The organism is Novosphingobium barchaimii LL02, from assembly GCF_001046635.1.
GTDB lineage: Bacteria > Pseudomonadota > Alphaproteobacteria > Sphingomonadales > Sphingomonadaceae > Novosphingobium > Novosphingobium barchaimii.
In genome coordinates, this window is the sequence record NZ_KQ130454.1 from 514,951 (window position 1) to 572,621 (window position 57,671).

At 63.7% G+C, this 57,671-nt stretch carries 50 protein-coding genes and 1 tRNA gene (2 of these 51 only partly in view); 37 read left to right on the forward strand and 14 right to left on the reverse strand.

All coding sequences use genetic code 11. The features are described from left to right. Both V474_RS12960 and V474_RS12965 read left to right on the forward strand, forming a co-directional pair. On the forward strand, positions 1–1,105 hold the 3' end of the coding sequence (locus tag V474_RS12960) for a TonB-dependent receptor (protein WP_059151879.1). It extends 1,181 nt beyond the left edge of the window; only the last 1,105 of its 2,286 coding nucleotides appear in the window; its start codon lies off the left edge, out of view; the stop codon is at positions 1,103–1,105. Continuing rightward, a complete protein-coding gene (locus tag V474_RS12965; RefSeq protein ID WP_059151880.1) occupies positions 1,102–2,478 on the forward strand; it encodes a PepSY-associated TM helix domain-containing protein in 1,377 nt (458 codons plus the stop codon). The genes V474_RS12960 and V474_RS12965 overlap by 4 nt, the downstream gene beginning before the upstream one ends. A 49-nt stretch (positions 2,479–2,527) precedes the next feature. Here the strand turns inward: V474_RS12965 and V474_RS12970 are convergent, their stop codons facing one another. After that, positions 2,528–3,589, reverse strand: coding sequence for an SDR family oxidoreductase (locus tag V474_RS12970; protein ID WP_059151881.1), 1,062 nt, complete (start codon positions 3,587–3,589; stop codon positions 2,528–2,530). A gap of 91 nt (positions 3,590–3,680) precedes the next feature. Here V474_RS12970 and V474_RS12975 point away from each other — a divergent pair, with 91 nt between their 5' ends. Next, positions 3,681–4,061: a winged helix-turn-helix transcriptional regulator gene (locus V474_RS12975; RefSeq protein ID WP_059151882.1), complete on the forward strand. Its 381-nt coding sequence runs from the start codon at positions 3,681–3,683 to the stop codon at positions 4,059–4,061. A gap of 483 nt (positions 4,062–4,544) precedes the next feature. Here V474_RS12975 and V474_RS12980 read toward each other — a convergent pair whose 3' ends face one another. After that, positions 4,545–5,456: an Abi family protein gene (locus V474_RS12980; RefSeq protein ID WP_059152144.1), complete on the reverse strand. Its 912-nt coding sequence runs from the start codon at positions 5,454–5,456 to the stop codon at positions 4,545–4,547. 318 nt (positions 5,457–5,774) lie between these two features. On the opposite strand from V474_RS12980, the gene V474_RS12985 reads away from it, so the two are divergent. The 10 genes from V474_RS12985 (at position 5,775) to V474_RS13030 (ending at position 20,033) form a co-directional block, all read left to right on the forward strand. Then, positions 5,775–7,595 (forward strand): type I restriction-modification system subunit M, encoded by a 1,821-nt coding sequence (locus V474_RS12985; RefSeq protein WP_059152145.1) that lies wholly within the window; start codon positions 5,775–5,777, stop codon positions 7,593–7,595. Then, positions 7,592–9,592, forward strand: a complete 2,001-nt coding sequence (locus V474_RS12990; RefSeq protein WP_148649389.1) for a restriction endonuclease subunit S — start codon at positions 7,592–7,594, stop codon at positions 9,590–9,592. Before V474_RS12985 ends, V474_RS12990 begins: the two co-directional genes overlap by 4 nt. Then, the gene (locus V474_RS12995) at positions 9,589–10,521 is read left to right on the forward strand and encodes a GIY-YIG nuclease family protein (RefSeq protein ID WP_059151884.1); all 933 of its coding nucleotides are present in this window, start codon (positions 9,589–9,591) and stop codon (positions 10,519–10,521) included. Before V474_RS12990 ends, V474_RS12995 begins: the two co-directional genes overlap by 4 nt. Next, positions 10,521–11,618 (forward strand): DUF4268 domain-containing protein, encoded by a 1,098-nt coding sequence (locus tag V474_RS13000; RefSeq protein ID WP_059151885.1) that lies wholly within the window; start codon positions 10,521–10,523, stop codon positions 11,616–11,618. Before V474_RS12995 ends, V474_RS13000 begins: the two co-directional genes overlap by 1 nt. Further along, the gene (locus V474_RS13005; protein ID WP_236711251.1) at positions 11,506–14,733 is read left to right on the forward strand and encodes a type I restriction endonuclease subunit R; all 3,228 of its coding nucleotides are present in this window, start codon (positions 11,506–11,508) and stop codon (positions 14,731–14,733) included. Before V474_RS13000 ends, V474_RS13005 begins: the two co-directional genes overlap by 113 nt. Before the next feature lie 366 nt (positions 14,734–15,099). Further along, positions 15,100–17,286, forward strand: coding sequence for a bifunctional DNA primase/polymerase (locus tag V474_RS13010; RefSeq protein WP_082699777.1), 2,187 nt, complete (start codon positions 15,100–15,102; stop codon positions 17,284–17,286). A 323-nt stretch (positions 17,287–17,609) separates the two neighbouring features. Next, positions 17,610–17,894, forward strand: coding sequence for a hypothetical protein (locus tag V474_RS13015; protein WP_059151888.1), 285 nt, complete (start codon positions 17,610–17,612; stop codon positions 17,892–17,894). Between the two features lie 82 nt (positions 17,895–17,976). Beyond that, positions 17,977–18,417 (forward strand): hypothetical protein, encoded by a 441-nt coding sequence (locus V474_RS13020; RefSeq protein ID WP_059151889.1) that lies wholly within the window; start codon positions 17,977–17,979, stop codon positions 18,415–18,417. Between the two features lie 97 nt (positions 18,418–18,514). Continuing rightward, positions 18,515–18,694 (forward strand): helix-turn-helix domain-containing protein, encoded by a 180-nt coding sequence (locus tag V474_RS26585; RefSeq protein ID WP_059151890.1) that lies wholly within the window; start codon positions 18,515–18,517, stop codon positions 18,692–18,694. A gap of 151 nt (positions 18,695–18,845) precedes the next feature. Then, positions 18,846–20,033 (forward strand): tyrosine-type recombinase/integrase, encoded by a 1,188-nt coding sequence (locus V474_RS13030; RefSeq protein ID WP_059151891.1) that lies wholly within the window; start codon positions 18,846–18,848, stop codon positions 20,031–20,033. Between the two features lie 148 nt (positions 20,034–20,181). Here the strand turns inward: V474_RS13030 and V474_RS13035 are convergent. Further along, positions 20,182–20,268: transfer RNA gene (locus V474_RS13035), tRNA-Leu, on the reverse strand. Between the two features lie 237 nt (positions 20,269–20,505). Here V474_RS13035 and V474_RS13040 point away from each other — a divergent pair. The 5 genes from V474_RS13040 to V474_RS13060 all read left to right on the forward strand — a co-directional run bounded on the left by V474_RS13040 (position 20,506) and on the right by V474_RS13060 (position 23,827). After that, entirely contained in the window at positions 20,506–21,462 is a 957-nt protein-coding gene (locus V474_RS13040; RefSeq protein ID WP_059152146.1) for a complex I NDUFA9 subunit family protein, read from the forward strand. 195 nt (positions 21,463–21,657) lie between these two features. Beyond that, the gene (locus V474_RS13045; RefSeq protein ID WP_059151892.1) at positions 21,658–21,930 is read left to right on the forward strand and encodes a DUF2171 domain-containing protein; all 273 of its coding nucleotides are present in this window, start codon (positions 21,658–21,660) and stop codon (positions 21,928–21,930) included. Positions 21,931–22,038: 108 nt separating this feature from the next. Next, complete coding sequence (locus V474_RS13050; protein ID WP_059151893.1) at positions 22,039–22,266, forward strand: DUF2171 domain-containing protein; 228 nt, start codon at positions 22,039–22,041, stop codon at positions 22,264–22,266. Positions 22,267–22,667: 401 nt separating this feature from the next. Next, positions 22,668–22,970, forward strand: a complete 303-nt coding sequence (locus V474_RS13055; RefSeq protein WP_059151894.1) for a hypothetical protein — start codon at positions 22,668–22,670, stop codon at positions 22,968–22,970. A 110-nt stretch (positions 22,971–23,080) separates the two neighbouring features. Then, positions 23,081–23,827: a hypothetical protein gene (locus V474_RS13060; protein WP_059151895.1), complete on the forward strand. Its 747-nt coding sequence runs from the start codon at positions 23,081–23,083 to the stop codon at positions 23,825–23,827. Positions 23,828–23,851: 24 nt separating this feature from the next. On the opposite strand, the gene V474_RS13065 is transcribed toward V474_RS13060, so the two are convergent. Next, entirely contained in the window at positions 23,852–24,223 is a 372-nt protein-coding gene (locus tag V474_RS13065) for a Rap1a/Tai family immunity protein (RefSeq protein ID WP_059151896.1), read from the reverse strand. A 178-nt stretch (positions 24,224–24,401) separates the two neighbouring features. Further along, entirely contained in the window at positions 24,402–26,303 is a 1,902-nt protein-coding gene (locus tag V474_RS13070; protein WP_407938336.1) for a ribonucleoside-diphosphate reductase subunit alpha, read from the reverse strand. Between the two features lie 834 nt (positions 26,304–27,137). On the opposite strand from V474_RS13070, the gene V474_RS13075 reads away from it, so the two are divergent. Next, entirely contained in the window at positions 27,138–27,383 is a 246-nt protein-coding gene (locus tag V474_RS13075) for a GlsB/YeaQ/YmgE family stress response membrane protein (protein ID WP_059151898.1), read from the forward strand. Positions 27,384–27,433: 50 nt separating this feature from the next. On the opposite strand, the gene nadB is transcribed toward V474_RS13075, so the two are convergent. From nadB to V474_RS13090, 3 genes are all read right to left on the reverse strand, one after another. Beyond that, complete coding sequence (gene nadB / locus V474_RS13080; protein WP_059151899.1) at positions 27,434–29,038, reverse strand: L-aspartate oxidase; 1,605 nt, start codon at positions 29,036–29,038, stop codon at positions 27,434–27,436. A 258-nt stretch (positions 29,039–29,296) separates the two neighbouring features. After that, on the reverse strand, positions 29,297–30,247 hold the full coding sequence (locus V474_RS13085; RefSeq protein ID WP_059151900.1) for an ABC transporter ATP-binding protein: 951 nt from the start codon (positions 30,245–30,247) through the stop codon (positions 29,297–29,299). A gap of 83 nt (positions 30,248–30,330) precedes the next feature. Beyond that, entirely contained in the window at positions 30,331–30,753 is a 423-nt protein-coding gene (locus V474_RS13090) for a winged helix-turn-helix transcriptional regulator (protein WP_059151901.1), read from the reverse strand. A 93-nt stretch (positions 30,754–30,846) separates the two neighbouring features. Between V474_RS13090 and V474_RS13095 the strand changes: the two genes are divergently transcribed. The 5 genes from V474_RS13095 (at position 30,847) to V474_RS13115 (ending at position 34,523) form a co-directional block, all read left to right on the forward strand. Beyond that, positions 30,847–31,416 (forward strand): FMN-dependent NADH-azoreductase, encoded by a 570-nt coding sequence (locus tag V474_RS13095; RefSeq protein ID WP_059151902.1) that lies wholly within the window; start codon positions 30,847–30,849, stop codon positions 31,414–31,416. Positions 31,417–31,503: 87 nt separating this feature from the next. Continuing rightward, entirely contained in the window at positions 31,504–31,698 is a 195-nt protein-coding gene (locus V474_RS13100; RefSeq protein WP_059151903.1) for a zinc-finger domain-containing protein, read from the forward strand. Positions 31,699–31,802: 104 nt separating this feature from the next. Beyond that, positions 31,803–33,221: a metalloprotease TldD gene (tldD, locus tag V474_RS13105; protein WP_059151904.1), complete on the forward strand. Its 1,419-nt coding sequence runs from the start codon at positions 31,803–31,805 to the stop codon at positions 33,219–33,221. A 346-nt stretch (positions 33,222–33,567) separates the two neighbouring features. After that, on the forward strand, positions 33,568–33,978 hold the full coding sequence (locus V474_RS13110) for a hypothetical protein (RefSeq protein ID WP_059151905.1): 411 nt from the start codon (positions 33,568–33,570) through the stop codon (positions 33,976–33,978). A gap of 137 nt (positions 33,979–34,115) precedes the next feature. Beyond that, positions 34,116–34,523 carry a DoxX family protein gene (locus tag V474_RS13115; protein ID WP_059151906.1) on the forward strand — a complete coding sequence of 136 codons (408 nt, stop codon included), beginning with the start codon at positions 34,116–34,118 and terminating at the stop codon, positions 34,521–34,523. Here V474_RS13115 and V474_RS13120 read toward each other — a convergent pair. From V474_RS13120 to guaA, 3 genes are all read right to left on the reverse strand, one after another. Next, complete coding sequence (locus tag V474_RS13120) at positions 34,520–35,653, reverse strand: MlaA family lipoprotein (protein ID WP_236711253.1); 1,134 nt, start codon at positions 35,651–35,653, stop codon at positions 34,520–34,522. The two genes, V474_RS13115 and V474_RS13120, sit on opposite strands and share 4 nt — an antisense overlap. 263 nt (positions 35,654–35,916) lie before the next feature. Beyond that, the gene (locus tag V474_RS13125) at positions 35,917–36,342 is read right to left on the reverse strand and encodes a GNAT family acetyltransferase (protein ID WP_059151907.1); all 426 of its coding nucleotides are present in this window, start codon (positions 36,340–36,342) and stop codon (positions 35,917–35,919) included. After that, positions 36,333–37,892, reverse strand: a complete 1,560-nt coding sequence (guaA, locus tag V474_RS13130; RefSeq protein ID WP_043978929.1) for a glutamine-hydrolyzing GMP synthase — start codon at positions 37,890–37,892, stop codon at positions 36,333–36,335. The genes V474_RS13125 and guaA overlap by 10 nt, the downstream gene beginning before the upstream one ends. A gap of 1,207 nt (positions 37,893–39,099) precedes the next feature. Here guaA and gyrB point away from each other — a divergent pair. From gyrB to V474_RS13145, 3 genes are all read left to right on the forward strand, one after another. Continuing rightward, the gene (gene gyrB, locus V474_RS13135) at positions 39,100–41,655 is read left to right on the forward strand and encodes a DNA topoisomerase (ATP-hydrolyzing) subunit B (RefSeq protein ID WP_059152147.1); all 2,556 of its coding nucleotides are present in this window, start codon (positions 39,100–39,102) and stop codon (positions 41,653–41,655) included. A 286-nt stretch (positions 41,656–41,941) separates the two neighbouring features. Then, positions 41,942–44,155, forward strand: a complete 2,214-nt coding sequence (locus V474_RS13140; RefSeq protein ID WP_059151908.1) for a TonB-dependent receptor — start codon at positions 41,942–41,944, stop codon at positions 44,153–44,155. A gap of 121 nt (positions 44,156–44,276) precedes the next feature. Beyond that, on the forward strand, positions 44,277–45,386 hold the full coding sequence (locus V474_RS13145) for a nucleoside hydrolase (RefSeq protein WP_059151909.1): 1,110 nt from the start codon (positions 44,277–44,279) through the stop codon (positions 45,384–45,386). 115 nt (positions 45,387–45,501) lie between these two features. Here the strand turns inward: V474_RS13145 and V474_RS13150 are convergent, their stop codons facing one another. Beyond that, positions 45,502–46,305 (reverse strand): SPOR domain-containing protein, encoded by an 804-nt coding sequence (locus V474_RS13150; protein WP_059151910.1) that lies wholly within the window; start codon positions 46,303–46,305, stop codon positions 45,502–45,504. A 3-nt stretch (positions 46,306–46,308) separates the two neighbouring features. Then, a complete protein-coding gene (gene argS, locus V474_RS13155; protein WP_059152148.1) occupies positions 46,309–48,057 on the reverse strand; it encodes an arginine--tRNA ligase in 1,749 nt (582 codons plus the stop codon). A gap of 248 nt (positions 48,058–48,305) precedes the next feature. On the opposite strand from argS, the gene miaB reads away from it, so the two are divergent. Both miaB and V474_RS13165 read left to right on the forward strand, forming a co-directional pair. Beyond that, entirely contained in the window at positions 48,306–49,637 is a 1,332-nt protein-coding gene (gene miaB, locus V474_RS13160) for a tRNA (N6-isopentenyl adenosine(37)-C2)-methylthiotransferase MiaB (protein WP_059151911.1), read from the forward strand. Continuing rightward, entirely contained in the window at positions 49,634–50,341 is a 708-nt protein-coding gene (locus V474_RS13165) for an alpha/beta fold hydrolase (RefSeq protein ID WP_059151912.1), read from the forward strand. Before miaB ends, V474_RS13165 begins: the two co-directional genes overlap by 4 nt. Before the next feature lie 64 nt (positions 50,342–50,405). Here the strand turns inward: V474_RS13165 and V474_RS13170 are convergent, their stop codons facing one another. After that, entirely contained in the window at positions 50,406–50,897 is a 492-nt protein-coding gene (locus V474_RS13170) for an RcnB family protein (RefSeq protein ID WP_059151913.1), read from the reverse strand. A gap of 303 nt (positions 50,898–51,200) precedes the next feature. Between V474_RS13170 and V474_RS13175 the strand changes: the two genes are divergently transcribed. The 8 genes from V474_RS13175 to V474_RS13210 all read left to right on the forward strand — a co-directional run. Then, on the forward strand, positions 51,201–52,220 hold the full coding sequence (locus V474_RS13175) for a PhoH family protein (RefSeq protein WP_043978946.1): 1,020 nt from the start codon (positions 51,201–51,203) through the stop codon (positions 52,218–52,220). A gap of 74 nt (positions 52,221–52,294) precedes the next feature. Beyond that, positions 52,295–52,792, forward strand: coding sequence for an rRNA maturation RNase YbeY (gene ybeY, locus V474_RS13180; RefSeq protein WP_059151914.1), 498 nt, complete (start codon positions 52,295–52,297; stop codon positions 52,790–52,792). Positions 52,793–52,807: 15 nt separating this feature from the next. Next, positions 52,808–53,731 (forward strand): hemolysin family protein, encoded by a 924-nt coding sequence (locus tag V474_RS13185; RefSeq protein WP_059151915.1) that lies wholly within the window; start codon positions 52,808–52,810, stop codon positions 53,729–53,731. Positions 53,732–53,785: 54 nt separating this feature from the next. Beyond that, positions 53,786–54,670, forward strand: a complete 885-nt coding sequence (locus V474_RS13190; RefSeq protein WP_169795066.1) for a LysR substrate-binding domain-containing protein — start codon at positions 53,786–53,788, stop codon at positions 54,668–54,670. A gap of 156 nt (positions 54,671–54,826) precedes the next feature. Further along, the gene (locus V474_RS13195) at positions 54,827–55,579 is read left to right on the forward strand and encodes a DUF2059 domain-containing protein (RefSeq protein ID WP_236711256.1); all 753 of its coding nucleotides are present in this window, start codon (positions 54,827–54,829) and stop codon (positions 55,577–55,579) included. A gap of 84 nt (positions 55,580–55,663) precedes the next feature. Then, the gene (gene bioF, locus V474_RS13200) at positions 55,664–56,827 is read left to right on the forward strand and encodes an 8-amino-7-oxononanoate synthase (RefSeq protein WP_059151916.1); all 1,164 of its coding nucleotides are present in this window, start codon (positions 55,664–55,666) and stop codon (positions 56,825–56,827) included. Continuing rightward, entirely contained in the window at positions 56,824–57,450 is a 627-nt protein-coding gene (locus tag V474_RS13205; RefSeq protein ID WP_059151917.1) for an alpha/beta fold hydrolase, read from the forward strand. The genes bioF and V474_RS13205 overlap by 4 nt, the downstream gene beginning before the upstream one ends. Next, positions 57,447–57,671: the start of a methyltransferase domain-containing protein gene (locus V474_RS13210; protein ID WP_059151918.1), read on the forward strand. Its footprint extends 588 nt past the window's final position; only the first 225 of its 813 coding nucleotides appear in the window; it begins with the start codon at positions 57,447–57,449; its stop codon lies off the right edge, out of view. Before V474_RS13205 ends, V474_RS13210 begins: the two co-directional genes overlap by 4 nt.

Consider the following 57,671-nt stretch of genomic DNA (forward strand, 5'->3'; position numbering starts at 1 on the left):
GGGGCCGACGTACTGGTACACCGGCGAACTGGGGCTGACGGCGCAGCTGGGCGGCATCGAACTGGCCGGCGGCGCCAGCGCCAACCTCTACCGCACCGACCTCACCAACTACGCCCTGACCGACTGGCGCAGCGACAGCGGCAAGGCCTTCAGCACCCGCACCTTCGGCAAGACCCGCACCCTCGCAGGCTGGGCCGAACTGCGCGTGCCATTCGATCCGGTAACGCTGACACTGGGGGCCCGCTACGAAGACTGGCGCGCCTTCGACGGCGGCCTTGCGCGTCTGGGCACCACAGGATCGGCAGTCACCAACAGCTACGCCAGCCGCCATGCAGGCGGTTTCCAGCCCAAAGCCTCGCTTGACTGGGCGATCGATGCCGATACCCGCGTACAGCTCAGCCTTGCCCAGGCCACCCGCTTCCCCACCGTGGGCGAACTGTTCCAGGGCAGCCTCAACGGCGACGGCAGCTTCAACCGTGACAGCTTCGACCCCGCGCTGAAGCCCGAACGCTCGACCGACGCGAACCTGCTGCTCGCCCACGATTTCGGCCCGGTGAAGCTGACCGCGTCGGCGTTCTGGCAGCGGGTGAAGAACACGATCTTCTCGTTCACCGGCTTCAACCAGAACGGGGTGACGACCTCCAGCTACAAGAACATCGACCGCACCCGCCAGTACGGCCTCGAACTGATCGCAGAGGCCCGCGACGTGGCGATCCCCGGCCTCGACGTGGACGCCAACCTTGCCTGGATCGATTCGGTAACCCTGCGAAACGACGCCGCCCCCGCCGCCGAGGGCGTGCAGTTCCCGCGCATCCCGCGCTGGCGCATCAACGGCAATATGCGTTACCGCGTGGCCGATCCGGTGCTGGTCTCCATCGGCGTGCGCTATGCCAGCCGCCCCAACACCGACCTCTTCGGCCTCCAGCGCGGCGACACCTATGGCTACACCTCCGAACTGTTCGCACTGGACGCGCGGATCAGCTGGGACGTGACGCCGGCCCTTCGCGTCAGCGCCGGGGTGGACAACATCACCAACGACCGCGCCTGGGTGTACCATCCCTACCCCCAGCGCAGCTTCCTGCTCGAAGCGGGGTGGAAGCTGTGAGCGTTGCAGAACCGCGCACCGAACGCTGGTATCGCGCCGTCTGGCGCTGGCATTTCTACGCCGGGCTGCTTTGCGTGCCCTTCGTCCTGTGGCTTTCGGTGACGGGCGGCCTCTACCTGTTCAAGCCGCAGATCGAAGCCGCGCTTTACGCCCCTTACCGCGGCGTCGCGGTGGGGGCGGCGCCCCTGCTCTCCCCCGATACCGTGGCCGCCCGCGCGGCGGCGGCGGTGCCGGGATCGGTGCTCCACAAATACGTACTGCCCGAAAACCCGGCCGACGCGGTAGAGGTGCTGGTCGGCAAGGGCAGCGAAGAATTTCGCGTCTGGGTCCACCCGCAGACCGGTGCCGTGCTGCATCAGGCAGCGGAGGAAGACCGCCTGATGCGCGTGGTCTTCCGCCTCCACGGCGAACTGCTGGCCGGAGACCGAGGCTCGGCGCTGGTCGAGACAGCGGCATGCTGGACCATCGTCATGCTCCTGACCGGCCTGTTCCTGTGGTGGCCGCGCGGAGGAAGCGGCCTCGCCGGCACCCTTTACCCGCGTCTGAGGCGAGGCCCCGCCCTGTTCTGGCGCGACATCCACGCCGTAACCGGCCTGTGGATCACGCTGGGCGCCCTGTTCCTGATCGCCTCGGGTCTGCCCTGGGCCAATGCCTGGGGCGATTACCTGCGCCAGGTCCGCACCATAACCGGCACGGCGGCAGGCAGGCAGGACTGGTCCGCCGGGAGCGCCGCCGAAACCCTCACCCGCGCGAAAGCCGACGCCGGAATGCGCGCCATGATGTCCGAGCACGCCGAGCACCACGGCATGACCATGCACCACATGGCCCCGCCCCCCGCCGCTCTGGACGCCGTTATCGCGAGGGCCGAGACCCTGAATTTCGCCGCTCCCGTAGAGGTCAGCCCCCAGACCGCACCGGGCGCACCGTGGCAGGTCCGCAGCCAGGCCGAAAACCGCCCACGCCGCGACAGCGCCGAGATCGCCGCCGACGGCACCCTCATCGGCATCCAGCGCTTCGCGGACCGCCACTGGATAGACCGCGCGGTCGGCTACGGCGTCGCCGTCCACGAAGGCGCCTGGGCGGGGCTGGCCAACCAGTTGGTCAACCTTGCGGTGCTGCTGGGCCTTGTGCTCCTATGCGTATCCAGCGTCGTCCTGTGGTGGCGGCGCCGCCCAGCCGGCAAGCTGGGCGCCCCGCGCACCCTGGCACCGCTGCGCCATTCGTGGGCGCTGGTCGCGCTGGTCATGATGCTGGCCCTGGCGATGCCGATGTTCGGCATGTCGCTGGCCGCAGCAGTCGTCCTCGAAGCATCGACAAAACGCCTCGCGCCTCGCCTGCGCGAATGGATGGGCTGGCGATCCGCGAGGGTGTAGGTGTTCACCCTCGCTTCCGGCGGACCGCTATCCCGCGCCCCGCCTCCGGTTACGGGATCAGGCGACCGGCACGCAATCGCTCGAACAGGGCGAAAAACGCATCGTCGGTCGGCTGATATCCTGTAAACCCCAGACGCCGGCTCTTGGACATGTCGGTCACCACCTCGATGGGCCGGCCCAGATCTGCATCGGTATGCCAGGGCGAGGCGAGGCTGGCCAGATCGGGCTCCGCCAAGCCTGCGCGGGTCGCGATCTCACGCCACAGTCCGGCGTCACCCGCCATCTGCTGCTCTAGCGGCCTTACCGTGCCATCGAACGCAGCAGCCTCGATGCCGAACCAGTCGGCGATGCGGCTCCACATCCATTGCCAGCGAAAGACGTCCCCGTTGACGACGTTGAACGCCTGGTCATGCGCCGCGTCGGTCTGCGCCGCCCACAGCAGATGATGCGCGAGTTGGTTCGCGTCGGTCATGTCGGTAAGCCCGGACCATTGCGCGGCGGACCCCGGGAAGGTGAAGGGACGTCCCGTCTCGCGGCAAAGCGTCGCATAGACGGCCAGCGTCGTGCCCATGTTCATCGCGTTGCCAACCGCCAGGCCGATCACGGTGTGCGGGCGATGGACGCTCCACGTGAAGCCATCGCGGGCGGCTGCGGCAAAGACCTCGTCTTCCTGCGCATAGTAGAAATTCTCAACGTCGAGACGGCCCTGCTCCTCGCGGAACGGGGTCTGCGGCAGCGTGCCCTTTCCATAGGCCTCGAACGGCCCGAGATAGTGCTTCAGGCCTGTGACCAGCGCAACATGGCGCGGGCCCGTAGGCTTGGGCAGGCCGTCCAGCAGGTTGCGGACCATCGCTGAATTGACGCGGATATTCTCCGCCTCGCTATCCTGCCGCAGCCAGGTCGTGATGAATACCGCGTCCGGGTCGATGCCGCGCAGCGCCTCAGCGGTCGCGGCGGCATCCTGCAGGTCCGCCGCCACCGGCTGAACGCCCGCCCGTTCGACCGGCCGCCGCGCCAGACCGTGCACCGTCCAGCCTTGCTCGGCCAAGAGGTCCGCCGCCGCGCTGCCGGCGATGCCGCTTGCGCCCACCACCAATGCCGTTTTCGTCATGATTGTCTCCTTGTTGCATCCCAGCTAGGCATTGCCGCCCGGCGCGACTAGACGGCACCATTCATGACCCCAGGCACCATAAGGTAACCACGTGCAACCCGGAACACCTGACGAGGAATGGCGGGAAGATTGCGCCCCCCGCCGGGTACTCGAGCTATTTGCGACCAAGTGGACCAGCATGGTCCTGCACGTCCTCCACGCCCGCCATGGCGGATCCGCGCGCACCGGCGTGCTCCTGCGCAGTCTGCCCGGCATCTCCAAGAAAATGCTGACCCAGACCGTGCGCGACATGGAAGCCAGCGGCCTGCTGACACGCCGAGTCCACAGCACAATTCCGCCAATGGTCGAGTATCACCTGACCGACCTGGGCCGACGTTTCGTAGAGCCAGTCGAACTGCTCTATGCCTGGGGCCGCGAGAATCCCGACGCGCTGGACCGGCTGCTTCCCCGTCCCAGTTCAAGGCGCCCGTAACCGACAACGGCGCCCGCATTACCGGCCGAGCCCGTCACGGGCAAAGATTCTGGAGCGCCAGAACGGCAAAAAGCCCCGGTTTCCCGGGGCTTTCGACTACTTGCGGTACCTTCGAAAAGGTAACTGGTGCCCAGAAGAGGCATCAAGGCTTGCTAGAATACCGCAGAAAACGGCGGTTTAACAACTGCCTGATTTGGAGAAGGCCCCTAAAAAGGCCCCCAACTACTGACATAAGCTACCTACAAGGTTATGAGCTTATAGCAGCATGCGGACCTCGAAAAAAGTGCCGTTGGCGGAGAGGGTGTCCGACAAATGAGCAGGCAGAAACCCAGGATTTCCGGGCGTTTCGCCCTCTCCTCCAGCATGTGACCCTAAAACTGACCCTAAAACCAAGCCACGTAGCGAGGTTTAACCTCAGGCACGCTCTCGCGCATGAAGCCTAATCGGCCCCGCGCCGCAGGTTGCCATTTTCTCGCTCTGACACTACGCCCAGAGCGGGCGCGTTTCCCAGCCGATTGGAAAGCCCATCGCAGCCAAATCCGTCTCTGGATGAGTTGCTAAGTGTGCACGTACATCCTGCCGCCAAGTTGAATTTGGGGCAACCGTACGGACGACGTGCCCGATCATGCTCAAGCCGTTGTAGAGCCGTGCCGGCGCCTGTGTCGCATTCTGATCAAGGGTCGCAGCAAGGTCAGAGGGTTTCTGCGCCAACTTGGGTGGCTGGAGAAAGCCGCGGTTCCATAGGCGACCATGATGAGCGCAGATGTTACGCAGATCAGTCACGTGCCTGACTAATGGCACCAGCACCGTCTCGGGCAATCCAAGCGGGCGGGCGATCTGATTGCGTAGCGCGCGGTCTTCGAGGTTTGAATACCAACGTGACAATTGCCCAAACGACATCATTTCCGCGACCATCCAGACCGGCGGGATGGCGGGCGCGCTGTAAATTTCACGATAATGCTTGATGTACGTCTCGCGCGACCAACCCGCCTCACCCACGAGCTTGGCGAGTTGCTTGTGAAACTCCTCGCGCTTCGCATAAAGGCTGGCATCAAGATAGGAATGACCATCACCCAGTTGGGCCAACGCATAGGCCCAGCTACCACGTAGGGCCACTTCAACATGTTCCGTGCCGCGCATGACCTGCCGCCGTAAAATCCGGTCGAAATCGTACAGTGCTGTCACCCGATCAAAGGTGGTGCCCGGTTTGAACCGGGGGCCCGGCTGGCCCTTGGGATGCTCGAAGTAGAGCCAGTATGCGCTCAATCGATAATAACTGACATGGCGCAGCCAGTATTCAGCCAACGGCTCATCGGGAATGGTCATCCCGTTTGCCTTCAGGTGAGCAATCTGCTGTTCCCAGGTCAACGATGGCTTGGCGTACGTGCGGGTCATTTCCGTGACTTTCTGCCACGAGAACCGCCCCAAAAAAAGACCCGCCCAGTGTGCATTCCACAAGGGAAGAGGCCGGGCGGGTGCGATTGACAAGCAAATAGTAGGCAATTTCCTACAAATCAAGAACGATGAGACGGGGTGAGACCGGATGAGAAAGAAAATGCTAGCGCGCGCCCACCAGGCAGCAGGCCTCCGCTACCGTCGAAACGAGTCTGCCCTCCCTTCTTTCAAACGCAAATCGGCTGATAGCCTCTATTTTCCCGTCGCATTGAACTCGCCAGACACCTAGGGCAACACGCAATGCGGGGAGTTGCAAGCTTGAACCATCAGTCGCTTTCGAATTTCATCTGGTCCGTCGCGGACCTCCTGCGCGGAGACTATAAGCAGTCCGAGTACGGGCGCGTGATCCTGCCGTTCACGGTGCTGCGCCGCCTCGATTGTGTGCTTCAGCCGACCAAGGCCGCCGTCATCGCGCAGGTAGAAGCTCACCGCCCCGATCCTTTCCTGATCCGCGCGGCTGGCCACAACTTCTTCAACCGCAGCCCGCTTGATCTCGGCAAGCTCGTTGGTGACCAGGACAACATCGGCACCAACCTCCTCGCCTATATCCAGGGCTTTTCGCCGGAGGTGCGCGACATCTTCGAGCAATTCGAGTTCGCCGCGCAGATCGACCGGCTCGCCAAGAACGGCCTGCTCTACCAGGTCACCGAACGCTTCTCCCGGATCGACCTGCACCCTGCGCGGGTCGACAACACGCACATGGGCCTCGCCTTCGAGGAACTGATCCGCAAGTTCGCGGAGATCAGCAACGAAACAGCCGGTGAGCATTTCACCCCGCGAGAGGTGATCCGACTCATGGTCAACCTGCTGTTCGTCGAAGACAACGACGTTCTATCGAAGCCTGGTATCGTGCGTTCAATCTACGATCCCACCGGAGGCACCGGTGGTATGCTTTCCGTCGCAGGCGAATACCTTCGAGAATACAATCCGGATGCCCACCTCACGATGTGGGGGCAGGAACTGAACCCAGAGTCCTATGCGATCTGCAAGGCAGACATGTTGATCAAAGGGGAGGACATCACCCGCATCGTCCAGGGCAACACCCTGTCGGACGACGGCCACCACGGGCAGACCTTCGATTACATGCTATCCAATCCGCCCTTCGGCGTGGAATGGAAGAAGGTTCAGAAGGCGGTGCAGGACGAGCACCTCCAGCAGGGCTACAATGGGCGCTTCGGCCCCGGCCTCCCGCGCGTGTCCGATGGCTCGCTACTGTTCCTGATGCACCTGCTCTCCAAGATGCGCCCCTGGCAGGAGGGCGGCTGCCGCTTCGGCATCGTGCTCAACGGCTCGCCCCTGTTTACGGGCGGCGCGGGCAGCGGGGAAAGCGAGATCCGGCGCTATGTTCTGGAGAACGATCTTGTCGAGGCCATCATCGCTCTGCCGGCCGACATGTTCTACAACACCGGGATCGCAACCTACGTGTGGGTCCTGTCGAACAAGAAGCCGAAGGAACGCACAGGCAAGGTCCAGTTGATCGACGCCAGTGCGTTCTGGCAGAAGATGCGCAAGTCGCTGGGCAGCAAGCGCAAGGAAATGAGCGACGACCACATCGCCGACGTCACACGCTTGTTCGGCCAGTTCGTCGAAGCACAGTTGGCCAGCGTGTTTGATGCAAGCGGCAAGGAACTATCTCGCGCCATTGTGATCGAAGGCGAAGCTGCGCCTGAGGCGCCAGCAGGCGGCAAGGTCAAACTCGCCCCGCTCTCGCGCATCTTCGAAAACCAGAGCTTCGGCTACCACACCATCACCGTGGAACGGCCCTTGCTGGGCGAGGACGGCAAGACGTTACTGGGCCAGCGCGGCAAAGCCAAGGGCAAGGTCCAGCCGGACACATCCTTGCGCGATACCGAGAACGTGCCGCTGACCGAGGACATCGAGGCGTACTTCGCGCGCGAGGTGAAGCCCCATGCCCCCGATGCCTGGATCGATTCCGAGAAAACCAAGGTGGGTTACGAGATCCCCTTCAACCGCCACTTCTACGTCTTCGAGCCGCCCCGCCCGCTGGCCGAAATCGACGCCGAACTGGCAGAGGTCACTACTCGCATTCAGGGCATGTTGCGGGAGCTGGCAGCGTGAGCTTTCCAGCATATCCAGAATACCGTCAAACCGACGTTGATTGGCTGGCAAGCATCCCAAGTGGATGGACATTGTCCAGGCTCGGCTTCGAAAGCTGGGTTAGAGCTCGCTTGGGCTGGAAGGGGCTGAAAGCCGACGAATACGTTGAGGAGGGCTATGCAATGCTAGCCACTCCAAACATAAAAAGCGCGAAGATCGATTTCGACGGTGCTAATAGAATTACACGCGATCGTTACGATGAGTCGCCTGAGATAAAATTGCGCGAAGGCGACGTTCTACTCGCCAAAGATGGCTCTACGCTAGGAACGGTAAATTTCGTTCGAAACCTCGACCGAGAAACGACGGTAAACAGTTCTATTTCTGTCATAACTCCGCACGCACGTACTGGCGGCGCATTCTTACATTACTACTTCCAAGCTGACTATGTCGTTGCAAACATCGCAGCCTTGAAAGGAGGCATGGGCGTACCGCACCTTTTCCAGTCCGACCTAGTCAAATTCCCACTCGCACTTCCCTCGTTACCTGAGCAGCAAGCAATCGCCGCCTTCCTCGACCGGGAGACGGCGAAGATTGATGCGCTGGTGGCGGAGCAGGAGCGGTTGATCGCGCTGCTTAAGGAAAAGCGTCAGGCGGTCATCTCCCATGCCGTCGCCAAGGGCCTGAACCCCGACGCCCCCATGAAAGACAGCGGCATCGAATGGCTCGGCCAGATCCCCGCGCATTGGGAGTTGGGGCGGATCAAACATTCCGTGCTGAAGATCGAGCAGGGCTGGAGTCCACAGTGCGACGCCACGCCTGTTGCCGGCCCGGACCAGTGGGGTGTTCTCAAAGTGGGCTGCGTAAATGGGGAACGGTTCAACCCAGCCGAGAATAAGGCACTGCCAGATAATCTGGAGCCGGTGCCGGACTTGGCCTTGACCGTTGGAGATGTCTTGATCTCGCGCGCCAATACACGCGAGTTGGTTGGAGGCGCCGCATTGGTCGAACAGGATTTCGGCAATTTGATGCTATGCGACAAGCTGTACCGCCTCCGCATAGACCCTAGATATGCCAGCCCGGCATTCATCACCCTTTACTTGCGTAGCAGCATGGTCCGCAGCCAAATCGAGGTCGCTGCGACTGGCGCGAGCAGTTCGATGCTCAACATTGGGCAAGGCGTAATATTGGAGTTGGCCTTCCCGATACCCCCGGTGGAAGAACAGCACACGATTGCGAAGGCAATCCGCGAAAACCAGATGCGGGTAGCGGAACTTGTCGCCCAAGCCCAATCCGCCATCGCTCTGTTGCAAGAACGCCGCGCCGCGCTGATCTCGGCTGCCGTCACCGGCAAGATCGACGTGCGCAGCGTATTTGAGGCAGGCAACGTCGTTGCTCTCCCGACGAAAATCACCGCAGCCGCCTTGCCGTCGTCCCGCGCCGTGGTTGGTGCGTATGCCATCCGATACCTCGGCCAAATGGGACGCATGGCGGTGATGAAGGTTGGCTATCTCGCCCAAGCTCACGTTGGGGTTCACGAACTGGCAGGAACATACGAACGCTATGCGGCAGGACCATACGACGGCGACTTGATCAACGCGATGCAACACGGGGCTGAAAGCATCTGCGGGATAGTGACGGAGGAGCCATCCTCGAAAGGCGACGCCGTGAAGTATAAAATTCCGCAGACCCTGCACATGCCGTCCGGCATGCTGGAAGCGGCTCTTGGCCCAGACCGCATGCGCGCGTTCCTGAACTTGATCGATCTGTTGAAGGGCCAAAGCAGGGAGGGCGTCGAGGCGATCGCAACGCTCTATGCGGTCTGGAACGACCTGATCGCCAGCGGGCGCGATGTGACAGATGATGCCATCTGTAATGGCGTCTTCGACTGGCATCTCGAGAAGCGCGAGAAGTTCAGCCGCGATACGCTTGAGAACTGGCTGGGCTGGATGCGCCGAAACGGCGTAGTACCAGACGGCTCGGCTCCACGTACCGACCATCAGGGAGATTTGTTCGCATGAGCCGGGCCATCGGGCGCAGCCTCGAACTTTACTACATCGACGGTCGCCCCGATGGCATGCTGACCGCCGAGATGTTCAACTGGACTGGCCACGTCCTGATGGCCCCGCGTACTCAGATTGCAACCGCTCTTGCTCGCGAGGAAGCGGCCTACGCCGGCATCTACCTCTTGCTAGGCGAGCAGGACGGCGAACCGCTGGCTTATATCGGCGAAGGTGAAGACATCTCAGCACGCATCCGCAGCCATGATGTGAAGAAGGACTGGTGGACCAGCGCCATCCTCGTCACCGCGTCGGCCAACAAGCTGAACAAGGCCCACGCCCGCTATCTAGAAGCCCGCCTAATCGCCGAGGCGAAGGCGATTGGACGGATGCCGCTCGAAAACACAGTGACGCCTGCGCTGCCTTCGTTAAGCGAAGCCGACATCGGCAAGATGGAAGCGTTCCTGGAAAACATCCTCGTGGTCCTGCCGGCCGTGCGCGTCGATATGTTCATCCAACGCGTGCGCTCAGCCCCCAAGGCGGCGATCATCTCCACACCGACGCGCCCCTTTACCCAGCCGGAACCGGAAGCCCGCTTCGTCCTTGAGAACCGCAAGCACAACCTGACAGCGTTTGCCGTACTCGAAGATGGTGAGTTCGTGGTCGAGGAAGGCTCACAAGCCCGTCGCGAATGGGCCAGCGCCCATATGCACGGTTACAGCAAGCTCCACGCCGAACTGAAACACGCTGGCGTCCTGACTGAAGATGGCGAACGCTGCACCTTCGCCAAAAGCTATGCTTTTCAAAGCCCGAGCGCGGCGGCTGCCGTGGTCGACGGCAGACCGGCGAACGGCACAACCGAGTGGATTAACGTCGCCACCCGCCAGACCTACAAGGAATGGGAAGCAGGTCGTATCGACGCGGCACAACCTGACGAGGCCCTTGCCTGATGCCCGTGTACGAACTTGTCGAAGGCAAGCTGACGGCTGCTAACCAGACCTTTTTCCAAGCTGAAGGACTGAAGGAACGGCAGGACATCCAGCGCATGTTGCGCGAGCAGATCGGCATTTTAGGCGACGACCTAATGGTCCTCGCAGAAGAATACGGGGGCTGGGTCGACAGCTACCGACGCATTGACCTTCTGTGTCTCGACGCCGATGCCAATTTGGTTGTCGTTGAACTCAAACGTGACGATGCCGCGCACATGGAACTGCAGGCCCTGCGCTATGCAGCAATGGTCGCGCGCATGACTTTCGCCGAGGCCGTCGATGCTCACGCGGATTTCCGTCGCCGAAACGGCATGGACGATGACGGCGCTGAAGCGGCCCTACTCGACTTTTTGCGCTGGACTGAACCGCAGGAGGAAGCCTTTGCCCAATCTGTCAGAGTCATTCTCGCCTCAGCAGATTTCGGCAAAGAACTCACCACAGCAGTTCTCTGGCTACGTGATCAGGGCATCGACATCACCTGCATTCGGCTCGGCCCGTGCAAGCTATCCGATGGGCGTCTGCTCCTCGACGTTCAACAGATCATCCCTTTGCCGGAAGCCGCTACATTCCAGACACAAATTGGCCTCAAGCGCCGGGCCGAACGTAAGGATCAGGGCGAGCGCCATAGTCTTCGACAACTGTTCTGGACCGGCCTCTTGGCCCTGCCTGCCGCTACTCGCTATGCGGGCAAGGCAGTACCAACCGGTGGATGGATTGCCAGCAAGACAGAGTTCGAGGGCGTTGAACTCAACCTGGTGATCCGCAAAACTGACTGCCAAGCAGAGTTGTATATCGACTGCGGTCGCGGTGCCGAAGATCGTAATATCGCTCTCTTCGAACACCTGCAGAAAAACCGCGATCAGATTAACATCGGCTTTGGCGGCAAGCTCTTGTGGCAGCCGCTCGAAGGACGGCGGGCATGCCGGATCGCAACATTGTGCGACGGTGGCTGGAAGTCACCCGAACAGCAGTGGGGCAAAGCGCAACAGGACATGCTTGACTCTGCCCATCGCCTTCTGGCGGCGGCGCACCCATACCTTCAGACCTGGAATGGTTAAGAGCCAAATGAGCCTGCATAAGGAAATCAGCTTCGAGGACGAAATATGCGCCGATATGGCTGCAGCGGGTTGGCTATACGAAGAAGGTTCCGCTGCGTGCTACGATCGCGCCCGCGCCCTCTACCCTGAAGACCTGCAGATATGGCTGGAAGATAGCCAGCCGAAGGTTTGGGAGGGCTTGGTCAAGTCGCACGGCCATGCAGCCATCGACATCCTCTGCGATCGGGTGCGCAAGTCTCTCGATGATCGCGGCACACTCGATGTTCTGCGCTACGGCGTGGAACTGATCGGCGTCCGTGGGCTGGTCGGCCTAGCCCAGTTCAAGCCCGCCTCGGGCATGAACCCGGAGATCGTCTTGCGGTACGAAGCGAACCGACTGCGCGTCGTGCGGCAAGTGCGCTATTCGAAAGCCAACGAGAACTGCATCGACCTCGTGCTGTTTCTCAATGGCATCCCGGTCGCTACGACAGAGTTGAAGACCAACTTCACTCAGACCGTGGGCGATGCGATCGACCAGTACAAGTTCGACCGCAATCCCAGGGCCGAACCGCTACTCTCGTTCGCGACCGGCGCCCTGGTACACTTCGGGGTCAGTAACCGCGACGTGATGATGACCACCAAGCTGCAGGGCGGTGCCACTCGCTTCCTGCCTTTCAACCGCGGCAACCATGGTGGCGCGGGCAATCCAACGGACTGCCCCGGCCATCCGACTGCATATCTCTGGCAAGAAATCTGGCAGCGCGATAGCTGGCTGGAAATCCTCGGTCGCTACATGATCGCCAAGCGCGACAAGAAGAAGCAGATCAGCGCCATTATCTTCCCCCGCTACCACCAACTCGATGGCACGCGGCAACTGCGACAACAGATCCGATCCGAAGGTGCCGGGGGCCGCTTCCTGATCCAGCACAGTGCAGGATCAGGCAAGACCAATTCCATCGCCTGGGCCGCGCACTTCTTGGCCGACCTCCACGACGACGCAGACGCGAAGATCTTTTCCAGCGTCATCGTGGTGTCCGACCGCAACGTCATCGACGCCCAGTTACAGGAAGCCCTGTTCGAGTTCGAGCGAACCAAAGGCGTGGTGGCCACAATCACCAGCGACAGCGGCAGCAAGAGTGCCGCGCTGGCAGACGCTCTCGACGCGGGCAAAAAGATCATCGTCTGCACCATGCAGACCTTCCCCTTCGCCTTGGAAGCCGTACGCGAACGCGCGGCGACGCAGGGCAAGAAATTTGCCGTCATCGCCGACGAGGCCCATAGCAGCCAAGCGGGTGAAACCGCCAGCAAGCTCAAGGCCGTACTCACCCCCGAGGAGATCGAGGAGATCTCGGACGGGGGCGAGATCAGCAGCGAGGACCTTCTCGCTGCCCAAATGGCAGCGCGGGCTGCGAAGGACGGCGTGACTTACGTCGCTTTCACCGCCACGCCAAAGACCAAGACCATGGAATTGTTCGGGCGCCGTCCCCAGCCGGAAGCACCCGCGAGCGAAACCAACAAGCCCGGCCCGTTCCATATTTACTCGATGCGTCAGGCAATCGAGGAAGGCTTCATACTCGACGTCCTCAAGAACTACACGCCGTACAAGCTTGCCTTCAAGCTCGCGAACGGCGGGCAAGAGTTCGACGAGCAGGAGGTCGAGAAAAGCGCGGCCATGAAGGGCCTCATGCGCTGGGTCCGGCTCCACGACTACAACATCTCGCAAAAGGTCCAGATCGTCGTGGAGCATTTCCGCGAAAACGTGGCGCCGCTGCTCGACGGCAAGGCGAAAGCCATGGTCGTGCTTGGCAGCCGATTGGAAGCTGTGCGCTGGCAGATCGCGATCCAGAACTACATCAAGTCGCAGGGCTACCGAATGTCGACAATGGTCGCTTTCTCCGGCGAGGTAAATGACCCCGAGAGCCACGGCGAACCGCTCAAGGAAACCGATGCGAAGCTGAACCCCACATTGAAGGGGCGCGACATCCGCGAGGCGTTCACCGATGAAGACGCCAAGATCTTGCTCGTCGCCAACAAGTTCCAGACTGGCTTCGATCAGCCTCTGCTTTGCGGCATGTATGTGGATCGGCGTCTGGCTGGCATTCAAGCGGTACAGACCTTGTCGCGCCTCAATCGCGCGCACCCCGGTAAGGACACCACCTACGTGCTCGACTTCGTCAACAGCTCCGAAGAGGTGCTGACCGCGTTCCGCACCTACTACGAGACAGCCGAAATCACCGCCGGCACAGATCCCCACCTGATCTTTGACCTGCGTGCGAAACTCGATGCATCGGGTCATTACGACAATCACGAAGTCGAACGCCTCGTACGCGTGGAACTCGACCCGCGAGCGACGCAGGGCCAGCTGATCTCAGCTCTTGAGCCGGTCGCGCAGCGGCTGCTGATCCAGTACAAGGACGCCTTCATGCGCATGAAGGATGCGCTAGCCAATAAGGATCAGAAGGCGGCCAACGAAGCCAAGGACGAGGTCAATGCTCTGCTGCTGTTCAAGGGCGACATGCACGGTTTCGTAAGCCTCTACACCTTCCTCTCGCAGATCTTCGACTATGGCAACACCGACATTGAAAAGCGGTTCCTGTTCTTCAAGCGTTTGACCCCGCTGCTTGAATTTGGCCGCGAGCGCGACGGCGTGGACCTGTCAGATGTCCGCCTGACCCATCATAACCTCAAGGACCAAGGCAAACGCGACCTCGGCGTTGCGGGTGGTGACCAGCCGCAGCTACCACCGATCACCGGGGTTGGAACGGGCAGCGTACAGGACAAGGAAAAGGCTCTGCTGGCCGACATCATCGCTAAAGTGAACGACCTGTTCGATGGTGAACTGACCGATGACGACCAACTGATCTACGTAAACAACGTGATCAAGGGTAAACTGTTGGAGTCTGAAGCCCTTCGTGTTCAGGCCCAGAACAACTCCAAGGCGCAGTTTGCTGCGTCACCCACGCTTGCGAACGAAATCCTCAACGCCGTCATGGATGCCCTGACCGCGCACGAGACCATGAGTACACAGGCACTGAACAGCGCCCAAGTTCGTGCGGGCCTGAAAGACATCCTGCTTGGACCTGGACAACTATACGAGGCGTTGAGGAATACCTCCAACGTAGACACGGCAGTTTAGCTAGCGCCCCGCCCAGCTAAACCTTGGAAAACACGAAAATTTTCTTCGCGCAATTTCGCCGACAGTCAGCGCCCTAAGCCCGTTCTGGTCGAAAAAAGGGTGCTACCCTTCGTCGACCAAGGCCAGAGAGCCACGTCAGATCACCGTAAGACTCGCATTCGCGCCGCAATTCAAAAGAATGCGCACGCGCGCGAACATCAAGGAATTTCCCCTTCGTCAACCACGCATTGTATCCAAGTATAGGACTTAGACACTCTTTTCCTCTATAGCTTATACTCATAGCATCACCCCTAATGCGCAACCATTAAATCTGTGTATTTCGCATTCCAGCACAACATTGTGCTGTAAATTCGAAAGTGAATACGAATGATATTTGGCGCGCTAGCTTTGTTATATTGGGCAGTTGGCCTGCCCGTCATGCCGCTGCGGGGCCTGACCAAGCGCCCCTTCATATCCAACTGGCAGGAGTTCTGCCACCGCATGCCGTCGATGACCGAACAGGCGGCCTGGATGAGCGCACACGCAGAGAACAATATCGGCCTGCCGCTTGGCCCGCAATCCGGTCTCTGCATGATCGACATCGACACCGACGACGAGGCGGCAATCGAGGTGATCAAGTCGGTTTTGCCCGCCAGCCCGTGGGAGCGCCGCGGCAAGAAGGGCATGGCCTTGGCCTATCGGTGGTCCGGCCAGCCGAACTTCAAGATCAAGGGCAGCAACGGCTCCATGCTCATTGAATGCCTCGGGGCCGGCAATCAGATCGTGCTGCCGCCCTCGATCCATCCGGATACGGGCCTCCCCTACGTGGCGACCGCCCAGTTGAATGAAGTGCTGGACGACATCCCGGAACTCCCTGCGGAGTTTGAGGCACGCCTTCGCGCAGCCCTTCATGCCTCTGGGCTTACCAGCCCCCCGCGTGCCCGGACCGCGTCGGGCAAGGTAGCTGATGGCAGCACCAGGGTCGATATTCCCGCTGAGCACGGAATTGCGCGGTTTCTAGCTGTCGCCCTTCAGGCTGCCTGCAACGAAATTCTGACGCAAACGGAAGGCGGCCGCAATACCACGCTGTTTGGCCAAGCAAAGGATCTGGCTCGCCATGTTGCGGCAGCTGAAGTCGAATGGGAGCCGTTCGCAGTGACGCTCGCTGAAGTTGGTCTTGCAGTCGGTTTGACGCCCGATGAGGTGCCGGCCTCGATCGACAGCGGCTGGAAGGCCGGATCGCTCGAACCCACGGCCTGGATCCCGATCGCGGCTCAGTATGTCTACACTGGCAATCAGGATCGGATGTTTCACCCGGCATCGGGAGATTATCTTACGCAGAGCGGCTTCAATGGCATGCATGGTCGGGTACATGAAAGCCGTGAAGGCTTCTCGACCTTCCTGATGAATGGCGGGTTCGTAACCAAGGTCAGCGACATTACCTACGATCCGATGGCTCCGACCGGCGTGATCCTCGGTGACGGACACTCGTACTACAACATATATCGCCCGTCGGGTGTCATGCCGACGCAGGGCGAAGCTCAGCCGTTCGTCGATTTCCTTGAGTTCCTGGTTCCTGAAGCGGCGGAACGGTCGCATCTTCTCAAGGTGATGGCACACACGGTCCGTGAGCCCGGTGAGCGGATCAGGCATGCGACCATCCTTCGCACCCGCAACCAGGGCGTAGGGAAGTCCATGTTGATCGACATTTGGCGACAGCTGGTAGGGGGCCACAATTTCCGGGAGACGTCCTCCCGGGAAATGCAGGGAAATTTCGAAGGCTGGCTCAAGGAGAACACGCTCCTGTACTGCCCGGAACTGAACATCGGGCACGGGCTGTCGACCTATAACGACCTCAAGGAACTGATCACTGCTGACAGCCTGATGATCAACGAGAAGCACCTGAAGCCCCGCCGGTGGCAGATTTACTCGACGATGGTGTTCACGACCAACCTGGCGGTGCCCCTGTTGATCGAGGCGGACGACCGAAGGATTTTCTTCATCGACAGTCCGGCCGTAGCACGTGCACCGAGTTATTACGCTGGCTTGGCCAACTGGTTTAAGGCGAACATTGGTACTGTCCGCGCGTATCTGGACACCGTCGATCTGGCTGATTTCAACCCGTGGGCGCCGGCGCCGATGACCGAAGCCAAGAAGCGGCTGATCAATCGCAGTGCTACTCCGCTGGTACAGGACGTTGCTTTTGCGATCCGTGAGCGAAGGGGAACTCTGGACCGTGACGTAGTGACGCTGGATGAAATCACTTTTGCGCTGAGCGACCATGGAAAGGTCTCCCCTCGAGTGCTTGGTGCTGCCCTAAAAGAACTGGGTGCCCACCCCCTCGGCCAGCAGCGTATCCGCGACGGACGCCAGAGTCTGTGGATCATCCGCAATGTCGATCTCTGGATGTCTTGGACGTCGGCGGAACGGATTGAGGAGTATCAGCGTAGGACGGGCACGTTTGCCAATCTCGACGAGACCGAGGTGGCCCTGCGACTTGCTGGCCGTTTGAATGAGCCCGAACCGCTGTCGGCAATTGACCAACAGGCATCGGCGATCTGGATTTTCGCGTAAATTTATCGCCTCCGTTGTCTGTCTGTCTACCATCACCGGTGATGCTGCAGCCGTCGGCGTATGTTCACGACCTTCTATTTCTCGTTCTGTTTTCTTTAATCTCTCATAAAACTAAAATGATCATAGACAGTCAGACAGCAGGGGTGGCACTCCCAGCACCTCTGCGAGACTGAAATTCTGTCCCTAGTCATAGCTATAGTGCAAAAAATTCCGCTCGGTAGGTTGCGCGCCGACTCGCGGACTCTTACGTACATCAACGACCCGACCGGAGGCGGCAACCTCCAGCCGGGTCTAACCATCAACCGTCCGTAGGAGACGACTCAATGGCTGATACGCCGACTAGCAGCGTGGCCCGCATCTGGGCCAGCGCGACCACCAATATCGACAACCTTCATCAACAGCTTGGTTCCGAACCCGCTGACCGGCGCGCTCTGGAAGAGCGCCTTGCAGCCTCCGAAGAGCACCTCCTTGGCCTTCGCGCTCCGGACATCACCGGCGTGATCCGCAAGCTCGATACGCTGTGGCAGCAGCAGCTTCACGGCTTGGACGGCGTGTCCCGCCAGAAGCTGATGGTCATCCAAGACCTTCGCCGCCTGACCATCGCGTAACTGACGACTCTCAAGCCGAGCAGAACTGGGACTGGCGCCGCGAAGCGTGCGCTGCCCTCCTGCGCTGTGTGAAGGACCCGAAATGCAAATCCCCAATTACCTGACCTATGAACTTGTTCGCCGCCTTAGCCATGACGCGCCGCAGAAGGAGACCGCTGATCTGCTCAGGGCCCTCGGGATCGCCACCGACGAGCCTGGGCCTGCTCCGGATTTCGATGCCATGGCGGAAGGATACGAAGGTACCTGCCAGACCGGCTCGTTCATCCTTGAGGGAACTCTCGATTTCATCGGACACAAGGTGCCGGTCCACTTCCGCATCAGCTACGCAGGCCCTGTGGACGGCGACGCGCCGTGGGATATGATGAAGGGACCGACGATGACCGTGGACCTGCTGTCCTGGTCCGAAGGCCTTTCCGCTGAAGCGCATTGGGTTCCGGTCGGCCCGGGTCTGCTGAGCGACCGGATGGTCGAGGACATCTGGCCTGCCATCTCGCTTCATGCAAGCCAACAGGAAAATGCCTAGAAATCTAGGCCTTAGTCCAAGACTTACACCATCAAGGCGTTTGGCAAGGCGTCAACCCGCATATACGACCGACCTCCCAAACACGTTGGAGGTTATCTTGGAAACGATCCAGTACTACACCGTTAATCAGGTCTGCTCGATGCTGAGCATCGGGCGTACCAAACTATACGACCTGATGAATGCAGGCGATCTGCAGTCCATCACCATCGGCAGCGCGCGACGTATTCCGCACTCGGAGCTGCTCCGCTTCCGCGAAGCCCAACCCCTAGCTGCTTGATCGCCAGCTCCAAATCTAGTTCTCGTTCTTCATTCTCAAATCGTTGATCTCGCTGCTCGTGGCGAGGTGGTTCGGGCCGCAGCGCCCCACACCACCTGCGCCAGTCGTCGGCAGCACCTCCACCCAGAATATACCTGATGGCAGGACAACGATGCCCCTTACGAACGCTACGATTAAGAATGCCAAGCCTCGCGAGAAGGATTGGAAGCTGAAGGACGAGAAGGGCCTCTACGTCCTCATCACGACGAAAGGCTCCAAGCTCTGGCGCCTGAAACTGCGCCCCAATGGAGTCGAGAAAAAGCTCAGCTTCGGAGCTTGGCCCGACGTCTCGCTCAAAGAGGCACGTGAATTGCGAGATGAAGCGCGCGCAGCAGTGCAGGAGGGCCGCGACCCCTCGCGCGAGCGGAAAAAGGCGAAATGCGACGCACGGCGTGAGGCTGCTCACACCTTTGGCGCGGTCGCGGACGAGTTTCTCGCGAAACGCCGGAACGACGGCCTTGCAGAAACCACGCTGAAGAAAAAGGTCTGGCTGCTCGACCAGCTCAAATCGTCCATTGGAAATGCACCTGTGGCCGATGTTTCTGTGCCCGAACTGCTCGCGGCGATCCGGCTTGTCGAAAAAGAGGGAAAACGCGAGACAGCAAGGCGGCTGCGATCTATCGCGGGTGAGGTATTCAGCTACGCCATCGCCACGGGGCGTGCCGCTGCCAATCCGGCCGCGACGTTGCGCGGCGCGCTGCTAACACCTCAAGTCACGCATATGCCGGCCGTCGTCGAAGTCGATCAGGCCAAGGCGCTTATGCGCGCCATCGACGATTGCACCGGCTACCCGTCCACGCTTGCAGCCCTTCGGATTTCCCCGCACCTGTTCCAGCGACCGGGCGAGATCAGGCAAATGAAGTGGGACGACCTCAAGCTCTCGGAGGCCCGGTGGACTCCTCAGATCGAGGACATGAAAATGCGCAAGCGGCATGAGGTTCCGCTTTCGAGGCAGGCGATTATCATTATCAGAGAGATGGCCGCGTTGCGGAATGGACCGTATGTGTTTCCCGCATTTCACACTGGCCGTCGTCCGATTTCCGAGAACACCGTCAATGGTGCCCTTCGCCGGATTGGGTACAAAGGCAAAATGACGGCCCATGGCTTTCGCTCGATGGCCAGCACTCTGTTGAACGAGTCGAGCAAATGGAACCCGGATGCGATCGAAGCCGCACTCTCTCACAAAGTGGGGAACACGATCCGCGCCACCTACAATCGTGGCGCGTATTGGAACGAGCGCGTTGAGATGATGCAGTGGTGGAGCGACTGGCTCGACGAACTCAAGGCGGGAGCGCGCTGATCACAGGCCCCTTTCGAGGCCCCCAAAAGGCCCCCATGTGGTCGCGGCTGGGGGCCTTTATGGGCGAACACCGACGGATGCCATATAAGCAAAAAGCCCCGGTTTCCCGGGGCTTTCGGCTATTTACGGCCACCTCCGAAAAGGTGAATGGTGCCCAGAAGAGGACTCGAACCTCCACGCCCTTGCGAGCGCCAGCACCTGAAGCTGGTGCGTCTACCAATTCCGCCATCTGGGCACTGTTTGGCAGGTTCGGATCACCGTTCCCGCCGGGTAGGAGGGCGCCTCTACGCAGCGCTCGCAGGGTTGTCAACACCGCGAAGTGCAACAATTTTCGTTCGAGCGGATTGCCATGGTTGGAGGGGCTGGATCAACTGTCCGGTTGCCCCTTTCCCGGCCTTGTGGCAGGGGCGCTTGGATATGCTGCCGCGCGGGAAAGTGGCCCCGCTCGGCGATGGAAGGACCGTACCTGACCATGAGCCTCTCCGATTCTCTCTCCGGCAAGATCGTAACCGTCCTTGGCGGCAGTGGCTTCGTCGGCCGTCACCTTGCGCAGGAACTGCTTGCGCGCGGGGCTCGCCTGCGAATCGCCAGCCGCCACCCCAAAAAAGCCTTCGCGATCAAGCCCCTGGGCAACCTGGGCCAGGTCCAGCTGGTCGGCGTCGATGTGACAAGGACCGAATCGCTCGCTGCCGTGCTGGCCGGTTCGGACGCGGTTGTTAACCTCGTGGGCGCCTTTGGCGGCAATCTCGATGCGCTGCAGGGCAAGGGCGCTGGCACCATCGCCGCCGCCGCCAGGGCCGCTGGCGTCGCCGCCTTCGTGCATGTCTCGGCGATCGGCGCGGATGCCGGCTCGGACATCGACTATGCGCGCACCAAGGGCGAAGGCGAAGCGGCCGTTCGCGCGGCCTTTGCAGAGGCGGCGATCGTGCGCCCCTCGCTGATGTTCGGTCCCGACGACAAGTTCGTGATGATGTTCGGCGAACTGATCTCGCGCCTGCCCGCACTGCCCGTCTTCGCTCCTGAGGCGAAGCTGCAGCCGGTATTCGTGGACGACGTGGCCGAGGCCATCGCCAACATCCTGGCCGATCCGCAGGCGCATGGCGGCAAGACATTCGAACTCGCCGGACCCGAAGTCATCACAATGCTGGACTTCAACCAGCGCCTCGCCGCCGCCCAGGCCCGCTCGCGCACCTTCATCGAACTTCCCGATGGCATCTCCGGCCTGATCGCCAGCGCCACCGGCTGGCTGCCCGGCGCGCCGATCAGTTCCGACCAGTTCAAGCTGCTCAAGGCCGGCAGCGTCGCCAGCGGCTCCCAGCCCGGCATCGCCGATCTGGGCGTGACGGCGCGCCCGCTGGGCCTGTTCCTCGACCGCTGGATGACCCAGTTCCGCAAGCACGGCCGCTTCGGCGCCAAGCACGCGGCCTGAAACGCCCCCCGCCTCATGGCGGGGGCGGCGCACACTCATGCACATGACGGCGCGGCGCGGGTAGCCGGCACCCGTGCCAACCTTGCCACCGCTGCGTCCGCTGTACCGCAGCGGCAGGAACCTCGCGGGTCGGCGGGGCATTGTCTCTATGCGAAGGGCCGGTTTTTCCAGGCCTGCAGATAGTGGAGCATTCCCGTGACCAGCCCGTCCACGCAATCGACCGATGACGAAACCGCCTGGGCGACAGCCTCCGGCACGATCCGCAAGGGCATGAAGGTGCTTGGCCCGGACGGCGCCCTGCTCGGCACCGTGGAGAGACTGCAGGGCGAGGAGGTGATCCTGGCCGAGCATGGGCCGGACGAGCGTGCCAGCTTCATTGCCGTGACCCAGATCGACGGCGTAAGCGACGATACCGTGCTGCTGTCCGATCGCGGCGACGCCACTTTCGGCGTCGGCGCCGAGCCGTGAAGCAGACAACTCCACGAGACGTTGTCCGCCCGCGATGAACGCCGGAACGATCGCATCGGCCCGCCCGTTTCACTCTCATACCCCTACCGAGAGAATGGAGAAGACCCGATGTTCGAGAAGCTCCGCATCCGTGAACACATGGAAGTCACCACCAGCACAGGGCAGCACGTCGGCACCGTCGACGAAGTCAAGGACGACCAGATCAAGCTGACGCGTACTGACAGTTCAGACGGCGCGCACCACTTCATCGCGTTCGAAAATGTCGACAAGATCGAGGAGAATCGCGTCTACCTGAAGCAGGGCACGCCCATCCCCATGGGCGTCGGCGCGAACTGACGAACAAGCCACCGAAGACGATCGGGGCGGCGCCCCCCTACAGGTCGCCCCATTCGTAAAAGCCCCGGCTTCCCTTCCAGGGACGTCGGGGCTTTTCTTGTCGCCGCCGTTCAGCTGCGTCCCGCCTGCTGGCTGCTGCGGAAATTGGCGGGGGATTTGCGCAAGCGCGGTTCCACCAGCGCGGCCCGCGATTCGGGATTCTTGCCCCCGACCCGCCGCGTTTCATGTTTCAGGCGGCGGCCTTCTGACCCGCTAGCCGCTGCGATCAGTAGTGATCGCTGGGAACATCGTTCGGAATTGTCTGTTCAGCTTGGTGGAAGCACAGCTGAACCGAATCGCATTGTCGGATCGTCAAGGCTCGGCTTGGTCCATTACGGTTTGTTGCCAATAAGGAGAATTCCATGTCGCTTTCACTCACGAAACTCGCTCCTGCTGCCCTGATTCTGGTCGGTTCGGTGGGCCTCGGCGGCTGCGCGACCAAGGGCTTCGTGCGCGAGGAAATCGCCACGGTGAACCAGCGTATCGACGGCCTCGACACCAGGCTGCAGACGACCGACGGGACCGCCAAGCAGGCCCTCGCCGAAGCGCAGGCAGCATCGGGCCAGTCCCAGCAGAACGGCCAGCGCCTCGACCAGCTCAACTCGCGCGTCGACGGCGTCGAGCAGCGGATGGCGGAAAGCCAGCGCAAGCGTCCCCGCAACTAAGTTCGCGGCGCTTACGAATACCGTTTGAATATTGAATTCCCGCGTCGGCACACCGCCGTGCCGACGACGGTTTTTTCTCCCCCCTCTTTCATTCGAGTGCACCGGAACCGATGATTACCCTCACGCTGGCGCTTGCCGGACTCGCACTGACCGCTCCGGCGCCGGCCCGGTCGATGCAGTACCTTCAAGCGGCAGAGCAGGTCCCGGCTCAGGCTTTGGCCAAAGCCGGGGCAAAGGCAGAGCCCGGGACGGCTCTGCAGGCAACAGGTGCGCAGGATGAAGCCGCCGTGACACTGTCGCAGGACGCCGCACGCGTCGCCGATTGGGTCGCGGCGTCAGGGGACAATCATGCCCTCCCCTATATCATCATCGATAAGCGTGCCGCGTCCCTCCTGCTCTTCGATGGCAACGGAAAGCCGGTTGGGCAGGTTCCCGTCCTGCTCGGCGTCGCGCTGGGGGACGAGGCATCGCCGGGCATCGGCAGCAAGAACCTGTCCGAAATCGGCCCTGCGGAAAAGACCACGCCGGCGGGCCGCTTCCTCGCCAAGTTCGGCGTCGCCGCCGGGAAGCAGCGGGTACTGTGGGTCGATTACGCCACTTCGGTCGCGCTCCATCCGATTCCAAAGCCAGGAAAACCCAAGGAACGGCGCCGCGAGCGGATGCTGTCCCCTTCGATCGAAGACAACCGCATCACCTTTGGATGCATCAACGTGCTCCTCGCCTTTTACGGCAAAAGCATCAGTCCGATGTTCCGGAAAAAAGGCGGCTATGTCTACGTGACGCCGGACAGCAAGCCGTTGGAAGACGTCTTCCCCCGCCTGCGGGTTCAGGCTGTCCTGCAGGCAGGGGTTTCCTGAAACCGCCGCCAAGGCGCTTCGGTACTACTTCTTCTTTTTGGAGCAGGGCCACTCGTTGCGGGTGGCGGCGAAGACCAGTTCCGACGCAGAGGCACCGCGCCCCTTCGGATGGTCCTCAAGATAGTCGACCGTCACGGTCCGAAGCTGGCTGATCGTCACGTCGGCGGGGATGCAGCTATTCAGCTTGTTGACCTTGCGCGTCGTGTTGAAGGCATCGATGGCGCCCGTGATATAGGCGATGCATTCATAGGTCCGCTCGACATATTCCTTGCTGCCCCGGTCCGCCGAGCAGACTTTATACAGCTCGTTGCCGGTGTAGAAACTGGCGTCCGCCGCAACCGGAAGAAGGCCCAGCGGAGCGACCAGGGCAAGGCAGGCCAGCTTTTTCGACATCATTTTCCGGCAAACCTCCACTAACCGATACGGCGACGTTTGCGGCAAATCCGATGCCCGTCAACCATCCCCTTGCGCGCGGGGAAGCGCGCGCAGGCTAAACACGAAAACGGCCCCCCGGGTTGCCCGGAAGGCCGTTTTTTCGTGGAACTGTCAGCCGCCTGTCGGCGACCATGGCTCGCTATTGGCAGGCCAGGCACTCGTCGTAGTCGGTGGTCGCGGCCAGTTCGAACTTCGCCAGTTCGCTGGTGTTGTCCGCTTCCACGCCGCCCACGAAGCCTGCACGCTGCACCGACTTCGAGCGCAGGTAGTACAGCGACTTGATGCCCCGCTCCCATGCCTGGAAGTGCAGCATCATCAGGTCCCACTTGTCGACGTCGGCGGGAATGAACAGGTTCAGCGACTGCGCCTGGTCGATGTAGGGCGTGCGGTCGGCGGCGAATTCGAGCAGCCAGCGCTGGTCGATCTCGAAGCTGGTCTTGTAGACCGCCTTCTCGTCGGCCGTCAGGAAGTCGAGGTGCTGGACCGAACCGCCATGCTCGAGGATCGAATTCCACACGTTGTTGGAATCCTTGCTCTTCGAGGCGAGCAGCTTTTCCAGGTACGGGTTCTTCACCACGAAGCTGCCCGAGAGCGTCTTGTGGGTGTAGATGTTGGCCGGGATCGGTTCGATGCAGGCCGAAGTGCCGCCGCAGATGATCGAGATCGACGCGGTGGGGGCGATCGCCATCTTGCAGCTGAAACGCTCCATCACGCCCATGTCAGCGGCGTCGGGGCACGGTCCGCGCTCCTTGGCCAGCATCATCGAGGCCTCGTTGGCCTTCTGGTTGATGTACTGGAACATCTGCAGGTTCAGTGCCTTGGCCATCGCGCTTTCGAAGCCGATGCCGCGCTTCTGCAGGTAGGAGTGGAAGCCCATCACGCCCATGCCGACCGAACGCTCACGCTCGGCGGAGTACTTGGCACGGGCCATCTCGCTGGGCGCGCGGTCGATGTAGTCCTGCAGGACGTTGTCGAGGAAGCGCAGCACATCCTCGACGAAGCGCTTCTCGCCCTTCCACTCTTCCCAGGTTTCCAGGTTGAGCGAGGAGAGGCAGCACACAGCGGTGCGGTCGTTGCCCAGGTGGTCGCGGCCGGTGGGCAGCGTGATTTCCGAGCACAGGTTCGAGGTCGAGACCTTGAGGCCGAGATCGCGGTGATGCTTGGGCATCATGCGGTTCACGGTGTCGGAGAAGACGATGTACGGCTCACCCGTGGCGAGGCGCACTTCGACCAGCTTCTGGAACAGCGAACGCGCGTCGACCTTGCCGCGCACGGAACCATCCTTGGGGCTGCGCAGCTTGAATTCGGCGCCGTCACGGACCGCTTCCATGAATTCGTCGGTCAGCAGCACGCCGTGGTGCAGGTTGAGCGCCTTGCGGTTGAAGTCGCCCGACGGCTTGCGGATTTCGAGGAACTCCTCGATCTCGGGGTGCGAGACGTCGAGGTAGCACGCGGCCGAACCACGGCGCAGCGAACCCTGGCTGATCGCGAGGGTCAGCGAATCCATCACGCGCACGAAGGGGATGATGCCGCTGGTCTTGCCGTTCAGGCCGACCGGCTCGCCGATGCCGCGCACATTGCCCCAGTAGGTGCCGATGCCGCCGCCGCGCGAGGCCAGCCAGACGTTCTCGTTCCAGGTCGCGACGATGCCTTCCAGGCTGTCGTCCACCGAGTTCAGGTAGCACGAGATCGGCAGGCCGCGCCCGGTGCCGCCGTTCGAGAGAACGGGGGTGGCAGGCATGAACCACAGCTTCGAGATATAGTCGTAGACGCGCTGGGCGTGGTCCTGATCGTCGCAGTACGCATCCGCGACGCGGGCGAACAGGTCCTGGTACTTCTCACCAGGGAGCAGGTAGCGGTCGTCCAGCGTTTCCTTGCCGAAATCGGTCAGCAGGGCATCGCGCGCGTGGTTGGTGACGATGTTGAAGCGGCGCGCGTTGATCGTCTTGGAATCACTCTGCTGCGCAAACTTTTCCGGCTTCATCGCCGCCGCAAGCGTCTCGGCGACCAGTTCGGCCGTTGCGGTATCGGTCTTGTCCATGGCGACTGCCGGGCCTTCGCCCGTCTCCTTTTGCTGCCGGGGGCGGGCGGAATCCAAAACGGGGGGCGATGAATACAGCCCCTCCATCTCGACCTGGGCCGAGCCGGCGTACGTCACGCCTGAATTATCCGAATCAGACACCTGACCGTCGCTTCCGTTCCTGAAATCCACTGGTGCCCCCGAGCTTCTAAATCACGTCATCGAACCGCCATGAGGCGGGTTCACTACTGTTCTCGAACAGTCGGGCAGGCTGGAAGCGAGTCGGCGGGCGTCAGACGCCCGGTTCACCATTTCCACTACGAATAAAGAACAGCAAAGTCCTTGCCAGACAGTTCGCGCGCCATGGCACAAGGGGCCTGCCCCAAGCCCCCTGAATGCCCGGTCAGGCCTCTGCAGCCCGAACATGACATCCCTAGGTATTGAGGCCCCTCGACCGGCGCGACACAACCTATAGTGCCCTTTCCACCGAAAGGTTCAAGAGGGCGTGCGACGACCGGAGCATGGTAAACTGACCCCATTCGCTGCCAGACACCAGCCGCGACGCGTGGGAAGTCCTGATGCGCGGGTCAGCGCAAGAGGCTAAATCACGCTCAGGCCGGGAAAATTTTTCCACATAAATTGCCGATGAGACGAATCCTGTTTGCGACGAACCGAATCGCGAAAATGGGACGGTTGTCAGCGCCGAGTCATGCGCAGGTCGTAACGGCGTCATGGCTCCGCTGGCCGGTCGATTGCGCCGCCAGCCAAGCAGGGCGTGCAACCTGACCGTCACTAGGTCATTGTAGCGCGTGGTTGCGAACGCGCATCGCTGCGCAAGGGGAGTATCGGCTAGTCATGTTGAACATAATCGGCGCCATCATCAGCGGTCTCATCGTCGGCTGGCTCGCGCGGTATATCTATCCGGGCGCAGTCCCGATGAACTGGATCGCGACGATCCTGCTGGGCATCGGCGGTTCGCTCATCGCCGGGCTGGTCACCAGCCGCGGCAGCAGCGAGTTCAGCCGTGCGGGCTGCCTGGCGTCGGTGATCGGCGCCATCGCGCTGATCTTCCTCGGGCGCGCCCTCCACATCGGTCTTTGAACGGACGCCCCCGCCCCGGCGTAAACCGGTTAGGCGGGGGCAACGCCCGCTCAGGGCACCAGCACGGTATCCAGCGGTTCGGCGTCGATGCCGGGATAGTCGAGGGTATAGTGCAGCCCCCGGCTCTCATGCCGCCTGAGCGCGGAATCGACGATCAGTTCGGCGCTCTGCAACAGGTTGCGCAGTTCGATCAGGTCGGTCGAGACGCGGAAGTGGCGGTAATATTCCTCGATCTCGCCATTCAGCATCTGGATGCGGTGCATGGCCCGCTCCAGCCGCTTGGTCGTACGCACGATGCCCACGTAGTTCCACATGAAGCGGCGGATCTCGGTCCAGTTCTGCTTGATGACCACTTCCTCGTCGGAATCGGTGACCCGGCTCGCGTCCCATGAGCGCACCGCCGGCGGCTCCTCGAAGCTGCCCCACTGCGCCAGGATATCGGCGGCCGCCGACTCGCCGAAGACGAAGCATTCCAGCAGCGAGTTCGAGGCAAGGCGATTGGCGCCGTGAAGTCCGCTTTCGGTGCATTCCCCGGCGGCATAGAGCCCCGGCAGGTCAGTGCGCCCATCAAGATCGACCAGCACGCCGCCGCAGGTATAGTGCTGCGCCGGCACGACGGGGATCGGCTCCGTCGTCATGTCGATGCCCAGTTCCAGCAGCTTCTCGTAGATGTTCGGGAAGTGCTCCTTCACGAACGCCGCGGGCTGGTGGCTTATGTCGAGGTGGACATAGTCGAGGCCGAAACGCTTGATCTCCGAGTCGATCGCGCGGGCGACGATATCGCGCGGCGCCAGTTCCAGCCGCTCGGGATCGTAGAAGGCCATGAAGCGCTTGCCGGTGCGCGGGTTGATCAGGTGCCCGCCTTCGCCGCGCACGGCCTCGGTGATCAGGAAGTTCTTGACCTCGAGGTTATAGAGGCAGGTCGGGTGGAACTGCATCATCTCCATGTTGGAGACCCGCGCGCCCGCGCGCCAGGCCATGGCGATGCCATCTCCGGTGGCGCCGCGCGGCGCGGTGCTGAACTGATAGACGCGGCCCGCCCCGCCCGTCGCCAGCACGGTTGCGCGCGCGGTGAAGGCTTCGACCTGCCCGGTTTCCTCGTCGAGCGCGTAGACGCCCCATATCCGGCCGGAGCCCGAATAGCGCATCTCGTGCCGTCCGGTGATCAGATCGATGCACGAGCGGCCGGGGAACAGGGTGATGTTGGGGTGGGCCTGCGCCGCCTGGAGCAGGGCCTGCTGCACCGCCCAGCCGGTTGCATCGGCGACGTGAACGATGCGGCGGTGCGAATGGCCGCCCTCGCGGGTGAGGTGCAGTCCGTTGCCCTCGGTGTTGAACGGCACACCCAGTTCGATCAACCGTTCGATCGCATGGGGCGCCCGCTCGATCACGAACTCCACCGTCTCGCGCCGATTGAGGCCCGCGCCTGCGATCATGGTATCGCGCACATGCTCCTCGAACGTATCGCCGGCATCGAGGACAGCGGCAATTCCCCCTTGCGCCCAGGCGGTCGACCCGGTCGCAAGGCCGCCCTTGGCAAGCACCGCAACCTTGACCTTGTCAGCCAGGGCAAGAGCGGCCGTGAGTCCTGCAGCGCCCGAACCGATCACGAGCGCGTCGAATGCGTGGGGGGGAGACCCAGATTGCGTTTCCATGACGCCTCCTAGCGCTGCACCAGCCGAAACCGCAACTGTTAGAACCCCTTCTCGAACTCCGCGAAGCGCGTTGCTGCGTTCGCGTCACCGGCGCCCCGTATCCCGGCCCCTGCCTGCGGTGCCATTACGGCAGGGTCAACGCCGATAAGCTGAAACGTCGAGGCGTAGATCAATCCGCAATGTTGCGGCGCGCCAACGTAGCAATCGGTATTCCATTATGCCCATAGCGTACGCTTCAAGTGCCCGCTTTATGGCGAATCAGGCACCCGCCCGCGCTTCGCTCGTCAGGCTGACGAACACGTCTTCCAGATCCGCTTCACGCGTCGTCACATCCACGATCGCGAAGCCCTGCGCCTGCATCGCCGAAAGGACCTCGCCCGCATTGCTGTGGTCCTTGTCGTATGTGATCTCGAGCACGCGCTCACCGGTCTTCACGCACTTCACGAAGCCGGGGTGCGCCGGCAGTTCGCCCACGTCGCGGTCCATCGTCAACACGATGATCTTCTCACGCGCCATGCCTACCAGTTCCCGGGTGGGCTTGTTGGTGATCAGCTCGCCATGATTGATGATGGCGATGCGGTCGCACAGCTCCTCCGCTTCCTCAAGGTAGTGCGTGGTCAGCACGACCGTCGCGCCTTCGCGGTTGAGTTCGGTGACCAGTTCCCACAGCTGGCGGCGCAGTTCGACGTCGACACCGGCGGTCGGCTCGTCGAGGATCAGGACCGGGGGCTGGTGGACCAGTGCCTTGGCGATCAGCAGGCGGCGCTTCATCCCGCCCGACAGCGTGCGCGCATAGGCATCGCGCTTGTCCGCCAGATGCACCGCGCGCAGCAGTTCTTCAGACCGGCGCAGGGCCTTGGTGATGCCGTAGAGACCCGCCTGGATTTCCAGCACCTCGAACGGCGTGAAGAAGGGATCGAAGACGATCTCCTGCGGCACGATCCCGATGGAGCGCTTGGCGTTGCGGCTGTCGCGGTCGATGTCGAAACCCCAGATCTCGGCCGAGCCGGAAGTCTTCATCACCATGCCGGCAAGGATGTTGATCAGCGTCGACTTGCCCGCGCCATTGGGGCCAAGCAGGCCGAAGATGCCGCCCTCTGGCACATCGAACGACACTCCCTTGAGCGCCAGCTTGCCCTCTCCGCCGCCGGCGGGGGCGTAGCGCTTGACGAGGTCACGGATGGCGATTGCGGGGGAGGACGTGCTCATGGCGCTGCATTTGGGCCCAGAACGCCTCCACGTAAAGAGCGCAAGGCATCCGCCGGCGCCCCGCCCCTCCCCTCGGCAGAAATTTATGCCTGATCGTGGAGGCCGTCGTAGACCTTTCGGCTTCCCTCGATCGCCTTGCCATTCTCGACGGCCCATGTGCTCAGCGCCTTCACCGGCCCTGACAGCGAGCGCCCCAGATCGCTCAGCGCATATTCGACGCGCACCGGCACGCCCACGTGAACGGTGCGCGCCACCAGGCCGTCCCGTTCCAGAGCGCGCACGGTACGCGACAGCATCTGCTGCGACACACCTTGAATAGCGCGCTTCAATTCGTTGAAATGCAGCGCCCCATCAAGCAAAGTCATCACCACCAGCATCGACCACTTGTCCCCCACCCGGCTGAGAATGTCGCCGACGAGACGGCAGTCCTTGCTGGCCGGGTCATGCTTTGGAGCAGCGGCGGCGGCGACGGGCTGGTCCGCTTCGTCGAAGGTGGTCAGCTTCATGGTACCAGGTCCCGAAAATATGCGCTCTTGGCGCGGCTACCCTGGCAACATAGCTAGACCTGGTCATTTTTCCAGACCGAAGGCTCCCCCACCATGAAGCTCCTCCATCTCGACTCCAGCATCCTCGGCGACAATTCGGCCACCCGCGCTATTTCCGCCGCGATCGTCAGCGCGCTGACCGGCGCCGACGCCTCGATCGAAGTCACCTATCGCGACCTCGCCGCCGCGCCGCTGCCCCACCTCACGCTCGACGTGCTGGGCGCGCCTGAAAACAACGCCGAACTGGCCGAATTCCTCGATACCGACATCCTCGTGATCGGCGCCGGCATGTATAACTTCACCATCCCCACCCAGCTCAAGGCCTGGATCGACCGCATCGCGATCGCGGGCAAGACCTTCCGGTACACCGCCGAAGGCCCCGAGGGTCTGGCCGGCGACAAGAAGGTCTTCGTCGCCCTCGCTCGCGGCGGCTACTACGGTGAAGGCCAGCCCGCCGCCGCTGTCGAGCACGCCGAAAGCTACCTGCGCGCCGTGCTGGGTTTCATGGGCATCACCAACCCCACTTTCGTGCTGGCGGAAGGCCTCGCCATCGACGCCGACACCCGCGAAAAGGCGGTTGCCGCAGCACTGGCCCAGGCCGCCACGATCGCCATCCCGGCCTGACGGTTGAAGTACCCGGCCGTCAGCTTGGACGGCCGGGTGCAATTGCCGTCTGGAAATTCCCTTGAAGCCTTGGTAATCGGCCATTCCATGAACTCGCCCGAAACCGTCTTCACCGATTCCCACCGCGTCTCCTGCGATGGGGCCACCGACATCCCCGGCGGCGCAGCCCTCGGCCATCCGCGCGTGTGGCTGGAAATCGACGAAAAGGGCTACGTCGAATGCGGCTACTGCGACCGCCGCTTCGTGCTCAGGGGCGGCCCTTCGGACCTTCAGGCTGCCTGATCGTTCCTCGGGGTTTCGGTATTTTCCAGGTGGCCGGGTATTTCCGCCTGACTTGAGAATGCTCTAGCCTTTCCTGCGGGCGACATGCCCCCTATATCGGGGGTATGACCATGACCGATCCGCGCTCGCTCCTTTACGCCCAGCTTTCGCCCGAAGAGGCGCAGGCGCTTGCCGCCGAGACGCTGAAGTCCTGCGAGGACGGCGAACTGTTCATGCAGTTCGTCGCCAGCGAGGCCTTCGGCTTCGACGACGGACGGCTCAAGACCGCCGATTACTCGCGCGATGCGGGCTTTGGCCTGCGCGGCGTTTCGGGCGAGATGACCGGCTTTGCCCATGCCAACGAGATTTCCGCCGCCGCCATCCGCCGCGCCGGGGAGACGCTTCAGTTGCTGGACCCCGCCAAGGGCCCGCGCGCCCTGCCGCCGGTACGCACCAACGCCAAGCTCTATACCGATGTCTCCCCGCTCGACCTTGTGGGCTTTGCCGAGAAGGTCCGCCTGCTGGAAACCATAGACGCTGCCGCGCGCGCGCGCGATCCGCGCGTCTCGCAGGTCAGCGCCAGCCTTTCGGGGTCATGGTCCGTGGTCGAGATCGTCCGGCCCGACGGCTACGTCGCCACCGATGTGCGCCCGCTGGTGCGCCTCAACGTATCGATCGTGGCGGAAAGCAACGGGCGGCGCGAAACCGGCTCGTTCGGCATGGGCGGCCGCTTCCTTTACGACGACCTGTTCAAGCCCGAGACCTGGAACGAAGGCATCGACGTGGCGCTGGCGCAGGCGCTGGTGAACCTTGAAAGCATCGACGCCCCCGCCGGTGAGTTCGCCGTGCTGTGCGGCCCCGGCTGGCCCGGCGTGCTGCTGCACGAAGCGATCGGCCACGGCCTCGAAGGCGATTTCAACCGCAAGGGCACTTCCGCTTTCTCCGGCCGCATCGGCGAGCGCGTGGCCGCCAGCGGCGTCACCATCGTCGACGACGGCTCCATCCCCGGCCGGCGCGGGTCGCTGACCATCGACGACGAGGGCACGCCGACCCGCGAAACCGTGCTGATCGAGGACGGCATCCTCAAGGGCTATATGCAGGACCGCCTCAACGCCCGCCTGATGGGTGTGGAATCCACCGGCAACGGCCGCCGCGAAAACTACGCCCACGCCCCGCAGGTACGCATGACCAACACCTTCATGAAGGGTGGAAACGACGATCCCGCCGAAATGCTGGCCGGCATGAAGAAGGGCATCTTCGCCAAGAGTTTCGGCGGCGGACAGGTCGACATCGTCTCGGGCAAGTTCGTGTTCTCCTGCACCGAGGCCTACATGGTCGAGAACGGCAAGCTGGGCGCCCCGATCAAGGGCGCGACGCTGATCGGCGACGGGCCTTCGGTGCTGACCCGCGTCAAGGCGATCGGCAACGACCTCGAACTGGATCGGGGCGTCGGCGTCTGCGGCAAGGGCGGGCAGAGCGTGCCGGCCGGCGTGGGCCAGCCCTCGCTGCTGATCGAGGGACTGACTGTGGGCGGCACCGCCTGACGGGCACACCCGAACTTTTCCGTCTACCGCCTGCCATCTTTCAACCCCCTATTGCCCCCCCCGCCCCGTCACCCTGAACTTGTTTCAGGGTCCATGGGGCAGCGGGGCCCGAAAGGTCGTTGAGCCAAGAGCACTGGTGGTTTTAGACATCTTGGCACCGCATTTGCAGCCAGATAGACCCTGAAATAAATTCAGGGTGACGGGGGACGGGTGACGGGTGACGGGGGACGGATCTGACGCGATCGGGACAGATGAACCGCGATTGGCCCATCAGCGGTCAGCCCCAGTTCAGCCGACTCGTGCCATATGTGGGACAACGCGGGGTGCGTTGGAAAGGAACAAGGCCATGAAGAAGCTTGCGATCGCCGCGACATTCGCGCTCGGCGCCGCCATGCTCGCCGCTCCTGCCGTCGATGCCCGTACCAGGCTGACCGGGGAGCAACAGCTCGCCAAGATGCTGGATGGGCGCGAAGCCGGCAAGCCGGTGAGCTGCATCCCCTACTCGCAGACCCAGAACACGACCGTGATCGACAAGACCGCCATCGTCTACCGGGTCGGCGGTACGCTCTACGTCAACCGGCCAACCAATGCCGACCGGCTCGACAATGACGATATCATGGTGACGAAGCTCTACACGTCGCAGCTGTGCAGGCTCGATACCGTGCAGCTGCACGATCGCACAGTCGGCAACATGTGGAACGGCTTCGTCGGCCTTCAGGACTTCGTGCCATACCGCAAGGCTCCAGCCGCGAACTGACCTTATCGCGTTTCCTCGGGAACAGGGTCGGAGGCATTGCTTCCGGCCCTGTTCTTTTTGCGCACAAGGCAGGACGCCGCCCTCGCCCCGGCACCTGCGTCATTGCGCCCAGGATTTTTGCGGGCATTGTGCATCCGATGAACCGCCGTACCTTTTCCCGCACCGTGCTGGCCTTGCTCTACGCGGCGGCCGGCGTGCTCCACCTTGCCATGCCCGCGCCGTTCCTTGGCATCGTGCCGCCGTGGGTGCCCTTCCCCGCATGGGTGGTCTGTCTGACCGGCCTTGCGGAGATCGCCGGAGCCGCCGGACTGCTCCAGCCGCTGTCGCCCGCTTTGCGCCGGGCCGCCGGTTGGGGCCTTGCCGCCTATGCGCTGTGCGTGTGGCCCGCCAACGTCCAGCATATGCTGATCGACATGGCAAAGCCTGGCCACGGTCTGGGCCTTGGCTACCACATCCCGCGCCTGGCGCTGCAGCCGGTGCTGATCTGGTGGCCCCTGTGGGCCGCCGGCGTCACCGACTGGCCGTGGCGCCGCCGACCGGCTTAGGGCGCCGGGACCGTTTCCGGCACCGGGGGCAGAGCGGGCGTACCCGATACCGGCGCTTCCGGTGCGGGGGCGGCCGGGGCCATGCCCGTGGAGCTGGGGATGGACACGGTCGGCCGCGCGGCGTCGCTGCCCTCCGGGGCGTTGTCGTTCACGTGCGCCGGGATCGTCGGCAGAACCGGATCGGGGATGCCCTTCCGGGCGCGGTATTCAGCGCTGTGCAGCGCGTCCACCTCGGCCTGCCGCCGCTTCAGGTAGAAGTCGCGGGTGGCCACATAAGGATCGGCCGCGGCGCGGTTGGCGGCGATCTGCTCGTCGAATTCGACGCGGTCGTTCAGCGACTTCACCGTGCCCGTGCCGATGGAATAAGCCGGCTTGTTGAACGGACTGCCGAAAATGGTTGGCACGATCGAAAGGTCCAGCACGCGGCCCACCAGATCGCGCGCCGTGGTCGGACCCAGCACCGGCAGGAACAGGTAAGGCCCGTTACCGATGCCGTAATAGCCGAACGTGTTGGCGAAACCGTTCTGGCGATAGGGCAGGTGGAAAGGCTTGCGCTTGGCCATGTCGAACAGCCCCGCAACGCCGATGGTGCTGTTGATGCCGAAACGGCCCAGCGTTTCCAGCGCCTTGCCCGGCTTGAACTGGAGCAGGTAGTTCACGAAGACAATCGGCTCGGCCAGATTGATAAGCACGTTGCGCAGGCCATTGCGGACCGGCTTGGGGACGATTTTCTCGTAATTCCCGGCCACCGGCGCGACCACGGCCTTGTCCACCGCATTGACCGCCTCGAACGTGGCCACGTTGATCGCCGAAAGCGGATCGGCGCGGATATGGCGGGGGCTGGCGTTGACGATGATGACATTCTCGCCCTCCGCAGGCGCCGGGGCGCCAGTCGGAACGCCCGCCGGGACATTTGCCGGTGGCGGCGCGGTTCCGGTCTGCGCCTCGGGAAGCGCGGGGGCGGGTTCCTCCACCGGCTGCGCCGCGACGGCGGAAGGCGCCGGGGCAGCCGGCACCGCCTGCTGCGCGAGGGCAAGCATCGGCGCCTCGCGCACCGCTATGACGTCACCGTCGTCCTGGGAAGTCGGCCCCACACTCGCCAGCATCATAGCCAGCGTAATAGTCGACACGCCCAATCCGTACTTTCCTTTTCGAAGCCACCCGCTCGCCGCGGCTAATATCCGCGACTTTCGATGCAAATGTTATCCCGCGACCCAGGATAACGGCAAGTTCGCCGCCATCCGCCGCCCTTGATGACAGCACCGCGAGCGGAATCCCACACCTCAGTTTTTCCATTCGTCGCACGCGGGGCTAATAAAGCTCAAGGACAATGTTCAAAAAGCATGGTTTGTCGCCCGCCGCCCGGTGGATCGTCACGGCGCTGCAGACGCGGCTACACCTTGCCGCCGAGCCTGCGCCCGATCGTCACGACGTCCTGAACGTCATATCCCAGTGCGGCATAAAAGCCCCGCGCATCGGCATTGTCGCCGCGCACCATAAGCTGGATCTTGGGGCAACCGCGCTGTTCCAGCCAGCGCTCGCTTGCCTGCATAAGTGCGCGGCCAAGCCCCTCGCCCCGCTGCGTAAGCGATACCGCGAGGTAATAGACCCAGCCGCGATGGCCGTCGAAACCAACCATAACGCTGCCAGCCAGCCGGCCGCCTGCTCGCGCCGCCAGCACGGCGGATGCCGGGCCGGCCAGCGCCAGGTCGAAATCGGCCACGGGATCGTTCCATGGCCGCGTCAACCCCGCCTCGCGCCACAGGGCCACGACATCGTCGCGGTCCGCAGGCGAAGCGGGAGTGACGGTTACTCCCACTCGATCGTGCCGGGGGGCTTGCTGGTGTAGTCGTAGACCACGCGGTTGATGCCCTTGACCTCGTTGATGATCCGGGTCGCGACCCGGCTCAGGAACGCGGCGTCGAAGGGGTAGATGTCGGCGGTCATGCCGTCGGTCGAAGTGACCGCGCGCAGTCCGCAGACGTTGTCGTACGTGCGGCTGTCGCCCATGACGCCCACGGTCTTGACCGGCAGCAGCACCGCGAAAGCCTGCCAGATCGCGTCGTAGAGCCCCGCGTTGCGGATTTCCTCGAGGTAGACCGCGTCCGCTTTGCGCAGGATGTCGCAGCGATCGCGGCTGACTTCGCCGGGGATGCGGATGGCAAGGCCAGGTCCGGGGAACGGGTGGCGCCCCACGAACACGTCGGGCAGGCCCAGTTCGCGGCCCAGCGCGCGCACTTCGTCCTTGAACAGTTCGCGCAGCGGCTCGACCAGCTTCATGTCCATGCGCTCGGGCAGGCCGCCGACGTTGTGGTGGCTCTTGATCGTCACCGAAGGGCCGCCGGTGAAGCTGACCGATTCGATCACGTCCGGGTACAGCGTGCCCTGTGCCAGGAACTGGGCGCCGCCGATCTTCTTCGCCTCGTCCTCGAAGACGTCGATGAAGGTCTTGCCGATGAACTTGCGCTTGGCTTCGGGGTCGGTGACGCCCTCCAGACCCTTGAGGAACAGGGTGGAGGCATCAACGTGGACAAGCGGGATGTGATAGTGGCCGCGAAACAGCGACACGACCTGTTCGGCCTCGCCCATGCGCATCAGGCCATGGTCGACGAAGACGCAGGTGAGCTGATCGCCGATCGCCTCGTGGATCAAGACCGCAGCAACAGCCGAATCGACGCCGCCGGAAAGCCCGCAGATCACGCGGTTGTCGCCAACCTGGGCGCGGATTTCCTCCACCTTGGTCTTGCGAAACTCCGCCATCGTCCAGTCGCCGGACATGCCGCAGACGTGGCGCACGAAATTCTTCAGCAGCTTGCCGCCGTCCGGGGTGTGAACCACCTCGGGGTGGAACTGCATGGCGTAGATGCGCTTCTCGTCGTTCGCGATCACCGCGTAAGGCGCGCCGGGGCTGGAGGCGACCGGACGGAAGCCGGGGGCCAGGCTGGTCACCTTGTCGCCGTGGCTCATCCACACCTGATGCGTCTCGCCGAGGTTCCACAAGCCGTTGAACAGCGCGCACTCATCTTCGATCTCGATGAAGGCGCGGCCGAATTCGCCGCCGTCGCCGCCGGTCACTTCGCCGCCGAGCTGGTGCATCAGCGACTGCTGGCCGTAGCAGATGCCCAGGATCGGGCGCCCGCTTTCGAGGATCACGTCGGGGATGCGCGGGCCGCCATCATCAAGCACCGAGGCGGGCGAACCGGACAGGATGATACCCGTCGGGTTCATCCGCGCGAAGGCTTCCTCAGCGGCATTGAAGGGCGCGATTTCGGAGTAGACACCGGCTTCACGCACGCGGCGCGCGATGAGCTGGGTCACCTGGCTGCCGAAGTCGACGATCAGGACGGATTCGGAGGACTGGATATTCATGGCGGGCCACTAGTCGCGCGCGCGTTTTCTGTCCAGCCCCAGCGATAATCCGCCGAGGTGAAACCCTTTGTTTCCGAGGCGTGCAGCCACACATGGCCTGCCAGGGATTCACCCTCTCTTCGCAAGATGCTCGGAGGCGCCTGACCACGGATGCCTAAAAATTAGGCAAACCGCGATTTCCCGCCCTTAACCGAATTCGCACCAACCAGCGCGAGCGGGCAAAAAATGCTGAGTTGCAGACTTTGCCACCGACCCAGAAACCTTACAGCGTACGACTTTCAGCTTCATTCAGCTTGAGCGCCTTGCAAGTAACGACTGTCATAATTGTGAAATATGCAACCGGGCTTGCTGCTTTTGAATTTGCGCAATTTTTACGCAGCCCTATTTGCCGCATTGCAACATGAGCGACCAAAAGCGCCGTGCATGCGATAAAATGAAAAAGTGTTTGCAGGAGCATACCAATGACCATCGTCCACCGGACGTTCGGTTTTGCCGCAGCCCTTGGCGCCAGCGCCTTGGCCTTCGCGCTTACCCTGGCCTGATTTCAGGCGCCTGAATCGAAAGCCCTGTGCCGGGCCCGAGATTTGGGTAGGGAACCGAAACCCACGAGAAGGGCGGCCGCAAGGCCGCCTTTTTTGCGTTTCCAGTCAGCCCAGTCGGACGGGCTCAATCGAGTCCCCAAGCCACCCGGTGCATGCGCGGAGCGAAGATATCCCTGCGATGGCCGGCCTCCCATGCCGCGCGGGATTCAGGGTTTCGATAGGGATTGCTGGAAATGGGCAACCCTTCCTGGGCCGCCTTGATGCCCCAGAGGTGGGCCTGCTGCACTGTCACGGGGTTTCGTCTCACGCTCGTCTTAGTGGGTTACGCAGTCGAAACGCGTGCCCGGCGAAAAGCATCCCTCGCTCCGGGTCATTCGGGACAACCAGCGCCCCAGACGAGACGGACCGATCCGCATCGGCACCAAAACCCGTTCGGATCGGCCCCAATAACCGCCCGCCCGTGAATTCGGCCCAAACAAGACCCTGACCCGCCCGGCAATGACGCTGTGACAGTCGCCACGGGGACCGTGCCGCCGATCGCATTCGGCCCTTCGCACTCCCCCGGTGCGGCCCTGCGCAGGTCCAAGCGCGCACCCTTGTGGAAAAGACCCACGCCCGCGCCGGTTTCGCTTGGGTTACGCGGGCGCAAACCCTATATGCTCGGCATGGCTAGCACTGATGATACCCGGCCCGAAAACGGCAAGAACCAGAACGCGTACGGCGCTGACTCGATCAAGGTGCTCAAGGGCCTCGACGCGGTCCGCAAGCGCCCCGGCATGTACATTGGCGATACCGACGACGGCTCGGGCCTGCACCACATGGTGTTCGAGGTTTCCGACAACGCCATCGACGAAGCGCTCGCGGGGCACTGCGACCTCGTTCTGATCGAACTCAACGCCGACGGCTCCGTCTCGGTGGAAGACAACGGCCGCGGCATCCCCACCGGCATCCATGCCGAGGAAGGCGTTTCCGCCGCCGAAGTCATCATGACCCAGCTTCACGCGGGCGGTAAGTTCGAGAATACCTCGGACGACAACGCCTACAAGGTCTCGGGCGGTCTCCACGGCGTCGGCGTCTCGGTGGTCAACGCGCTGTCGGAATGGCTGGAGCTGAAGATCTGGCGCGACGGCGAGGAACACTGGATGAAGTTCGCGCACGGCGATGCCGTGGCGCCGCTCGTCGTCACCGGCCCCGCACCCAAGGTTGAGCAGAACCCCGACGCACAGGGCTTCAAGAAGGGAACGCGCGTAACCTTCCTTGCCTCGACGGATACGTTCAAGAACGTCCTCGACTTCGATTTCGACAAGCTGGAGCACCGCTACCGCGAGCTCGCTTTCCTCAACTCGGGCGTGCGTATTCTCCTGCGTGACAACCGCCATGAGGAAACCAAGGAACACGACCTGTTCTACGAAGGCGGCATCGGCGCCTTCGTGAAGTATCTGGACCGCAACAAGACCGCGCTGCTGGCCGAACCCATCGCGATCTCGTCCGAGCGCGACGGCATCGGCATCGATGTCGCGCTGGAGTGGAACGATTCGTACTACGAGAACGTCCTGTGCTTCACCAACAACATCCCGCAGCGTGACGGCGGCACCCACCTGGCCGCCTTCCGCGCCGCGCTGACCCGCACGCTCAACAACTATTCGGAAAAGACCGGCCTCCTCAAGAAGGAGAAGGTCACGCTGACCGGCGACGACATGCGCGAAGGCCTGACCGCGATCGTCTCGGTCAAGCTGCCCGATCCCAAGTTCTCGTCGCAGACCAAGGACAAGCTGGTCAGCTCCGAAGTGCGCCAGCCGCTGGAAAGCCTGATGGCCGACCGCATGAACGAGTGGCTTGAGGAAAACCCCGGCCACGCCAAGTCGATCGTCCAGAAGATCATCGACGCGGCCGCCGCCCGCGAAGCCGCCAAGCGCGCCCGCGAACTGACCCGCCGCAAGGGCGCGATGGATATCGCCAGCCTGCCCGGCAAGCTGGCCGACTGCCAGGAGCGCGATCCGTCCAAGTGCGAACTGTTCCTGGTCGAGGGCGACTCCGCAGGCGGCTCCGCCAAGCAGGGCCGTGACCGCAAGACGCAGGCGATCCTGCCGCTCAAGGGCAAGATCCTCAACGTCGAGCGCGCGCGTTTCGACCGGATCATCTCGTCCAAGGAAGTCGGCACCCTGATCCAGGCCATGGGCACCGGCATCCGCGACGATTTCAACCTGGGCAAGCTGCGCTACCACAAGATCGTCATCATGACCGACGCAGACGTCGACGGTGCGCACATCCGCACCCTGCTGCTGACGTTCTTCCACCGCCAGATGCCCGAGATCATCCGCTCGGGCCACCTGTTCATCGCCCAGCCGCCGCTGTTCAAGGTCGCCAAGGGCCGCTCGGAAGTCTACCTCAAGGACGCCGCCGCGCTCGACCGCTATCTGGTGGAAGCGGGCACCAATGGCCGTGTGCTCGAAACCTCGGGCGGTGCGCGCCTGGGGCGCGACCTCGAAGGACTGGTCGAGCACGCGATCCGCATGCGCAACCTGATGGCCTTCATCCCGCGCCGCTACGATCCGGTGCTGATCGAGGCGCTGGCGCTGTCGGGTGCGCTCGAAACCGACCTTGGCGCCGATGAGCGGCGCACCGCCCTGGCGGAAACCGCCGCCTGGCTGCAACGCGGCGACACCGAAGCCCGTTGGAGCGCCGCCCTCACCGAAGACGGCAACGTCGAGATCGAGCGGTTGTGGCGCGGCGTGACCGACCACCACAAGATCGAAGCCGCCTTCCTCACCAGCGCGGAAGGCCGCAAGCTTGCCCGCCTTGCTGCGGAAAATGCCGATGTCTATTCCGGCAGCGCCCGCTTCGTACGCGCCAGCGCGGTCGCGGAAACCAGCGAGCCGGAAGCCGAAGTATCTGCCGACGAAGAAGCGAACGAGCCGGTCGCGGTGCGCCTGACCAAGGGCGACGAGGTAATAACCCGTCCCAGCCAGCTCCTCGAACTGGTACTGGCCACCGGCCGCAAGGGCCTGTCGATCGCCCGCTACAAGGGCCTTGGCGAAATGAACGCCGAGCAGCTTTGGGAAACCACGCTCGACCCCGACAACCGCATCCTGCTGCAGGTGAAGGTCGAAGACGCAGACGTTACCGACGAGATTTTCACCCGCCTGATGGGCGACATCGTCGAACCGCGCCGCGACTTCATCCAGGAAAACGCGCTGAACGTCGCCAACCTCGACGTCTAACGCCATCTGAAAATCGCATTCGTTATCGATCCATCCCCGGGGGCCTTACGGTACTTCCGGAGGATGGATCACGCCCTGAGTAAGATCGGGCAGTTTTCTTCCTCCCCGGCAGAATTCGCGAGTGAGCGCAAGAAGTTGGCCGCCGCCGCGCAGCCCCCTCCCCCCAGTGCCAAAAATGCCGCAGTGTTTTTGGCAACGGTGTGTGCACATCATTGCATTTGCTGGATTTGCCCCGAGCGCCTATCGGGCCAAACGCTAAAAAATATAGCTGATCTCAGGGGTATTCATGAATTCTGCTCGCTTGCGCCGGTTTACGGCAGTGTCGGTCCTTGCCGTGACGGCGGCTTGTGCCGTTCCCGCCATCGCGCAGGAGGCCGCGCCCGCCGCATCCGTGGACGAGGGCTTCGCCGATGGCGGCATCGTCGTCACCGCGACCCGCCGTTCGGAACGCGCCGTCGACGTGCCGATCGCCGTCTCCGCGCTCTCGGGCGAAAAGCTGGACGTGCTCAACTCCAGCGGCCAGGACATCCGCTTCCTGTCCGCCCGCGTGCCCAGCCTTCAGATCGAATCCTCGTTCGGCCGCACGTTCCCGCGCTTCTACATCCGCGGCCTGGGCAATACCGACTTCAGCGCCGACGCCGCGCAGCCGGTTTCGGTGGTCTATGACAACGTCGCGCTGGAAAGCCCGATGCTCAAGGCCTTCCCGGCCTTCGATCTTGAAAACGTCGAAGTGCTCAAGGGACCGCAGGGCACCCTGTTCGGCCGCAACACCCCGGCCGGCGTGGTCAAGCTGACATCCAAGCGCCCGTCCGAGGAACTGGACGGCCACGTCAGCGCATCCTGGGCTACCTACAACACCGTGAACCTGGAAGCCGCCGTGGGTGCGCCGCTGACCGACAAGCTGCGCTTTCGCGTTGCCGGCCTCGTCCAGCGCCGCGACGACTGGGTGAAGAACGACTACGCCCAGACCATCAACGAGCGCAAGTTCGAGGGTTATCAGGACTACGCCGGACGCATCCAGTTCGAGTATGAGGACGGCCCGCTGGACATCCTCGTCAACGCCCATGCCCGTTCGCTGAAGGGCACCGCGCGCCTGTTCCGCGCCAATGCGATCAAGCCGGGCACCAACGATCTGGTCGACGGCTACGACATCGAACATACCGCCCAGAACGGCTCCAACCCGCAGACGCTGGAAAGCTGGGGCGCCAACGTCCAGGCCAGCTACGAGTTCGACGGCCTTGGCTCGCTCTACTCGATCACGGCATGGGAGCGCGCCAGCGTGTTCTCGCGCGGGGACATCGACGGCGGTTTCCCGGGGATCGTACCATTCCAGGTGCAGACCGGCGGCACCACCACGCCGAAGGAATTCTCGCAGGAACTGCGCTTCGCCTCGAAGAAGTTCGGCGACGTCAGCTTCCAGGCGGGCGCCTACTACTTCAACCAGAACCTCGAGAACGAGAGCGGTTCCTGGTCCAACACCAATTCCTATACGCCCACCAGCATCGCACACCTCGACAACGAGACTTACGCCTTTTTCGGTTCGGTGGAGTACACCCCGGTGGATTCGCTGATCCTGCGCGGCGGCGTGCGCTGGTCGCATGACAAGCGGTTCAGCGTGCTGGTCAACGGCGACGACATCGATGCCGCCACCGGCATCTCGACCGGCTCGGCAAAGGGTTCGAAGTGGTCGTGGGACGGCAGCGCGACTTACAAGCTGTCGAACTTCACCAGCGTCTATGCCCGCGTGGCCTCCGGTTACCTTGGCGCGGCCCTGAAGAACGACACCGCCGCCGGCGTCGCGACGATGGCCAAGCCGCAGACGACGACCTCCTACGAGATCGGCTTCAAGGGCGAACAGCCGGGCCTGTTCAGCTTCGCACTCGACGGATACTACTTCGACACGAAGAACATCCAGCTCACCGCCGTCGGCGGCAGCACGAACGTGACGCAGTTGATGAACGCCCGCAAGGCGATCGGCTACGGCGCCGAAGCGGAGTTCTCGGCCACCCCGATCGAGAACCTGGTGCTGACGCTGGGCGGCAGCTACAACCACACCGAACTGAAGGACCGCGACCTCTACGTCGCGCCTTGCGGCGGTGGCTGCACCGTCACCGATCCGCTGGTCACCGTCGGCGGGACCACGCTGGCCTCGATCAACGGCAATCGCCTGCCGCAGGCCCCGCGCTGGATCGGCAATGCGACGCTGCGCTATGCCGTGCCGCTGGGCAACGACAACGAGATCTTCGCCTATACGGACTGGTCCTACCGCAGCAAGATCAACCTCTTCCTGTACGATTCGGTCGAGTTCACGGGCAAGGCCTTCCTCGAAGGCGGCCTGCGCGCCGGTTACCGCGACAACAAGCGGGGCTACGAGGTTGCGGCGTTCGCCCGCAACATCACCAACCAGATCCGCGTCGTCGGCGCGATCGACTTCAACAACCTGACCGCGATGCTGAACGAACCGCGCATCATCGGCGGGGAAGTCCGCTTCAACTTCTGACAAAGCGAAGGGCGCCGGTCATCCGGCGCCCTTTCTTCATGGCCCTACCGCGCGGGCCCGCCCATCGGGGCGATCGATGCGCGGGCGGCTGCGCCATGCCTTCGCGCAACAAGGACAATAGATGAACTCCAGGCACTCCCTGATCCGCGCCGTTTCCTCGCTTCTGCTGGCGGCGGCGGTGCTGGTGGCCGCGCCCGCCCGCGCGCAGGCGGAAAAGATCATCATCGATGATGAGGGCTTTTCCCTCATGCATATGATGCTGCTCAATGCGCCCGGCGTCGAGGTTCTCGGCGTCACCAGCGTGTCAGGCAACCTGTGGTCGCCGCGCGGTGCGGCCATGCAGCTTCGCGGGCTGGAAGTGATGGGCCGCACCGACGTGCCGGTGGCACAAGGCGCGGTCTATCCCCTGGTCAACACCGAGAAGGCGACGGAACGCTGGGAAGCGCTGTACGGCAAGCTGACATGGAAGGGCGCGTGGATGAAGCAGTGGGCCGAGCCCACCCAGCAGTCGACCCCGCCCTATTACGGCCCCAACGACCTGACCAACCTGCCCTGGGGCGCCCCCACGACCAAGGCATCGCCAGAGATGGCGGCCCTGTTCATGATCCGCATGGTCCACCAGTATCCCGGCCAGGTCACCATCGTCGAAGGCGGGCCGATGACCAACCTGGCGCTGGCTCAGCGCCTCGACCCCGAATTTGCCGGGCTTGCCAAGGGGCTGGTCTACATGGGCGGCAGCTTCAACCCGCACCGCGTACTGGATGACCGGTCCGCCGTAGAATTCGCGCGTGAATTCGCCAATTCGCCGCGCCGTGAATTCAACATCCGCTTCGACCCGGAAGCCGCCAGCATCGTCTCGCGCGCGCCGTGGAAGAAGATCACCGTGGTGCCCGCCGATCCGTCGACGGCGACCCAGCTCAGCCGCAAGCTGCTGGACCGCGCCGCCAAGGCCGCCAGTCCGGCCCTGGGCAAACTGATCGCCGGGCTGGAGCCGGGCTTTCCGCTATGGGACGAGATCGCCGCCGCCGTTTTCCTCGACCCGGCCATCGTCACCGAAAAGGAAGACCTCTACGTCGACTATGACACCCAGTTCAGTGCGGCTTACGGCGACACCCTGTCGTGGCGCGAACACTATCAGCCGGGCCTGGGCGAGGTGAAGGCGACAGTCGTGCTCTCGGTCGACCCGCGTAAGCTGGAAGACCTTATCGTCCGGGTCGTTTCTGCAAAGTGAGCCTCACGCCGCCCAGTTCCTTCGCAAAGGAGGGCCGGGCGTCGGTTATCCCAAATCCCTGAGATGCTGCCCCCTCAGACTTGGTAGATGCTCAAGCGCCGCACAGGCTTTGGTATCAGTTCTTGATCTGGCAGCTCATCCCGGCAGCCTTCATGCCGCTGCACAGCGCGCGCGCCGCGGCACCGTCACCGGGAACGGCCTGGAGGCGGTAGACGGTGCCGATGTCGGCCCTGCCCTCGACCACGCGGTGGCTGATGCCGCCAAGCGGTTCATACTGCGTCTTGAGCGTGGCCCAGCCGGCTTCCGCCTTTTCCCGCGAGGCATAAGCGCCCACCTGCACACCAACGCCCCCAACCGGCGCTGCCGAAGGAGCAGCGGCAGGCGATGGCTTGGCCGAAGGCACCGCAGCGGTTTCAAAACCCGGTCCCGTCGTTTCGGCGCGGCCCGCGATCTGGGGAGCGCGCGATTGGCCCTCGGCGACTTCGAAGCTGGTATCGCCGGTCCCGGCCACCACTTCGCCGCCTGGATTTTCGGGGCGCGACTTGTAGGGTTCCTTGGGCGCTGCGATCACGCCGCCATCGGCGACCAGCGGCTGTTCCGGCCGGCTATTCACCACCCAGAACACCGCCCCGCCGATCAGCACCAGTGCGGCCAGACCCAGCATACCCAGCAGCACGCCCTGTCCGATGCCGGCTTTTTCGTCCGCATATTCCTCGTCGTCGCCTTCGAGCCAGGGGAGACGAACCTCCTCCTCGCCCAGATCGAGTTGGCGGTCGACGGGGCGCGGCTGCTCGAAGGCCGAACCGAATGGCGCGGCTTCGCCCACCTTCTCGAAGTACGGCTCAGTCGGCGAACCGGTACCGAAGACCGGGTTCTTCTTTTCCGGCCGGGGGATGTAGCCGTCGTCAGCGCCCGCCATAACCTACATTTCCTCCACCGCCTCGACGCCCAGAAGCGCGAGGCCATTGCGGACAACCTGCCCGATCTGCACAGCGAGGAAAAGCCTCGCCGCAGTCAGGTTAGCGTCGGCGGCGTTAACAAACCGCTTTTCCACCCGGTCGTTGCCCAGGTTCCAGTACCCGTGGAAGGCTGCGGCCAGATCGCCGAGGAAGAAGGCGATGCGGTGCGCCTCACGCGCGGCCGCGGCGGCCTCGACGATGCGGGGGAACTGCGCGGCCAGCTTGACCAGTTCCAGTTCTTCCTCGCCCAGCAGTTCCACATACTCGGGCGAAGGGGTGAAACCGCCTTCCGCCACGCCCTTGCGCAGCGTCGAATGGACGCGGGCATTGGCATACTGCACGTAGAACACCGGGTTGTCCTTCGAGGCTTCGACCACTTTGGCGAAGTCGAAGTCCATCTGGGCTTCGGGCTTGCGGGTCAGCATGGTGAAGCGCACCACGTCCTTGCCCACTTCCTGCACCACATCGGCCAGCGTCACGAAGTTGCCCGAACGCTTGGACATCTTCACCGGCTCGCCGTTGCGCAGCAGCTGCACCATCTGGACCAGCTTGATCTCGAACGGCGTGGGATCGCCATCCGCACCGGTCATCGCGGCAACGGCCGCCTTGATGCGCTTGACGGTGCCGCCGTGGTCGGCACCCCAGATGTCCACCAGCGCGTCCGCGCTCTGCGCCTTCTGGAAGTGATAGGCGAGGTCGGCGCCGAAATAGGTCCAGGTGCCGTCGGACTTCTTGATGGGGCGGTCCTGATCGTCGCCGAACTGGGTCGACTTGAACAGCGGCAATTCCACCGGCTCCCAGTCCTCGATCGTCTTGCCCTTGGGCGCTTCCAGCACGCCGTCATAGACGAGGCCCTTGGAGCGCAGCCACGCTTCGGCCTCGTCGGGCTTGCCGGAGGCCTGAAGCTCCGCCTCGGAGCTGAACAGATCATGGTGGATGCCCAGCAGCGCAAGATCGGCGCGGATCATCACCAGCATCGCGGCGACGGTCCTGGCCTGGAACAGCGCCAGCCATTCCGATTCGGGCGCGGCGGCATACTTGTCCCCGAATTCGGCGGCCAGTTCCTGCCCGGCCGGGATCAGGTATTCGCCGGGGTACAGCCCTTCCGGGATCGCGCCGACGTCCTCGCCAAGCGCTTCGCGGTACCGGATGTGCGCGGAGCGGGCGAGCACCTGCACCTGCCCGCCGGCATCGTTGACGTAGTATTCCTTGGTGACCTTGTGCCCGGCATATTCGAGCAGCGTGGCCAGCGCATCGCCCACCACCGCACCGCGGCAATGGCCCATGTGCATCGGGCCGGTCGGGTTGGCCGAGACGTATTCGACGTTGACGGTACTGCCGCCGCCCATGGTGGAACGACCGTAATCCGCCCCCAGTTCGCCGATGGCGCGCAGTTCGGCCAGCCAGGCAGCGGGCGACAAGCGCAGGTTGATGAAGCCGGGACCGGCGATCTCGGCCGAAGTCACCGATTCGAGCTTGGTCAGCTGCGCCACCAGCGCCTCCGCCAGATCGCGCGGCTTCATGCCGGCGGGCTTGGACAGCACCATCGCGGCATTGGTCGACAGATCACCGTGCGAGGCATCGCGCGGCGGCTCCACCGTGATCGCGTTTCGCTTCAGGCCGGCCGGCAGCGAGCCGGCTGCTTCCAGCGCATCGAGCGCGGCGTGAAGGTGGCCGGTGAAGGCGGCGTAAAGGGTCTGCGTCTTGCTCATGATGCGCGCGATTAGCGGATGTACGGCGAAAGGGGAACAGGCTGGCATGGTTTGTGTGTTGCAGCGGGTAAACCGGGGGTTGGGTGTTACCCGCCGGGGCCTTCGACAAGCTCAGGCTGAGCGGGTTCAGGTTATATAATGGTAAGGAGCCCCTCCCCCCTCTCAGGCTGAGCTTGTCGAAGCCCCCCGAAACACAGCGCAACCCCGCCCCTGTCAAACCCCGCGATTTTACGCTAACGGGCCGGTCCATGCTTATTACTCCTCCGAAGACCTACCGGGTCAAGAGCTTCGGCTGCCAGATGAACGTCTACGACGGCGACCGCATGGCCGAACTGCTGGCCGAGCAGGGCATCGCCCCCGCCCCGGAAGGAGAGGACGCCGATCTCGTCGTGCTCAACACCTGCCACATCCGCGAGCGGGCGGCGGAAAAGGTCTATCACGACATCGGCCGCCTCAAGCGCGATGACGGCACCAGTCCGCTGATCGCGGTCGCCGGCTGCGTCGCCCAGGCCGAGGGTGAGGAAATCATGGCCCGCGCGCCTGCGGTGAAGATGGTGGTCGGCCCGCAGGCCTATCACCGCCTGCCCGAGATGGTCCGCGCCGCCAGCGCCGGCGAGCGCGTCACCGATACCGACATGCCGGCCGAGACGAAGTTCGCCTCGCTGCCCCGCCGCCGCCGCTCCGGTCCCACCGCGTTCCTCACCGTGCAGGAAGGCTGCGACAAGTTCTGCACGTACTGCGTGGTGCCCTATACGCGCGGCGCCGAAGTATCGCGCCCTTACGCGGCGCTGGTCGACGAGGCGCAGCGGCTGGTGGAAAGCGGCGCGCGCGAGATCACCCTGCTGGGCCAGAACGTCAACGCCTGGACCGGCCAGAACGCCAGGGGCCAGACGGTCGGCCTCGAAGGACTGGTGCGCGAACTGGCGGCGATCCCGGACCTGGCCCGCATCCGCTACACCACCAGCCACCCCAACGACATGACGCAGGCGCTGATCGACGCACACGGCGACACGCCCAAGCTGATGCCGTTCCTCCACCTGCCGGTTCAGGCCGGAAACGACCGCGTGCTCAAAGCGATGAACCGCAGCCATACGGTGGATAGCTACCTCAAAATCCTGGAGCGCGTGCGCGCCGTGCGGCCCGACATCGCGCTGTCGGGCGATTTCATCGTCGGCTTCCCCGGCGAAACCGAGGCCGAGTTCGAGGATACGCTGAAGCTGGTCGACGCGGTGCGGTATTCGCAGTGCTTCAGCTTCAAGTACAGCCCGCGCCCCGGCACTCCGGCGGCGACGATGGACGGCCATGTGCCCGATGAGGTGATGCACGAGCGCCTGCTGCGTCTGCAGGCGGCGGTGGACCGTGACCAGCTTGCCTTCAATGCCGCCTCGGTGGGGCAGACCTGCGAAGTGCTGGTCGAACGGCGCGGCAAGCTGCCCGGTCAGTGGCTGGGCAAGTCGCCGTGGCTGCAGTCGATCCACTTCATCGGCGAGGCCGAGATCGGCCAGCTGGTGCCGGTGGAGATCACCAGCGCCGGTCCCAAGAGCCTCGCCGGCACGCGGCTTGCCATGCTGGCGGCGTGAGCGGGCGCCAAAACGCCCGCCAGCCGCTGATCCTCGTCCCCGGCCTGACCTGCGACGCGGCGCTGTGGGCTGCGCAGGTCGACGGGCTGGCCGACGTGGCCGCGATGACCGTGGCCGATACCCTGTCGGATGACAGCATCACCGCGATGGCCCGGCGTTTGCTGGACGGCGCGCCCGAACGCTTTGCTCTCGCCGGCTTCTCGATGGGCGGCTACGTGGCGATGGAAGTGATGCGCCTGGCCCCCGAACGGGTCACCCGCCTCGCCCTGCTGGACACCAGCGCCGAAGCGGACGACGCCGATCATGCCGCCCTGCGCCGCGCAGCGGTGCGCACGGCCCGCGAACGCGGCTTCGAGAGGGTGCTGCGCGGTAGTCTCGGCCTGTTGATCCATCCTGGTGCCGATCCGGCGATCGGGGAACAGGTGGTGGCGATGGCGCTGCGCGTCGGGATTGATACGTTCGAGCGGCAACAGACCGCCATCGCCGGACGGGCCGATATGCTGCCGGCCCTTGCCGCCGTGACGGTTCCCGCGCTTGTGATGGTGGGCGCCGAGGACCGCACTACTCCTCCCCGCCACGCCCGTGCCATGGCCGCCGCGATCCCCGGAGCCGTGCTGTGCAAGGTGCCCCGCTGCGGCCACATGGCACCGATGGAGCAACCGCAGGCAGTCAATGCAGCCCTGCGCGAATGGCTTGCCGCCTGACATGCAAAGCGGCCCCGGAGCGAGTGCTCCGGGGCCGCCTTCATCTATTGGCAGGCCGGTGGGCTTACCAGAAGAAGCTGTTGTGCGAAGTGACCACGCGGCCGGTGCGGGTGTTCACCATCACCACATCGTTGCCATAGCGGACCCAGCGGTGGCCGGCGCGCGGGGCGGGCAGGCGGTATGCCGAGTAGTTACGCACCCAGTAGCGATCGCCGTAATAGGCGCGGTCGAAGCGGTGACCCACCGCGACCGGGCGATAGGCATAACCGCGCGGGCCGACGTAGGCGGGGCGCTTGTAGGCATTGCGGTGGCTCTGGCGATAGTCGCGCCAGTCCTCGCGCAGTTCCTGGCGCGAATCGCGCACGTCGCGGCGGGCATCGCGAACGTCGCGGCGATCGCCGTAACGCTTGGCCTGGCGCAAGTCGCGCTGGTCCTCGCGAACGTCGCGGCGGCTGTCGCGGACTTCGCGGGCGCTTTGGGCGGAAGCCATGGTGGGAACCGCCAGGGTGGGCAGCGCGACGCTCGCGGCGATCGCGGCGATGAAGAACTTGCGCATGAATAGTCTCCTTCTTTTTTTCAGGACCGTGCCCTTTTCGTAGAGCGTTGCGGACCGGCCTTCTGTTTTCGAAACTGCCCGCCGCCCCCTGAACGGTCAGGGAACATAGCATGCAGCGTGGGGACATAAGTGTCGCACCCCTGCGACAGTTGCCGGAGCGCATGTCGATTTGTCGCCAAACCGCATGTTTATCCCCGACGAACCGAAAAAAAACGTGATCCTCACACCTTGCCTGCGGCGCTGTGTGGAGCCATCTTCACGGTAGAACGAAAAGCATCCTCAATCGAAAATCGAAAGGAGCGCATGGCCCGCAAAGCAGCACGCGTCGTTGATCCGGCGCAGTTCCGCCCAGAGACTCACCGTCGGGCACGAGTCGAGGTTGAATTCGACGAACCCACGCTGCTGGGAGCCGTATTCGGCCAATTCGATTCGAACCTGGTGCAGGTGGAAAACCGCCTCGGCGTCTACATCGCCGCGCGGGGCAACAAGATCCAGATAGAAGGCCCCGAAGATTCCGTCGCCCGCGCCAGGGACACGCTCAAGGGCATGTACCATCGGCTGGAGATGGGCCAGAACCTGGATGCCGGCGCCATCGAATCGCTGATCGCCATGTCCTCCGAACCCACCCTCGAAGGCATCATCAGCGGCGATACCGGCGAAGCGCCGATCATGATCCGCACGCGCAAGAAAACGATCGTGCCGCGTTCCGCGGCCCAGATCGAATATATGCGCGCGCTTGCCCGCACCGACGTGATCTTCGCGCTGGGTCCGGCAGGCACCGGCAAGACTTATGTCGCGGTGGCGCAGGCGGTCAGCCAGTTGATGACCGGCTCGGTCCAGCGCCTGATCCTGTCGCGCCCGGCTGTGGAAGCAGGCGAAAAGCTGGGCTTCCTGCCCGGCGACATGAAGGACAAGGTCGATCCGTACCTGCGTCCGCTTTACGACGCGCTCTACGACTGCATGCCGCCCGAACAGGTGGAACGCCGCCTCGCCAATGGCGAGATCGAGATCGCACCGATCGCCTTCATGCGCGGCCGCACGCTGGCGGACGCCTTCATCATCCTCGACGAAGCGCAGAACACCACGCGCGAACAGATGAAGATGTTCCTGACCCGCTTCGGCCAGAACAGCCGGATGGTGGTGTGCGGCGATCCCAAGCAGATCGACATCCCCGGCGGTGAGCGCATGTCCGGCCTCGCAGACGCCGTGACAAGGCTCGAAGGGGTGGACGGCATCGCCGTCAGCCGTTTCACCGCCGCCGACGTGGTGCGCCACCCGATCGTGGGCCGCATCGTCGAGGCTTACGAGGGCAAAGCGGAATGAACGCGGCGGAATGAACGAGAAGGAAGCGGGCATCCCGCTTCCTCTCACCCCTCCCACCCGCTAAGGGCCGGCCCATGGACCTCGAAATCGACATCGAAGAACCCTGGGCCCCGGCTACGGACTGGGCAGACCTTGCGCAGGCCGCGCTCGAAGCGCTGGTGCAGGTCGCACCGGAACTGGACAATCCGCGCCTGATAGCCAGCCTGCTGTTCACCAGCGACGCCGAGGTCCACGTCCTCAACCGCGAATGGCGGGCCAAGGACAAGCCGACCAACGTGCTGTCCTTCCCCATGCTGGAGCGCGACGATCTGCTGGATCTCGCGGAAGACGGACCGCCCGAAATGCTGGGCGACCTTGCCCTCGCCTGCGAGACCTGCACCCGCGAGGCAGCGGAAAAAGGCGTGCCGGTGCAGCACCACGCCAGCCACCTCATCATCCACGGACTGCTGCATCTGGCCGGCCTCGATCATGAGATCGGAGAAGCCGAGGCAGAGGCAATGGAGGCGCTCGAAACAAAGGCACTTGCGATTCTCGGCATTCCCGACCCATATGGGGACCGTTTCATTCAGTAGGGATAATCAAGCAAGATGGCCGACAATGGCCGCCATGCCGAGCAAGGCTCGGGAGAAGGCGACAGTAGCGGCACGCTTTGGCGTGCTTTCCGCCGGCTTTTCCAGGGCGACGGCGACCAGTCACTCAGGGCGCAAATCGAAGAGGTCATCAACGACCACGAAGGCGATAGCGACGGGGCATCCGCCTCGAAGGGCGACCTTTCCCCGATCGAGCGCCAGATGCTGCGTAACCTCCTACATTTCAGCGAGCACGATGCCGACGACGTGGCGATCCCACGCGGCGAAATCATCGCGATCCCCGCCGCCGCCACCTGGGCCGAGGTGATCGAAGCCTTCGCAGAGCACGGCCACAGCCGCCTGCCCGTCTACGGCGAGACGCTCGACGAGATCAAAGGCATGATCCATATCAAGGACGTGTTCCCTCTGCTCGCGCGCGGCATCGCGCCGCCGGAGGACTGGACTTCGCTGATGCGCCAGCCGCTCTACGTACCCCAGTCGCGCGGCGCGCTCGACGTTCTGGCCGACATGCGGGCGCAGCGCGTCCACCTTGCCGTAGTGATCGACGAGTACACCGGCACTGACGGGATCATCACCATCGAGGACCTTGTCGAGGAGATCGTCGGCAATATCGAGGATGAACACGACGACGCCCCCGAGGATTTGCTGGTTGCAATAGATGCAGGTATGTGGGACGCGGACGCCCGTGTAGAACTTGACGAGGTGGCGCGGCGGATCGATCCGCGGCTCGCCGAAGTCGAGGAAGCCGTCGATACTCTCGGCGGCCTTGCATTTGTTCTGGCCGAGCAGGTCCCCCAGGTAGGGTCGATCCTGGAGCATGACAGCGGCTGGCGGATCGAGGTGACGGACGGCAACGAACGACACGTCACCCGGCTGCGGCTGCATCCGCCGGTGGAAGAATTGGAGAGAGAGGCAAATTAATCGTCGCCGCCGCATCTGCGGGCGGTGGCCATATGTGAGTGAAAAGACAGAAAATTGCCTGTACGCCGTCTCCCCCCCCTGCGCGCGCTTGAAGCGTTCGTGCGCGTCGTGCGCCTTGGCTCCGCCAAGGCCGCCGCCAATGAGCTTGCGCTCAGCCCTTCGGCGCTGTCGCGCCGCGTCGCCGCGCTGGAGGATTTCACCGGCAAGCGCCTGTTCACGCGCCAGCACCAGGCGATGAAGCTCACCGACGAGGGTCTGGCCTTCTACAACGCCATCGGTCCCAAGCTGGAAGAGCTGGCCGAGGCGGTGGAAGCACAGATCGATCGCGGCCAGGTGCTGCGGCTGCATCTGGGTGTGCCTTCGTTGTTCGGCGGTCAGCGCCTGTTCCCGCGCCTGCCGGAATTGCGTAAACTGCACCCGCGCCTGCACATCGACATCGACACCGGCGCCCATCTGGAAGACCGCGTGGGCGACACGCTGGACGCCGCGATCATCCTCGCGAAGGAACCGGACCCGCAGTATTACCGGGTGCAGCTGGACCACAACAAGGTCTACGCCTTCACCTCAACCGAGCTGGCCGCCGAACTCGGCTCCACGCCAGACGAGGCGATGCTGGCCCGCCAGACCTTCCTGATCCACCAGGACCTGCCCGACAGCCTTGAGGCATGGAAGGACGCGATCGGCCTGCCCGACCTCGATCCGGCCTCGGTCGACCGTTTCGATTCGGGTCAGCTGGTGCTGGAAGCCGCGGCCCAGGGGCTGGGCATCGCCATCATGCACGACGACCACTTCCGCCGTGCCCACGACAACCGCCTGGCGCGGCTCTACGACATCGACGTCGAAAGCCCCTACCGCTACTGGTTCGTCTGCCGCCCCAAGTCGCTGGAATCGCGCCCCGTGCGCATCTTCCACGAATGGCTGCTGCAGGCCGGGCTGTAAGAAGCCTGATCGCTTCAGGGAGGAGCGCCAAGAAATCCTCCCTGCAGCCCCCTTCCGAGCCGTTTTTCCGACCAACCCTCCTTTTCGTTTTCCCCATGCGTGTAACGGGTTATGCCTGCGCCCTGCCGCGTTCGTGCGATCTTGAGGGGAATATCCGTGATCCGTCCTATGCTTGCCTCCGCTTGTGCGGCCCTGCTTTGCGCCGCCGCCCCGGCCTTCGCCGCCGAGCCTGCCGCTTCTGCCGCAGCTGCCGCGCCTGCCGACCCCGCCCGCCTCGCAGCGGCGCGCCAGACGGTGGATTACATCTTCCCGCTGGGCACTTACGCGCGGCTGATGAACGGCACGATGGACAAGATGATGGACTCCATCATGGATTCCACCATGCAGATGCCGGTCAAGGACCTGGCCGGGATCAGCGGCGTGGACACCGAAAAGCTGGGCACCGCCTCGCTGGCGGAGATCATGGCCATCTACGACCCCGCCTACAAGGAACGCATGCGCGTCTCCACCCGCACCATGATGGCCGAAATGGCGACATTGATGACCGAATTCGAACCGGAAATCCGTGACGGCCTGGCCACTGCCTATGCGATCCGCTTCGACACGGCCCAGCTGCGCGATCTCAACACCTTCTTCGCCACGCCGACCGGCAAGGCCTATGCCGCCGAATCGTACATGATCATGATGTCACCCGAAGTCATGACGAAGATGCAGGCCTTCATGCCCAAGTTCATGGAAATGATGCCCACCATCGCCGAAAAGGTGAAGGCCGCCACCGCACAGATGCCGCCGCCGCGCCATTACGGCGACCTCTCCGACACAGAGAAAGCCAAGCTCGCCAAGGTGCTGGGCATCTCGCGCAAGGAACTGGACAAGAGCGAGGCGGCCAAGGCGGCGCAAGGCGAGTAGCGCCGTAACGCGCGGACTCGTGATACCCGGCAAAGCGCGCCCCGCCCATTGTGCCATGGGCCAGCTTGCCATACCGGGCGGATCATGAGCAGGCTCGATTCACACCTCGAGACGGCGCTGGCGCGGATCGAGCGCGCCGGGCAACGCCGGACATTGCGCACCGCCGCGCTGCTCCCCGAAGGGCGGGTGGAACGCGGCGGGCGCAAAATGCTCGATTTTTCCAGCAACGATTACCTCGGGCTTGCCCGGCATCCGCTGCTGGTGCAGCGCGCGGGCCAGTGGGCAGCGGCGCACGGCGCGGGATCGGGCGCATCGCGGCTGGTCACCGGCACCAGCGAGGCACACCTGGCGCTGGAAGCCCGTATCGCCGCCTTCAAGCACTGCGAGGCCGCGCTGATCTTCGCCAGCGGCTGGCAGGCCAATGCGGCGGTGATCCCCGCGCTGCTGGCGGCATTACAGGGCGCGGCGGTGTTTACCGACCGGCTGATCCATGCCTCGATGCACGCGGGCCTTGCGATGGCGGGCACTCGCCAGCACCGCTTCCGCCACAACGACCTCGATCACCTCGAAACGCTGCTGGCGGAAAAAGGCGCAGCTGCATCCGCGCGCCTGATCCTCACTGAAAGCGTGTTCTCGATGGACGGCGACCGCATCGACATCGCGCGCCTCACCGGGATCGCCGAACGCCACGATGCAGCACTGTTCGTCGACGAGGCCCATGCCACCGGCGTCCTTGGGCCCCAAGGGCGCGGCCTTTCCGCGCTGGTACCGGGGCGGGTAGACCTCGTCATGGGCACGTTCAGCAAGGCGCTGGGCGGCTTCGGCGCTTATGTCGCCGGCTCGCAGGTGCTGATCGACTACCTCGTCAACGCCGCCAGCGGCTTCGTCTTCACCACCGCGCCGCCGCCCGCGGTGCTGGGCGCGATCGATGCCGCTCTCGACCTCGTGCCCGGCATGGATGCCGAGCGCGCGCACCTTGCCTCATTGGGGGACCGCATGCGCTCCGGGCTTGCCCGCCTGGGCCTCGACCATGGCGCATCCTCGACCCAGATCGTACCGGCGATGATCGGCGCCGAGGACGAGGCCATGGCACTGTCCGCAAGGCTGGAACAGGCCGGTTTCCTGGCCTCCGCGATCCGTCCGCCGACGGTGCCGCCCGGCACCAGCCGCCTTCGCCTTGCCTTGCGCGCCGGCCATTCGCCGGCTGATATCGACGCCCTACTCGCGGCAATCGAGGCGCATCGGTGAAGCTGCTTTTCGCGCATGGCTGGGGCTTCGACAGCACGTTCTGGGCACCGCTTGCAGCGCTGCTGCCCGCCTGGCCCCATGCCATCGACGACTGCGGCTATTTCGGCGCCCCGCACGAACCCCGCATCGAAGGCCCCTTCGTGGCGGTGACCCACAGCTTCGGCACCATGCGCGTACTCGCCGCCCCGCCGCCGGGACTGGCGGGCATCATCGCGATCAATGGCTTCGAGCGCTTCACCGCCTTGCCCGGACGACCCGGCGTGCCCGTCCGCGTGCTGGACCGGATGTTGCGCCGCTTCGAGATCGAGCCGCGCGCCGTGCTCACCGAATTTCACCGCAGCTGCGGCAGCGATGCCACTTTCGGCGAGGACGAAATCGACCCGGCCCGCCTCCACGCCGACCTCCTGCGCCTGCGCGATGCCGCTCCGCCGATCCCGCGCGTACCGGTGCTGGCGCTGCACGGCGGGCGCGACCCCCTGCTGCCGGCGGCCATGCGCGAGGCCACCTTCGCCGGCGCAAGGATCAGCCGGATGATCCACGACAAAGGCGGCCACCTGCTCCCGCTCGAAGCGCCGGAACTTTGCGCGGCCGCCGTGCGCGGCATGGTCGAGGGGGTGGCGTGATCCCCTCTCATCCGGACCAGCGCGCGCGCATCCGCAGCGCCTTCGCCGCCGCCCCCGACTATGACGGGCAGGCCCGCGTCCAGCGCGAAGTGGCCGATCGCCTTGCCGCCCGCATTGCCGCGCTGGACCTGCCTGCCGCGCCGCGCGTGCTGGAAATCGGCTGCGGCACCGGCTTCCTCACCGGCGCGCTGGTGGATGCAGGCATCGGCGGCGACTGGCTG

Coding starts and splice junctions, on each gene's coding strand:
- V474_RS12970 (WP_059151881.1), bottom strand. CDS start 3,589: ATGACGAAAACGGCATTGGTGGTGGGCGCAAGCGGCATCGCCGGCAGC.
- V474_RS12980 (WP_059152144.1), bottom strand. CDS start 5,456: ATGACCCGCACGTACGCCAAGCCATCGTTGACCTGGGAACAGCAGATT.
- V474_RS12995 (WP_059151884.1), top strand. CDS start 9,589: ATGAGCCGGGCCATCGGGCGCAGCCTCGAACTTTACTACATCGACGGT.
- V474_RS13000 (WP_059151885.1), top strand. CDS start 10,521: ATGCCCGTGTACGAACTTGTCGAAGGCAAGCTGACGGCTGCTAACCAG.
- V474_RS13010 (WP_082699777.1), top strand. CDS start 15,100: ATGATATTTGGCGCGCTAGCTTTGTTATATTGGGCAGTTGGCCTGCCC.
- V474_RS13015 (WP_059151888.1), top strand. CDS start 17,610: ATGGCTGATACGCCGACTAGCAGCGTGGCCCGCATCTGGGCCAGCGCG.
- V474_RS13020 (WP_059151889.1), top strand. CDS start 17,977: ATGCAAATCCCCAATTACCTGACCTATGAACTTGTTCGCCGCCTTAGC.
- V474_RS13030 (WP_059151891.1), top strand. CDS start 18,846: ATGCCCCTTACGAACGCTACGATTAAGAATGCCAAGCCTCGCGAGAAG.
- V474_RS13040 (WP_059152146.1), top strand. CDS start 20,506: ATGAGCCTCTCCGATTCTCTCTCCGGCAAGATCGTAACCGTCCTTGGC.
- V474_RS13050 (WP_059151893.1), top strand. CDS start 22,039: ATGTTCGAGAAGCTCCGCATCCGTGAACACATGGAAGTCACCACCAGC.
- V474_RS13055 (WP_059151894.1), top strand. CDS start 22,668: ATGTCGCTTTCACTCACGAAACTCGCTCCTGCTGCCCTGATTCTGGTC.
- V474_RS13060 (WP_059151895.1), top strand. CDS start 23,081: ATGATTACCCTCACGCTGGCGCTTGCCGGACTCGCACTGACCGCTCCG.
- V474_RS13065 (WP_059151896.1), bottom strand. CDS start 24,223: ATGATGTCGAAAAAGCTGGCCTGCCTTGCCCTGGTCGCTCCGCTGGGC.
- V474_RS13070 (WP_407938336.1), bottom strand. CDS start 26,303: ATGGACAAGACCGATACCGCAACGGCCGAACTGGTCGCCGAGACGCTT.
- V474_RS13075 (WP_059151898.1), top strand. CDS start 27,138: ATGTTGAACATAATCGGCGCCATCATCAGCGGTCTCATCGTCGGCTGG.
- nadB (WP_059151899.1), bottom strand. CDS start 29,038: ATGGAAACGCAATCTGGGTCTCCCCCCCACGCATTCGACGCGCTCGTG.
- V474_RS13085 (WP_059151900.1), bottom strand. CDS start 30,247: ATGAGCACGTCCTCCCCCGCAATCGCCATCCGTGACCTCGTCAAGCGC.
- V474_RS13090 (WP_059151901.1), bottom strand. CDS start 30,753: ATGAAGCTGACCACCTTCGACGAAGCGGACCAGCCCGTCGCCGCCGCC.
- V474_RS13095 (WP_059151902.1), top strand. CDS start 30,847: ATGAAGCTCCTCCATCTCGACTCCAGCATCCTCGGCGACAATTCGGCC.
- V474_RS13100 (WP_059151903.1), top strand. CDS start 31,504: ATGAACTCGCCCGAAACCGTCTTCACCGATTCCCACCGCGTCTCCTGC.
- tldD (WP_059151904.1), top strand. CDS start 31,803: ATGACCATGACCGATCCGCGCTCGCTCCTTTACGCCCAGCTTTCGCCC.
- V474_RS13110 (WP_059151905.1), top strand. CDS start 33,568: ATGAAGAAGCTTGCGATCGCCGCGACATTCGCGCTCGGCGCCGCCATG.
- V474_RS13115 (WP_059151906.1), top strand. CDS start 34,116: ATGAACCGCCGTACCTTTTCCCGCACCGTGCTGGCCTTGCTCTACGCG.
- guaA (WP_043978929.1), bottom strand. CDS start 37,892: ATGAATATCCAGTCCTCCGAATCCGTCCTGATCGTCGACTTCGGCAGC.
- gyrB (WP_059152147.1), top strand. CDS start 39,100: ATGGCTAGCACTGATGATACCCGGCCCGAAAACGGCAAGAACCAGAAC.
- V474_RS13140 (WP_059151908.1), top strand. CDS start 41,942: ATGAATTCTGCTCGCTTGCGCCGGTTTACGGCAGTGTCGGTCCTTGCC.
- V474_RS13145 (WP_059151909.1), top strand. CDS start 44,277: ATGAACTCCAGGCACTCCCTGATCCGCGCCGTTTCCTCGCTTCTGCTG.
- V474_RS13150 (WP_059151910.1), bottom strand. CDS start 46,305: ATGGCGGGCGCTGACGACGGCTACATCCCCCGGCCGGAAAAGAAGAAC.
- argS (WP_059152148.1), bottom strand. CDS start 48,057: ATGAGCAAGACGCAGACCCTTTACGCCGCCTTCACCGGCCACCTTCAC.
- miaB (WP_059151911.1), top strand. CDS start 48,306: ATGCTTATTACTCCTCCGAAGACCTACCGGGTCAAGAGCTTCGGCTGC.
- V474_RS13170 (WP_059151913.1), bottom strand. CDS start 50,897: ATGCGCAAGTTCTTCATCGCCGCGATCGCCGCGAGCGTCGCGCTGCCC.
- V474_RS13175 (WP_043978946.1), top strand. CDS start 51,201: ATGGCCCGCAAAGCAGCACGCGTCGTTGATCCGGCGCAGTTCCGCCCA.
- ybeY (WP_059151914.1), top strand. CDS start 52,295: ATGGACCTCGAAATCGACATCGAAGAACCCTGGGCCCCGGCTACGGAC.
- V474_RS13185 (WP_059151915.1), top strand. CDS start 52,808: ATGGCCGACAATGGCCGCCATGCCGAGCAAGGCTCGGGAGAAGGCGAC.
- bioF (WP_059151916.1), top strand. CDS start 55,664: ATGAGCAGGCTCGATTCACACCTCGAGACGGCGCTGGCGCGGATCGAG.